Below are 57,424 nucleotides of genomic sequence, written 5' to 3'. Positions count from 1 at the left end.
CGTCTCTCCGGGGAAGCCGACGATGATGTCGGTGGTGATGGCAGCGTGCGGGATGCGTTCGCGCACGGTGTCGAGGATGTTCATGAACCGTTTGGTGCGGTAGGACCGCCGCATTGATTTGAGAATCGTGTCCGAACCGGACTGCAGCGGCATGTGCAGCTGCGGCATAACTGTCGGGGTCTCTGCCATGGCGTCGATGACGTCGTCGGAGAAGGCGGCCGGGTGCGGGCTGGTGAAGCGGACCCGTTCAATTCCGTCGACGTTGCCGACGGCGCGCAGCAGTTTCGCGAATGCGCCTTTGTCGCGGAACTCGGCGCCGTAGGAGTTGACGTTCTGGCCGAGCAGGGTGACTTCGACGACTCCGTCGGCGACGAGGGCTTCGACCTCGGCGAGGATGTCGCCGGGGCGGCGGTCCTTCTCTTTGCCGCGCAGGCTGGGCACGATGCAGAAGGTGCACGTGTTGTTGCAGCCGACCGAGATCGACACCCACCCGGAGTGCTGGGATTCGCGGCGGCTGGGCAGGGTGGAGGGGAAGACGTCGAGGCTTTCGAGGATCTCGACCTGGGCTTCCTCGTTGTGGCGGGCGCGCTCGAGCAGCGCCGGCAGGGATCCCATGTTGTGGGTGCCGAAGACTACGTCGACCCAGGGGGCCTTCTTCACGATGGTGTCCCGGTCTTTCTGTGCCATGCATCCGCCGACGGCGATCTGGAGGCCGGGGTGGTTCTCTTTGACCTTCGCGAGCTGGCCGAGGTTGCCGTAGAGGCGGTTGTCGGCGTTTTCGCGGACGGCGCAGGTGTTGAAGACGACGACGTCGGCCTGGTCGTCGGTGTTCGCCTGAACGTAGCCGGCATCGTCGAGCAGTCCGGACAGACGCTCGGAGTCATGCACGTTCATCTGACATCCGTAGGTCTTGACCTCGTAGCTGCGAGGGGTGGTTCCGGATGTCGTCGGGGAGTCAATCAGTTCAGTCATGGCGCACCCATTCTAGCCGTTCCCCACGTGCCGTTTCAGTCTTCTGCGAGCACTTCCCGTGTGACCTTGATGCAGATCGCCGAGGGGAAGCCGCGGCGGGCGAGCATGCCGAGGATTCTGCGCTCTCGCACCGCATAGTCGAGGCGCCTGGTGGAGGCGGCTTTCTTCTCGGCGACTTCGCGGGCGAGTTCTTCCTCGCCGTCGATGTCGGCCACTGCGTCGGCGGCCAGTTCGGGGCTGATGCCCTTCTTGCTCAGTTCGCGTTTGAGCACGGACCGGGAGAGTTTCCGGTTCTCGCGCTGTGCCCGTGCGAAGCGGTGGGCGAACTCTTCGTCGTTGAGCAGACGCGAGTTCTGCAGCTTCTCGATGAGGACATCGATCGCTTCGGGCATGAGGTCGCGTTTGAGGAGCTTCTTGCGCAGTTCGTCGCTGGAGTGATCGCGCATGGCGAGCATGTTCATCGCCGTCTTCTTCGCCTGCGCGTAGTCCGCGTCGAAGTCGGGGGCGTCGTCTTCGTCGTCGTCGAAGCCCAGCCCGGGACCGGCAGTGAAGTCGGGTGGACCGTCGCTGTCATCCAGGAAGTCGGGTCCGGCATCGCCATCGCTCGCCAGGAAATCTGGACCATCGTTCTCGGCTGCAAGGAAATCGGGGACGTCGATGAAGTCCGGAGTCGAGTCGGTACCGCCTTCGACCCACCCGTTGTCCGGGGTCTGCTGCTGTCGCTTCCAGTCGCTGGAGTTCTTCTTGCGCTTCGAACCCGAGTTCTTTCGTTTGTCGGTTCGACCATTGCCACCGGTGACATCGTCGTCGTCGAGTCCGGAGGGGCCGGCGAAGAACCCGGCTTCTCCTTCGGCATGACGTTGGTCGATCTCCGAGATCGCACTGCGCAGCTGCGAGAGCGTCTCGGTCTGAGACGAATCGCTCCGACCCGAGTCCCCCGCACCGACCGTGTCGGTCGATGCGGCGGGCTCGCGGTCGGCGAACTCGTCGTCAGTCGACGAGGCGTCAGGAGACTTCGACGTCATCCGTCTGTGCTTCTCCGGCCGCCTCGGCGCCTTCCTCAGGTTCGTCGACCTGGATCAGGCCGAGCTTGTGCTTGATCTTCAGCTCGATCTCTTCGGCCAGGCCCGGGTTGTCGCGGAGGAAGTTGCGGACGTTCTCCTTGCCCTGACCCAGCTGATCGCCGTCGTAGGTGAACCAGGATCCGGACTTGCGCACGATGCCGTTGTCGACGCCCATATCGATGAGGCTGCCTTCGCGGGAGATGCCGTGGCCGTAGAGGATGTCGAACTCGGCCTGCTTGAACGGCGGAGCGACCTTGTTCTTCACGATCTTCGCACGGGTCCGGTTGCCGACCGCGTCCTGACCTTCCTTGAGGGTCTCGATGCGGCGGACGTCGATGCGCACGGAGGCGTAGAACTTCAGTGCCTTACCGCCCGAGGTGGTCTCCGGCGAGCCGAAGAAGACGCCGACCTTCTCACGCAGCTGGTTGATGAAGATCGCGGTGGTCTTCGACTGGGCCAGGGCACCGGTGATCTTACGCAGTGCCTGCGACATCAGGCGAGCTTGCAGGCCGACGTGGCTGTCGCCCATCTCGCCTTCGATTTCGGCCTTGGGCACGAGGGCGGCGACGGAGTCGATGACGATGATGTCGAGGGCACCGGAGCGGATGAGCATATCGGCGATCTCGAGTGCCTGCTCACCGGTGTCCGGCTGGGAGACGAGGAGCTGATCGGTGTCGACGCCGAGCTTCTTCGCATACTCGGGGTCGAGTGCGTGCTCGGCATCGATGAACCCGGCGATTCCGCCGGCCTTCTGTGCGTTTGCGACGGCGTGGAGAGCCACGGTCGTCTTACCGGAGGATTCCGGACCGTAGATCTCGACGACGCGACCGCGCGGCAGACCGCCGATGCCCAGAGCGATATCGAGTGCGACCGAACCGGTCGGGATGGAGGCGATGGGCTCACGCACACCGTCGCCGAGGCGCATGATCGCGCCCTTGCCGTAATTGCGATCGATCTGGCCCATTGCGGCTTCGAGTGCCTTCGACTTGTCTCCGCCGGTGGGAACCTGAAGGTTCTTGGGTGTACGTGCCATGACGTCTCCTCTTCGTTGCTTTTCCGTTGAGACCAAGGCTAGAAGATGGCACTGACATAACGACAGAGGAAGCGATTCCCCCGTGGATAACCAGCCACTCGTGGTCACAGGTCCCGTGATTCCTCACCAGGATAACCCACATGGGAACAGGTGTTCTATATATTCGGGTGTGTCGCGTGTCTCCGCGAGAGTCAGGCCTGGGCCAGACCCAGCTGCCAGGTGAGGCCGAAGCGGTCCCCCACCCACCCGAACGGGCCGAATCCGTAGTCGTCGAGCGGCATGAACACAGTTCCGTCTGCGCTCAGTGCGGTGAAGAGGCGTTCGAGCTCCTCGGCCGATTCGCAGTCGACCATGAGTGACACGCCAGGGGTGATGTCCCACTCGTGTGCGACGAAGCTGTCGCTGAAGCGCAGTCTCTGTCCGGCGATCTCGATCTCGGACATGATGACCGTGCCCTCGGCGCCCGGACCGTCGGGACCGTACCGATTGTCGAGGATCACTCGCCCGTCGGCGAAGAGCTCGACGTAGGTGTCCATGGCCTCGGCAGCGCTCTGGCCACGGCTGGGCTGAAAAGTGATGAACGGGACGGCCTGATTCATGCGGTCAGTCTACACTCGACCGGCACGGCGCCGACAGAGAACGACCGGCGCTGTTCCGAGCAGACAGAGTCACATACGGTGCGAGGCAGCTCCGATCCAGCAGAACGGCGTCGAGCCTCGGTCAGAACGGAGTTGAGCGCGGCTTCTCCTTGCCGAGGCGCCGAGATTCGGGAACACCCATGGAATCGCAGACGGCGGTCCAGATGTCGCGGGGTTCGACTCCGGCTTCGAATGCCTGGGCCGCGGTCCGCGAACCCAAGGAGCTCAGAGTGAGGTCGGTGTGCAGGGAGGCGGCGCGAGCCTCACCGAACTCCTCGTTCATGAGGATCCAGTAGAGCGTGTGCCGCATCAGGGCTTGGCGGCCAGCCGCGGAGCAGAGTATCCCTCGGGGTGACCGAGGACCTTGTCCGAGAGCTCCTGCGGAATGGTGTCGGGGATCTGCACGCCTTCTTCGAGAGCGAAGCGATCGGACACAGACGACAGCAGTGCCGACAGCGGCAGGTCGAGTGCTTCGCAGATCGCCGACAGCAGCTCCGAGGAGGCTTCCTTCTGTCCGCGCTCGATTTCGCTGAGGTAGCCGAGCGAAACGCTGGCCCCGGTCGAGACATCGCGAAGGGTGCGTCCTTGACGACGGCGGGCGGAACGAAGTGCGTCGCCGATTTCGACTCTCAGTAACATAACGCGGCCCTCCCTTTGTCAGCGCGTCCCGTCAACGTAGTTCCAATAACTTTACAACCTGGCCGTGACACAGCACCAACCTGGTGCCCCGAGCGGATGGTATTGCCAGTCCATTCGAAGACTTTGGAGAATTTTCGTCCGATGGTCATCACCCGGTCAACCCCACAGCAGACGAACTTATTCCGTGACGTCCTCGCCAGTATTCGACGCCTGCCCGGCCTCGGGCCCGAAGGCGAGTTCGCCGACGAATTCGTCGAGGTTGACGGCCATCGCCTGCACGGTCTGGCTGCGGATGGAATCGCGGTCGCCGGTGAACTCGTGTTCGAAGACCTTCGCCTTCCCGCCGAAGGCGATCGCCGTGTAGACGAGTCCGACCGGCTTGTCGTCCTGCGGATCGGGACCGGCGACGCCGGTGCAGGAGATCCCGATATCGGCGACGCACTGCACGGCCGTACCAACGGCCATCTGCGCGGCGACGACCGGGTCGATCGGTCCGGTCTCCTCGAGGTGGTCGGCATCGACTCCGGCCAGGCTCGCCTTGAGGTCGGTGGCGTAGGTGACCAGTCCCCCGCGCACCACGGCGGAGGCCCCCGGCACATCGACGAGTGAGGCGACGAAGCGTCCCCCGGTCAGCGACTCTGCCGACGCCAGCGAGATCCCCAATCGAGTACAGGTGGAGATGATGCGACGCGCGGTCGCCATTCGCTCGGACTCAGCCACGCTGCGCGTCCCCGCCGGTCTGCGTGCTCCCACCGCTCTTCGCGTCCTTGTACAGCTTCGCCGCCTGCACGCAGTAGTCGACGCCGGTGACGATGGTGACGACGATGGCCGCGGTCATGATGATCCAGGCGAAGACGAGGAGGATGACGTAGACGACGGAGGGCACCACGTCCGAGAGCGGGAAGACCAGCAGGAAAAGTCCGATCGCAGCGGTCTGCAGCACGGTCTTGATCTTGCCTCCGCGTGAGGCGGGCATGACGGCGATGCGGATCATGAAGAACCGCAGCACGGTGATGCCGAATTCGCGGACGAGGATGATCACGGGCACCCACCACGGCAGTTCGACGATGATCGCCAGACCGATGAGCGCGGCCGCCATGAGCGACTTGTCGGCGATGGGGTCGGCGATCTTGCCGAAGTTCGTGATGAGGTTGTTCCGCCTGGCCAGGTAGCCGTCGACGAAGTCGGTGAACATGGCCAGCAGGAACACGATGAGCGCCCACCAGCGCAGGGTCACATCGTTGCCGCCGTCTGCCAGCAGAAGCACGAGAAACAGGGGCACCATGAGGATGCGCAGCACCGTGAGTGCGTTCGGGACATTCCACGGACTCGGTTCCGCAGAGGGCTGCTGAGAGGCTCCGGCCTCGACTCGATCGTTCACGCATCCAGCCTATCGGAGTGAGCTGAGCAGATCATTCCAACCTGGACCATCTCAACGACAATCGCCGAGGCGGCGCACCGTCGGTACGGTGCGCCGCCTCGGCGAGGGGTGGGGTTCGGATGAGGTCAGCGGCCGGTGAGCTGCCAGGCGTCCTCTCCGCTGGCTTCGACGACCTCGAGTCCGGTCTCCGGATCGACGTCACCGACGGTGAGGTCGCCGGCATGGCCGACGCCGTTCGCGTAGCGGTCGGACGATGCCGAGCTGTACGCCGACGCCGAGCTGTGAGAGGTCTCGCCGTAGTCGTCGTCGAACTCCTCGTCATAGTCCCCGGCTGCCGAGGCGTGCCCGGAACCGGTCTGTCCGGACTGGCCGTGGACTCCGTCGGTCGGGACGTTGGCAGGGGCGCCGCCGGAATCCTCGGGCGGGGTCTCGCCCTTGATGATGGCCAGGGTTCCCGGCAGGTCGTCGGGGCGCACGAGCACGTCGCGGGCCTTCGACCCCTCGGAGGGTCCGACGATTCCGCGGGACTCCATGAGATCCATGAGGCGACCTGCTTTGGCGAAGCCGACGCGCAGCTTGCGCTGCAGCATCGAGGTCGAGCCGAACTGCGTGGTGACGACCTGCTCGATCGCCTGGAGCAGCAGGTCGAGGTCGTCTCCGATGTCCTCGTCGATCTGCTTCTTCGGCGCTTCGACGGCCACGTCTTCGCGGTAGTTCGGGGTGAGCTGGCTCTTGACGTGTTCGACGACCTTCTCGATCTCGGACTCGTTGACCCAGGCGCCCTGGACACGCATCGGCTTGGCCGCACCCATCGGCAGGAACAGGGCGTCACCCTGACCGATGAGCTTCTCCGCACCGGGCTGGTCGAGCACGACTCGCGAGTCGGCCAGCGACGAGGTCGCGAACGCCAGACGGGAGGGAACGTTGGCCTTGATGAGGCCGGTGACGACGTCGACGCTGGGGCGCTGGGTGGCGAGCACCAGGTGGATGCCGGCGGCACGGGCCAGCTGCGTGATCCGCTGGATCGAGGCTTCGACGTCGCGCGGGGCGACCATCATGAGGTCGGCGAGCTCGTCGACGACGACCAGCAGGTACGGGTAGGGCTGGAGGACGCGTTCGGATCCGGCAGGCGGCTGGATGCGGCCCTCGCGGACGGCCTTGTTGAACTCCTTGACGTGCTTGAACCCGTAGTTCGCGAGGTCGTCGTAGCGGGCATCCATTTCGCGCACGACCCATTCGAGCGCCTCGGCGGCCTTCTTCGGGTTCGTGATGATCGGGGTAATGAGGTGCGGGATGCCTTCGTAGATCGTGAGCTCGACGCGCTTGGGGTCGACGAGAATCATGCGCACCTCGTCAGGGGTCGCGCGCATCATGATCGAGGTGATCATGGAGTTCACGAAGCTCGACTTACCGGCACCGGTGGCACCGGCGACGAGGAGGTGGGGCATCTTCGAGAGGTCGGCGACGACGAATCCGCCTTCGACGTCCTTGCCCACGCCCATGACCATGGGGTGATCGGTCTTGCGGGCAGCCTTCGAGCGCAGCACATCGCCGAGCGCCACGTTCTCACGGTCGGTGTTCGGGATCTCGATGCCGATGGCCTTCTTGCCGGGGATCGGCGAGAGGATGCGGACATCAGCGCTGGCCACGGCGTAGGCGATGTTCTTCGACAGGGCCGTGACCTTCTCGACCTTCGTGCCGGCGCCGAGCTCCACCTCGTAGCGGGTGACCGTCGGTCCGCGGGAGAACCCGGTGACCTCGGCGTCGATCTTGAACTGCTCGAGCACATCGCGCAGGGCTTCGACGACACGGTCGTTGGCCTCGGAGCGTTCCTTCGCGGGAGGTCCGGGCTGGAGGTTGTCGGAGGCGGGCAGGGTGTAGGTGACGTCGCCGGCGAGGGTGAGCTGTTCGACGCGTTCGGGCAGCTGCTCCGTGGGCGGAGGTGCGGGTGCGTTCGTCGTCGGCACCGGCGCCGAGGCGGCGGCGGGCTCGGACTTCTTCGCCTGGTTCGCGGCGTCGTCGTCCATCCCGATGGTCTTCTTCAGCTCGGCCATCTCGCGTTCGGCCTTGGTGGGCCGGCGCTGGCCGGGCTTGAGCTTCGGCTCCGGGCTGGTCTCGATACGCGTGGTGTCGGCTTCTTCGTCGCTGACGTCGTCTTCGTGGATGTAGGCCTTGTCGTAGGCCTTCGTGGCGGTGTCGTCGTCGGCGGATTCGGCGTCGAGATCGGGGATCTCGGTCTTCTTCTTCCGGCTGCGGCGCTTGGCGCCCATCACGGGTTTGAGGTCGGAGGTCCGGCCGTTCTCGGCAACGAGGTCGGACTGTTTGGTCTCGGTCGCCTCGGCGTCGGTTTCGGGTCGGGCACCGCCGGTGAGTCGGTAGTACAGGTCGGTGAGGCGACGGGGAATCGCGCGCACCGGTGTCGCGGTGACGACGAGCAGGGAGAACAGCCCGAGGAGGACGAGCAGCGGCACCGCTACGTACACGGTGGTCGCAACGACCAGTGGTGAGGACACGACGAATCCGAGCGCGCCTCCCCCGTTGGCCATGGCTTCTCGGGAGTTCGTGAAGGTCGGGTTGCCGGCGGCGATATGGGCCAGGCCCGAGGCTGCGAGCAGGCCGAAGATCATCCCGATGAGGATGCGGTTGTTGCCGCGGTTGTCGTCGCCGCGCAGGAACAGGCGGATCGCGTAGCAGGTGAAGACCACCGGCAGGGCGAGTGCCACCCGGCCGAAGGTGCCTTCGACGATTCCGCGGACGCCGTCGCTGATCGCGCCGGGGATGTTCCACCATTCGAAGGCGGCGATGATGATCGAGAGTCCGATGAGGAAGAAGGCTGTGCCGTCCCGCTTCGTCGGTGATTGATCGGTCGGTTCGTCGCTGAGAGTCTTTCGCGCACGGTTTCCGGCCATGTGGGCCACTCCCCTCCATGCACCGGTGACAACGTTTGTCCCGGGTTCTTCGGTCCCCGCTTGACCGGACCGACCAGCGTTTTTGCGCGCTGTGCGTTTCCCGGAACCAGAAGCGGGGGAAGTCGTTCTGGTCGCCATGTCTCTCATCTTAGGACGATATTGCGCTCCTGCCCAGCAAATCCGCAGGTTTCGGCGTGCCACCAGGGGCGATGTTCGGCTCCGCGTGTCACTGCGGCTGCGCTAGCCCGGAACATGCGATTTTGCGGCCGTGAGCAAGCTAAGTGTGCTCAGATTGCCCGTTATCCTAGACATTCTGGCATTCTGAGCACACTTAACTTGTCATTCGCGGCAGCGCATCGCGCGTCGACATAACTGTCACCGGCGTTATCAGCGGGATCCCGGCCGCCGTCAGCGGTCATGCGGATCGCTCGGGTGCATGGCGATGAACAAGCCCCACTGCTTTGCACCGTCCTTGTTGCGCCGGCTGCGGAACTCTTCGAACAGCTCATCGATGCGAGCCCGGAACTCCTCGACCTCATCCTCGGTGAGCATCGCCGCCATCCGACCCATCGTCCGCTCCTCATACGGTGCAGCGGTGAACTCGGCTGTGAAGGCCTCGAGCATCTCGGTCGTCATATCGCCGGTGTTGAGGAACCAGCTCTTGCCCGTGGCTAGGTACGGGATTTCCCTGGACCCGCGCTTGCCGCGACGCGCCTCCTGAGGTTCGAGGAATCCGGTGTCGGCAAGCATCCGCACATGATGGAGCGAGGTCGCGGGATTGAGGCCGGTCGCCTCGGCGATCTCTCGATTGCTCAAGGCCTCGTCCAGACACAGCCGCAGGATCCGAATCCGAATGCTCGACGCCAGCGCCTTGGCCTCGGCATCGGTGGCGTCCCTGCGCTCCACGGCTCGGGCGAGGGCGGCCGCGGCAGGTGTGTCATCGTTCATGCCTCAACGCTAACGAGTGATCGGGAGAAGTCAATCAATCGTCCAAAGTGATTGACTTTCCTCAATCGCTCGTGGAGCATTACTGATTGACAACCCTCAATCACTGACCTTCAATCGCTGATCCTCCGCCCGTCGTCTCGAGGAAGAGCCATGGCAGCAGCCGACCAACCACCGTCGAGCGAACCACAGCCGCAGCACGGGTCCGCCTCATCGCAGCGGCCGAAGCACGTCTCGCTGTGGAGACACCGCGATTTCATGAAGTTGTGGGCAGGCGACACGGTCTCTGTGTTCGGATCCGAGCTCGTCCTCTTCGCCCTCCCCCTCATCGCCGTGCAGCTCCTCCACGCCGACGCCTTCGAAATGGGAGTGCTCGCAACGCTGGAATCCGCGGCTTTCCTGCTCATCAGCCTGCCCGCCGGGGCCTGGGTCGACCGTCTGCCGAAGAGACTCGTCATCGTCTCCGGCGACATCATCCGTGCCGCCATTCTCCTGACCATCCCGCTGACCTGGGCGTTCGATGCCCTGAGCATGGTCCAGCTCTATCTCGTCGCGGCCGGGGTCGGAATCGTCAGCGTCTTCTTCGACATCGCCAATCAGTCCTACCTGCCGGAACTCGTCGACGGGGAAGCGATCTCCGACGGCAACGGCAAGCTCCAAGCCAGCCAGCAGACTGCCGGAGTCGCCGGTCCCACTCTGGCCTCCGGGCTGGTCACCGCGATCGGTGCCCCACTGACCATCGGACTGACCAGCATCTGCATGGGACTCTCCAGCATCCTCGTCGGACTCATCAGACACCGCGAAACCCCACGGCCGGCCGCGGGCCGGGCCGGATTCGTCGCCGAGATTCGGGAGGGACTCGGTTTCGTGCTCGGTCACCCGCTGCTGCGCCGGATCACTGCCTGCACAGGTCTGACGAACTTCGCGTCGTCGGGTATCTTCGCGCTCCTCGTGCTGTACGCACTCACCACGCTCGGTCTTCACCAGGTCGAACTCGGAATCATCATGTCCGTCGCCTCGGCCGGTGGCATCCTCGGCGCACTCACGGCGGCATGGGTGCAGAAGATCCTCGGCGAAGGAACGAGCATCGCTGTGTCCGCGCTGATCGGCGGTCTCTGCTTCCTCGGTGTTCCGCTCGCTTCCGTCCTGCCGGCGCTGCCGACCCTGCTGATCAGCTGGTTCCTTGTGACCTGGGCGGTCGTCGTCTACAACATTGCGCAGGTGAGCTTCCGGCAGCGTTTGTGCCCGAAGCCGCTGCTGGGCCGGATGAACGCGTCCATCCGCTTCCTCGTATGGGGACCGATGCCGTTGGGCGCCTTCCTCGCGGGCATCCTCGGCGACCGGCTCGGGGTGACGACGGCGATGTGGATCCTGGCAGCCTGCGCGTTGCTCGGCTCACTGCCGGTGCTCGCCTCCCGCCTGCTGCGGATGAGGGATCTCCCCCGCGAATTCGATCTGCTCGCCGAGGCGACCGACCCGATCTCACCGTCGGCGGAGGTCGAAGACCGCGGTTGAGCTCTCCTGCCAATAGCCAGATAAGTGTGCTCAGATTGCACATTTTCTTCGCCTATTTGGCAATCTGCGCACACTTAACTTGCCGTTCGGCGAAGAATCGGTCGGTTCGGGGAAGAATCAGTCCGTTGGCGGCAGAATCACTGCGGCCAGGCAGCGCCGAAGCCGTCGATCGAAAGAGATCGGGAGTGACCAAGACGAGCCCGCCCTACCTCAGCGGGTGGCGTAGAGGTGCTCGGGGCGGCCGGTGTTGCCGTACTGCAGGGACACTGTGATCGTGCGGGCTTCGGCGAGCTTCGCCAGATGCCGCTGCGCGGTCGCACGGGAGGCGCCGACCGCCTCGGCGACCTCGAGAGCCGTCATCGGACCGCTCGCCTCCTCGAGCGCGGCGAGGATCCGGGTCGTCGTCGACGATCCTGCCGGGCTCGCTCCGGTCCCGCCGACGGCCGCGGCATCGTGGAGGTTGCGCAGCTGCCGCTCGAGGTCGGTCTGCCCGACCTTCTCCCGCTCCCAATAGCGGAGGAACCGCGCATAGCGGCGCAGGAAGTTCTGCAGCACCTCGGCGGCGAAGGGCTTGACGATGTACGTCATCGCCCCCGCGCGCAACGACGAGCGGACCACCTGCGGATCCGTGACCGCCGAGAGCACGATCGCCTCGATATCGGTCTCGCGGATGAGTTCGACCCCGGTGCCCTCGGGCAGGACGTAGTCGACGAGAAGCAGATCGACCTCGTTCTCGGCGATGACCTCGCGGGCCGTCTTCAGGTCGCGGACGGGTTCGAGCGCCGTGAAGCCGGGCACCTCGTCGACGTACCGGGCATGGATCTGCCCGACGAAGAAATCGTCATCGAGCACGAGAACGTTGACCATCATCTCTCCTCATCTTGCTGAAATTCATCGAGGGCATCGGGCAGGCGCATGCCGAAGCTCGCCCCGCCGAGGTCCGGGTCGTGGCCGTCGATGAGCCACACCGCTCCCCCGCCCTTCTCCGCGACGCGGCGGCTGAGCGCAAGTCCAATGCCGAGTCCGTGGCCGTCCCCGGTGCCGGTTCCGGTGGTCAGTCCGATCCCGAAATCCGGCGCCGAGGCGGCCGTCGAGGTCGAGAATCCCTCGTCGAAGATCTTCCCCGCCACCTCGTCGTCGATCCCGTCGCCGGTGTCCGTGACGACCGCGTGGAGCTCCGTCCCGGAGCTGAGCACCTGCACTTCGACTCGGCCTCCGTCCTCGGCGTACCGCCGGCCTGCGACGGCCGCACGGACAGCATTGTCGATGAGGTTGCCGAGGATGAGCGTGACTGCCTCCGGGTCGCGGACCGCACCGACGGCCAGGGAGTCAGGGGTGACGGCCAGGGCCACTCCAGCCTCGGCGGCGGTCGTTCCCTTCGCTTCCAGAACTGCGCGCAGGTACGGGTCGGACACGAGGTCGATGTCCTCGACGGGAGTCGTGATCGGCCCGGTGCCCAGCAGTGAGGACAGGTAGGTGTGGGCCTCATCGGTGGCGCCCGTGTCGACGAGTCCGAGCACGGTGTGCAGCCGGTTGGCGAACTCGTGCCGCTGAGTGCGCAGGGCCCGAGCCATCGCGGTGACGGACTCGAGCTGGCGAGCCATCGTCAGCATCTGGGTCTCGTCGCGGAGGGTCACGACCCCGCCGACCGAGACCCCGTCGCGTTGGACCCGCACGGCCGTGGCCAGCAGGATCCGGTCGCCGATCGTGATCCGCCGCCGCAGCGCCCCGTCCGCCGGGGCGTCGGCCATGAGCGCGGTGATCTCATCGGGCACATTGACGAGTTCGTCGTCGGAGATGGCGGCCAGTTCGCGGTCGGATTCCCCCGCCGAGGCGGCTCCGTCGTTCGCGCCGTCCGTGCCGTTCACACGGTCCGCGCCGCCCGCGCGGTCGACGTGCTTCGCCGAGGCGGCACCGAGCAGCTCCTTCGCGTTCGAATTGCTCAGGGTCAGCTTCCCGTTCGTATCGAATCCGAGCACTCCGTCGTCGAGGCCGTGGAGCACGGCCCCTTGGTCGCGGGCCATCTCGGCGAGCTCTTCGGGTCCGACGCCGAGCGTCTCCCGCCGCAGCCGGCGCCCGAGCATGACGGAGACGACCCCGCCGAGCGCGAGGGCGAGCACCGCCACGGTGCCGAGCAGGATGAGTTCGCGGCGGACATCGGCGTCGAGCACAGAGGCGAAGATGCCGACCGAGACCTCACCGACGACGGTCTTGCCGTCCTCATTCGAATAGATCGGCACCTTCGCGCGCACCGTCTCGCCCAGGGTCCCGGATTCGTGGGAGACGTTCTCGCGTCCGGCCAGTGCCTCCTCCGGCGACGTCGAGACCCTGTGCCCGATCTTCGACCGATCAGGGTGGGTGAGTCGGATGCCGCGATCGTCGGTGATGACGGCGAAGCTGATGCCCGAGCGGTCGCGCAGATCATCGGTGATCGCCAACATCGAGGTCACGAGCTGCTCATCGGGTTTCTCGGCATGCTCGGCCGAAGCCTGGGTGGCGGCGGCGCGGACGTCCGGATCGATCGCCAGCGTGCGGGCAGTGGCCAGCGCCTTCGTCTCGGTCACCTCGGTGACGGTGCGCGCACCCATCCACGCGAACACTCCGGTGACCAGGGCGAGGATCACGATGACGAGCGCGAGCTGAGAGATCAGCACACGTCGGGAGAACGAACGATGGGACCGGGGCACGCGCTCAGCGTAGCCGCGTTTGAGCGCAATGCGCAAAAGGCGCGCAACGATCTAAACGCCATCAGTGCACACAAGCGCGCGCGGCCCGTGATCTGGGCCCTACGGTGTTTCGAGCCTCACATTCGCCTTCGAAGGAGAAGCTCGTGCTTGTCATTCTCGGTTTCGCCATGATCCTCGTCTTCATGACGCTGATCATGACCAAACGACTCTCGCCGATCCTCGCGCTCATCCTCGTGCCCACGATCTTCGGCCTCTTCGCCGGGGCCGGTCTGGGCATCGGGGACATGGTCATGGACGCGATCGCCTCGATGTCGTCGACAGCAGCGCTGCTGCTCTTCGCCATCATCTACTTCGGCATCATGATCGACGTCGGCCTCTTCGACAAGCTCGTCGAGTTCATCCTCAAGGTCGCCGGCAACGACCCCGTCAAGGTCGTCCTCGGCACCGCACTGCTCACCGGCGCCGTGTCCCTCGACGGTGACGGATCGACGACGTTCATCGTCGTCACCGCGGCCATGTTGCCGATCTACCAGCGCCTCGAGATGTCACCCGTGGTGCTCACCTGCGTCGCCGGCCTCATCAACGGCACGCTCAACATCGTCCCGTGGGGCGGCCCGACTGCCCGAGCCTCCTCGGCGCTGCAGATCGACGCGAACGAGATCTTCGTCCCCATGGTTCCTTCCCTGGTGGCCGGCCTGCTCGTGTGCCTCGTCTTCGCCTACGTGCTCGGCATCTCCGAACGTCGCCGCCTGGCCAAGAACGGCGTCACCTGGGTCGAGGACCGCGGTTCGAATCGTCGCATGGACCTCGTCGGCGCCGTGGCCGGAGCCAGCACGACCGCGGGTTCGTCCGCGGGCACCACCGCGGGTGGTCACGGACACGGATCCGGCTCGGCCGCCTCGGCGAATGATGACACCACCCCCGAGGCGGGACCCGCCTCCGCGAACGACACAGGCGATTCCGCCGGTTCCGGCACGGGCCTGTCGAACACCGCGCTCGATCCCAACCGCGCAACGCTGCGTCCGAAGCTGTTCTGGTTCAACCTGGCTCTGACCGTGGCCGTGATGGTCCTGCTCATCATCGACATCCTGCCGCTGCCGTACCTGTTCATGATCGGCACCGTCATCGCGCTCATGGTCAACTTCCCGAAGATGAAGGACCAGCAGGAGGAGCTCGCCTCCCATGCGACCGCGATCATCTCCGTCGTGGCCATGGTGATGGCCGCGGGCGTGCTCACTGGCATCATGTCCGGCACCGGAATGGTCGACGCGATGGCCGAATGGCTCGTCGAGGTCATCCCGAACTCGATGGGCCCCTACATGGCTGTCATCACCGGCCTGCTGTCGATCCCGATGACGTTCTTCATGAGCAACGATGCCTTCTACTTCGGCATCCTGCCCGTGCTCGCCGAGACCGCCTCCCACTTCGGCATCTCCGCTGCAGATATGGCCCGCGCCTCGATCACCGGCCAGCCCGTGCACATGCAGTCGCCGCTGGTGCCCGCGATCCTGCTGCTCGTGTCCCTGTCCGGCGTCGAGCTCGGCGATCACCACAAGAAGGTGCTGTGGCGCGCGCTCATCGTCGCCCTCGTCATACTCGCCGTGGGTGTCGCCGTCGGCGTCATCGGAATCGGCTGAGCGGAGGACTGCGATGACTGACCTCTATTCGACTCCGCAGCGCCGCTTCCCTGCCCCGTCGCTGCAGGTCACTGCCTCACCGAGCATCGATTCGGCTTCAAATACTGTGGTCCTGGCGCTGCGCCCGGATGCCTCGGATGAGGTGCTCGAGCAGGCGATCGCCGCGGCCCGCCGTGAGAACGCTGCGGTGCAGGCGGTCGTGTTCGGCACGGATACGACGACGGCCCCGTCGACGTCGTCCCTGTCCGAATGCACCCGGTTGGGGGCTGCCCTCGCCGAGGCGGGGCTCGAGTATGCCGTCCACCGTTCCGGGCCCGACCCGGCCGAGCAGATCCTCAGTCTCGCCGACGAGCACGATGCCGCACTCATCGTCATGAGCACGAAGCGACGCTCGCCCGTGGTGAAGCTGCTCCTCGGGTCGAGTGCACAGCAGGTCATCCTCGAGGCCGAGTGCCCGGTGCTGTTGGTCAAGTAGAAGTACGGAGCCGGCCGCACGAATTTGGTCGCCCGGCCTCGGTGGCGCGACGCTAGATTCCGGCGATCCCGCGGCCCGGAGCCAGGATTCCTCGAGGGTCGACCAGTTTCTTGATCTCGCGCAGACCCGACCGCCCCGGCTGCGGACCCCAAGCGTCCACCTCGTTCCAGACCGGTGCGGGTGCGTGGATCAGCCGGGCGGCGATGACATGCAGGCCGAAGCTGCGCAGATGCTCGAGGGCCACTCGGGTGGCCACCCCCGGTTCGGATTCCGGTGCGCCGATGCCCAGTTCGAACGTGCCCGTTGCACTGCCGCGCAGCTGCAGCGGATAGCCGATCGTCGTCTCCAGTCGGGCGACGGCATCGATGAGCGTCGGAATGAAACTCGGCACCACGGATACTCCGATAGTCGCGGCCAGTCGCGCCCTGCGCCCCCACCATTCCGGCTCCCCGCACGGGGTCGCACCGGGGTTCCGATCGACGAGGTGGCCCACTTCGGCCTCGACTTCGTCGGTCTCCCCTTCGATGAGGACCACTGTCGCCGCCAGTGAACCGGGTGGGCGTTCGATGACGACCGCGTCCGGGACTCTGCGGGCGATGAGGAGATCGGCAGCCGCCTCGGTGCCGGGAATCCAGACGAATCTCTGCGCTGCGGGGCGCTCTGTCAGACGGATCTCGGCCGCGGCGATGATCGCTCGGGTTCCCCAGGATCCGGTGACGAGTCCGGGCAGATCGCGGCCGCCCAGGTCCCGGTGGAGCCCGTGAGAGGTGCGGGCGATGGTCCCATCGGCACCGACGACGGTCACGGATTCCACGGTCTCGGCCAGGCGGGGACGGCGCAGACTGCGGGGCCCGGTGGCCGCGGTGGCGATCATGCCACCGAGGGTGGCGCCGGCTTCGATGCGGTCGGCGGGAAGGTCGCCGAGGAGCTCCAGATCTGACTGTGCGGCGAACCTGGTCAGGGCGCTGATCCGGGAGCCGGCTCCGGCACGGATGGTGCCGCCTCGAGGATCGGCCGCCTCGGCGATGGATGTCAGGTCGATGAGGAGCACCGGAGTGGAGACCGGCGGATGATCGTCGAAGGCGGTACCGCCGCCAAACACGGTCACGGTGCGGTGCTCGGCATGGGCGCGGGCCATGAGCTCGGAGAGTTCGGCGATGTTTGAGGGGCTGGCCAGTCGGGGCAGTTCGTCTGTGGTCAGGCTCATCCCCACCTCCGTAGGTCCATCCGTCGTCGGCACCTCCCACCTGCGGGTCGAGTTGGAACCCTCACGTGGGTGTGTATGTCGAGCTTAGCGAAGAACGCCCCCGAAATCGGTGCTCAAGGCACAGATTTCGGGGGCGTTCGGCTTCGTCAGCGAGTGCCGATCACGGCATGCGGGCGTAGGCCGGCAGGGTGAGGAAGTCGACGTACTCGGGATCGAGGGCGACCGAGACGAAGGTGTCGGTGGCGTCCTTCCAGCCTGCGTCGTCGCCGGGCAGCTTGGCGACCTCCTCGGCGACGATGCGCTCGACGAGCTCCTTCGTCACCTTCTCACCGGAGTCCAGGGTGATTCCGGCGTCCAGCCACTGCCACACCTGGGACCGTGAGATCTCGGCGGTCGCGGCGTCCTCCATGAGTCCGTTGATGGCGACCGCGCCGTTGCCTTCGAGCCAGGCGCGCAGGTATTGGATGCCGACGGACACGTTGGTGCGCAGGCCCGCCTCGGTCATCGCACCCGGGGTCGACTTCACGTCGAGCAGATCGGCAGCGGTGACGTTGACGTCTTCGCGCTTGTTGTCGATCTGGTTCGGCTTCTCGCCGAGGGTCTCGGTGAAGACCTCCTTGCAGAGGGCGACCATTCCGGGGTGTGCGACCCAGGAGCCGTCGAAACCGTTGGAGGCCTCACGCGACTTGTCCTCGCGCACCTTGTCGAAGGCGGCCTTGTTAGCGGCTTCGTCCTTCGAGGGGACGAACGCGGACATTCCGCCGATGGCATGCGCACCGCGCTTGTGGCAGGTGCGCACGAGCAGTTCGGTGTAGGCGCGCATGAACGGCACCGTCATCGTCACGTCCGAACGGTCCGGCAGCAGGAAGTCGGAGCCGCGGGAGCGGAAGTTCTTGATCACGGAGAAGATGTAGTCCCAGCGACCGGCATTGAGTCCGGCGGAGTGCTCGCGCAGCTCGTAGAGGATCTCCTCCATCTCGAAGGCTGCGGTGTAGGTCTCGATGAGCACGGTGGCGCGGATGGTGCCGCGGGCCAGGCCGAAGGCATCCTCGGCGTGTTCGAAGACCTGGTTCCACAGGCGGGCCTCGAGGTGGGATTCCATCTTCGCGAGGTAGAAGTAGGGGCCGCGGCCCTTCTCGATCTGGATCTGACCGGCGGTCGAGAAGTACAGCGCGAAGTCGACGAGCGAACCGGAGGTCTCCTCACCGTCGATGAGGATGTGCTTCTCCGGCATGTGCCAGCCGCGGGGACGCACGACGATGGTCGGCAGCTCCTCGTCGGGGGCGAGCTTGTATTCCTTGCCCTCGGGCGAGGTGAAGTCGATTTCGCGGTTGAGTGAGTCGAGCAGGTTGATCTGTCCCTGGATGACCGAGTCCCACTGCGGGGTGTTCGCGTCTTCCTGGTCGGCCAGCCACACCTTCGCGCCGGAGTTGAGCGCGTTGATCGTCATCTTCTTGTAGGTGGGGCCGGTGACCTCGACGCGGCGGTCTTCGAGACCGGGTGCCGGGGGTGCGACCTGCCAGGAGGGATCGTTGCGGATCTCCGCGGTCTCGGGGAGGAAGTCGAGGTCCTTGCCCGCGGCGATTTCGGCCTGGCGTTCCTTGCGAGCCTCGAGGCGCTCGAGACGGTCGCCGTTGAACTTCCGGTGCAGATCGACGATGAGCTCAAGCGCCTTGGGCGTGAGGACCTTCTCAGCCCCGTCCGGCAGCTCACCGGTGATCTCCATCCCGGCGGGGATGTCCAGGTTTTCGATATGAGCGGTCATCGATGGTTCTCCTTAGTCAGCACATCGGTGCTGCGTCCTTATCCACATCTGGTGATGCGATATGTTCGCTGGTCAACGGGGTTTTGACTGCGAAACTTTCACATTGTGAAAATGTTTGTTCACACAACGAAAGAATATGAGGTGATGCACGTCTCGTCAAACCATATCCTGCATTCGAGACGGTGTGTTCATTGACTCTGATCAGGCGGCTGGGGAGGATAAGGGGAACATCTCTCATGGACTCGCCGAGGCGGCCCATCGTCACCGACCACCGCTGGTTCTCGGTCGGCTGAGGAAGATCGTCGCTCCAGGTCAGGTCCGTGGAACGATGCGGCAATGACGCCGCGGATCGGACTCATGGTGGACAACCTCGCTGTTGCAGCTCTCCTGGCCCTCTCCCCCATCCTGTTTGCCGGAATCCTTCTCATCGGATTCCGCTGGCCCGCGAAATACGCCATGCCTGTCGGACTGATAGCCGCGGCGCTCGTGGCGAACTTCGCCTGGAAGATCGAGTGGGTGACGATCGGCGCTTCGGTCGTCCAGGGCCTCCTCGTCGCGATCGGCCTGCTGTGGATCGTCTTCGGTGCACTTCTGCTGTTGGCCACGATCACCCGGTCCGGGGCGATCGAGACGATCCGCGCCGGCTTCATCGCGATCTCCCCGGACCGGCGGGTGCAGGTCATCATCGTCGCCTGGCTCTTCGGTTCGTTCATCGAGGGCGCCGCCGGCTTCGGCACTCCGGCCGCCGTGGTCGCCCCGCTCATGCTGGCCCTCGGCTTCCCCGCGATCGCCGCGGTGCTCGCCGGTCTCATCATCCAGTCGACGCCGGTGAGCTTCGGCGCCGTCGGCACTCCGATGGTGCTGGGCATCGGCTCCGGTCTGGCGCAGGAGGACGGGTCGATGTCGGCCGAGGTCGCCGAACGTGCCGGTCAGCTCGGACTCGGCCAGGCCGAATTCGTCGCTCACACCGCCACGCAGGTCGCGCTCATCCACGCCTGCTGCGGCATCCTCATCCCGCTGCTGCTCTCGTGCCTGATGACCGGGTCCTTCGGTGCCAACCGGCGCTTCGCCGACGGCCTGGCCATCGCACCGTTCGCGATCTATGCGGCCCTGGCGATGATCGTGCCCTACCTCATCGTGGCCAATGTGCTCGGACCGGAGTTCCCGTCGCTGCTCGGCGGGCTCATCGGTTTGGCCATCGTCGTGACGACCTCGCGGATGGGCTTCCTCATGCCGAAGAAGACCTGGGACTTCGCACCGCGCGAGAACTGGCCGGCCTTCTGGATGGGCACCGTCGACCCGAACAAGGAGAAGGCGCAGCTGACCAAGAAGATGTCGCTGCCCCGGGCGTGGTCGCCCTATCTCATCGTCGTCGCCCTGCTGCTCATCACCCGCAATGTGCCCGCGATCAAGGAGTTCCTCAACGGTCCGGCCGTGATCAAGATCGACAACATCTTCGGCACCCCGATCAGCCAGAACATGGATCTGCTGTGGTCGCCCGGCGCGATCTTCGTCCTCGCCTGCGGGCTGACGTACTTCATCCACCGGATGACGAAGAAGCAGATCGCAGGGTCCTGGCAGATCGCCGGTTCGCAGATCGCCGGCGCGGCCGTTGCCCTGCTGTGTTCCCTGCCGCTGGTTCGCGTGTTCATCAACTCCGGCGCCGACTACAACGGCGCCGGCTTGGAGTCGATGCCGGTCACCCTCGCCGAGGCGGCTGCCAGTTCCGTGGGCGACGCCTGGCCGTTGTTCGCCCCGTTCGTCGGTGCGCTGGGTGCGTTCGTCGCCGGGTCGAACACCGTCTCGAACGTCATGTTCTCGCAGTTCCAGTTCTCCACCGGCACCGCGATCGGTGCCGCCAGCCCTGAGACCGTGGTCGCGGCTCAGGCGGTCGGCGGCGCCGCTGGAAATATGGTGGCCGTGCACAACGTCGTGGCCGCCTCGGCGACGGTGGGTCTCATCGGTCGGGAGGGTGAGCTCATCCGTCGCACCTCGATCCCGATGCTCGTGTATTCGCTGGCCGCGGGTGCCCTGGCGTTCATCGGACTCAATGGGCTGGGCTTCAACGCGGGCACCGTCGTCCTCACTGCGATTGTCATCGGGCTCGCCGTCGTCGTGGTGATGATCCGCCGCTCGCCGGGCAAGCCGCTGCCGGGCCTTGAAGCGGGCGTCAGCGACCTTCGCACCTCCGACCCCGACGACGAACCGGAGCCCACCGCTCGCGCTTGACGCTCACGCCCGCGCGGATCGTCCCCGCACTTGACGCTTCCGCACGCGCGAATAGTCCCCCGCACCAGGTGTCATCGCCTTTTGAGTCGGGAGTCATCGCCTTTTGATCCACGCATCGGGTTCAAACGCGATGCGCCGATCAAAAGGCGATTCGCCCAGAACGCGACAACGCCCGCAGAGCCTCACGAGGAGGCATCTGCGGGCGTTCGCAGTTTCGTCGGGCAAGAGACCGACGACGGAGCCGCTCGAAAGCGGAGTCTCAGACGATGACGACCATGGGGACGATCATCGGCTTGCGGCGCAGCTTCGACGACACCCAGCGGCCGATGGTGCGGCGCACCACCTGCTGGAGCTGGTACTGATCGGTGGTGCCGTCACGCAGGGCATCCTCGACGGCCTTCTGGACCTTCGGGACGATCGAGTCGAAGACGTCATCGGACTCGGCCACACCGCGGGCGTGGATCTCGGGACCGGCGATGAGCGACTTCGTCTGCGAGTTCACGGCCATGAAGATCGTCACGAAGCCCTCACCGGACAGGACCAAGCGATCCTTGAGGTCCGCCTCGGTGATCTCACCGACCGAGGAACCGTCGACGAAGACGTAGTTGCAGTCGACGGCGCCGACGACCTCGGCGTGACCGTCCTTGAGGTCGACGACCCAGCCGTCATCGGCCAGGACGATGTTGTTCGGGTCGACGCCGGTCGCCTCGGCGTGGCGAGCGTTGGCCAGCAGGTGGCGCCATTCGCCGTGGACGGGCATGACGCCGCGGGGCTTGACGATGTTGTAGCAGTAGAGCAGCTCGCCGCCGGAGGCGTGGCCGGACACGTGGATCTTCGCGTCGGCCTTCGAGATGACACGCGCGCCGAGCTTCATCAGGCCGTTGATGACCTTGAACACGGAGTTCTCGTTGCCGGGGATGAGCGAGGAGGCGAGGATGACGGTGTCGCCGTCGCCGACGTCGACGCGGTGGTTGCGGTTGGCCATCCGGGACAGGGCGGCCATCGGCTCACCCTGGGAGCCGGTGCACATGAGGACGATCTGATCCTCGGGGAAGTCATCGACCTTCTTGATGTCGATGAGCGTTCCGGCCGGCACGTTGAGGTAGCCGAGGTCTTCGGCGATCTTCATATTGCGCACCATGGAGCGGCCGACGAGGGCCACCTTGCGACCATGGGCGGTGGCGGCGTTGAGCACCTGCTGCACGCGGTGGACGTGCGAGGAGAACGAGGCGACGATGATGCGACGTTCGGCGGTGCCGAAGAGGTTCTCGAGCACGGGCCCGATGTCCTTCTCCAGCGCGGTGAAGCCGGGGACCTCGGCGTTCGTCGAGTCCGTCATGAACAGGTCCACACCCTCTTCGCCGAGGCGGGCGAAGGCGCGGAGGTCGGTGATGCGGCCGTCGAGCGGCAGCTGGTCCATCTTGAAGTCACCGGTGTGCAGGATGTTTCCGGCGCCGGTGCGGATGAACACGGCCAGTGCGTCGGGGATTGAGTGGTTGACGGCGACGAACTCGAGGTCGAAGGGACCAAGCTGGTCGACGTCGTCTTCCTTCACCACACGGGTGATGGGCTTGATGCGGTGCTCTTTGAGCTTCGCTTCGATGAGCGCGATCGTCAGCTGCGAACCGAGGATCGGGATGTCGCCCTTGCGACGCAGCAGGTAGGGAACGGCGCCGATGTGGTCTTCGTGGCCGTGGGTGAGCACGAGGCCGATGATGTCGTCGAGGCGGTCATCCAGGTAGGAGAAGTCGGGGAGGATGAGGTCGACGCCGGGCTGGTCCTCTTCTGGGAAGAGCACACCGCAGTCGACGATGAGGAGTTTGCCGTGGTATTCGAAGACGGTCATATTGCGGCCGACTTCGCCGAGTCCGCCGAGCGCGACGATGCGGACGGCTTCTTTGTCCATCTTCGGCGGGAGGGACAGTTCTTGGGTCAATGCATTATTCACTGAGGTAACCACTCCTGGTCAATTGGGCGGCGACGAACGCCATCTGCTCCTCATCAGCTGGGAGCAGCGGCATACGCACGTCGCGGTTGTCGAGTATTCCTTGGGCCTGCAGAGCGGCCTTCGCCGAGATCACTCCCGGCATGTGGTTCATGAGCGCATCCACCACGTCCGCGGTGTCGCGGGAAAGGGTGCGTGCGGTGTTGAGGTCGTTGTTCGCCACTGCGGAGACCATGGCGGCGAACCGGTCCGAGCAGACGTGCCCGGCCACGGACACGAGTCCGAGCGCGCCGAGGGACAGCAGCGGCAGGTTGAGGGCGTCCTCGCCGGAGTAGTACACGAGCGAGGAGTTGTTCATGACGAACGAGGAGGCGAAGAGGTCGCCCTTGGCGTCCTTGACCGCGAGGATGTTCGGGTGGTCCGAGAGTCGCAGCAGGGTATCCGTGATGATCGGGGCACCGGCACGGCCGGGAATGTCATAGAGCATGACCGGCAGGTCGGTGGAGTCGGCGGCCGCGCGCATATGGGCTTCGATCGCCGGTTGGGTCGGCTTCGAATAGTACGGGGTGACGAGCAGGATCCCGTCGGCTCCGGCATCGGCCGAGCGGCGGGAGAGGTCGATGGTGTGTGCGGTGACGTTGTTGCCGGTGCCGGCGACGATCTTCGCCCGCTTGCCGATGACACCGCGGACGACGCGGATGAGTTCGACCTTCTCGTCGTCGGTCGTCGTCGGAGATTCGCCGGTGGTGCCGGAGACGACGAGCATGTCGTTGCCGAGCTCGACGAGGTGGTTCGCCACCTTCTCCACGGACGCATAGTCGATGCTGCCGTCGCGCTTGAATGGTGTCACCATTGCAGTGCCGACGGAACCGAACGCGTCAATGGCAGTCGCTGCTGCCTGGTCACCGAGAATCGCCATAGAACCAGGATAGCGCCCACGTCCTCTCATGAGTGCAGTGGTCCACCCGCGTTGCGGGTGTCGTTCGCCTCGCCTGCGGTGCCCGTGCGGTCACGTTGAGAGACGGATCACACCTGCAGCCGCTCGATCGTCTACTCTTGAGCCCTGCCCGCCACCGAAACAAAGGAGTTTTCGATGACCCGCACCCGCATCCGCGATTTCCATGATGATGACCTCGACGGAATCATCCGTCTCTTCGAAGCCGCCGTCCCGGAATCCGAGGCCGCTCCCCCGCTCTATCCGCTCTCCGAGGTGTTGGCCGCCTGCCAGCGCAATCAGGCCGTCGTGGCCGTCCGCGATGAGGAGATCGTCGGTGCCGCCGTCGGCCGCGCCGCACACGGTCAGGGAGTTCTCGTGTTCTTCCATGTCCTGGAGGCGGTGCGTGCCGATCCTGAGCAGGGCACCCGCGCCGAGGCGGGGCTGCTCGATGCGCTCGAACGCCGTCTCATGCCGCTGGGCTTGGGGAAGCTGTCGATGCTCATTCCCGCGGGGACGTCGGCCTGCGACGGTCTGGTGGCCAACGGTTTCGAGACCCGGTCCGGGCTGAAGTACGTCGAACGGCACTTGCCCGTCCAACGTCGTGAGCTCGACCGACTCAAAACGGTCGGGGGACGGATTCTGCCCCGCCACCTCTGGGATGGGGTGAGCGGGATGCAGGAGGAGAAGGACATGCTCGAGGATCGCCTCGTCGTGCCTTTGGCCGAACCGGATCTCGCCGATCATTTCGGGGTCGTGCCGCCTCGGGCGGTGATGCTCTTCGGTCCGCCGGGGACGGGGAAGACGACGTTCGCGAAGGCGGTGGCATCGCGGTTGGACTGGCCGTTCGTCGAGGTGTTCCCGTCGCGTCTGTCTGGTGAGCCCGGCGGTGTGGCGGCGGGTCTGCGCACAACGTTCGAGCAGATCAATGAGCTCGAGCATGCAGTGGTGTTCATCGATGAGGTCGAGGAGATCGCGTCGAAGCGCGGAGGTGAGCCGCCGTCGCCGACGCAGGGGGTGACGAATGAGCTGCTCAAGCAGGTTGCGGAGTTCCGGGATCGGGAGGGCCGGCTGCTCATCTGTGCGACGAACTTCGTCCGTGCCCTCGATGCGGCGTTCCTGCGGCATGGGCGCTTCGACTATGTCATTCCCATCGGTTTGCCGGATGCCACCGCCAGGGAGGCGATCTGGTCGCGCTACATTCCCGAGCATACGATCGCCGGTGTCGATCTCGATGTGCTCGTCGATGCCAGTGACGGTCTGACCCCGGCCGATATCGAATATGCGGCCCGGCGTGCATCGCAGGAAGCTCTGGCGTCGTCGCTGCGACAGCAGCACGTCGATATCGCTTCGCGGTCTGATGTGCTTTCGACCGATGACTATCTCGAAGCGCTGCGGGCGACGCGGGCGACGGTGTCCGAGGAGACGGCCCGGGAGTTCGGTGAGGACGTGGAGACGATCGCCAGGCTGTGAGGCGGGTCGGGCTATGACCGGACCGGATTGTGCGGATCCGAATGCGTCGCAGCGGCGCCCGGACTCCCACCGCTCAACAGGCCGTCCGCAGTCGCGCCGAGGATGCGCGCCATCGTCGTCGGCTCGGGTCCCTGTCCGGCAACGGCGGCGAGGTCGAAGCCGTCGATGATGGCGATGAACGTATCGACCACCTCGGTGACGGTGAGCCCGTAAAGGGTGAAATCTCCGGTCCTGATGCCGTCGTCGATGATGCGTGAGAACAGGCTGCGCCACCCTTCGAAGACGGAGTCGACGCAATCCTGCAGGCTCGCGTGGGTGCGTGCCGCGGTGACGAGTTCGATCCAGACCCGCGACCTCTGACCGTGATTGCCGACCTCGTGGACGGCGGTGAAGGCCGCGTGCAGGCGGGACCGAGGCGAACCGGTTTCTGTCCCTTCGCCTGTGTTCTTGCCATTATGGTTCGCCATGTCGGCGATGTCCTTGAGCACCGCATCGCTGTGGGCCGAGAAAGCTGCGGCGAGCAGGGCATCGCGTGACCCGAAGTAGTACTGCACTGTCCCGACCGACATGCCGACGGCCTTCGCTACATCGGACATGCGGACAGCCGTGGGGCCTCGGTCGACGATCTGGTCGAGGGTGGCCGCGATGATCGCCGCCTTCTTCGCCTCGATTTCGGCGGCAGGTTGGGCCGGTCGTGGGCTCACGCCGTGACCGGTGTTCGTCGTTCGGCCAGAGCGGTGGCCGCGGTCAGCCCTTCGTACACGGCCTCTTCGACCGTACGCGGGGCCAGGGCGTCACCGATCACCGTCACCGAGGCGGCCCCGAAGTCGAGGTCGACCGGAACAGAACGTGGTGCTCCGGAGACGATCGTCGCGGCGACACCGTCGACCTCGTGAACGACCTCGCAGAGGGTGGACTGCAGGTACCCGGTATCGACATCGACCCCGACGAGGCGCACGTCATTGACGAATTGCACCCGACCGGTCCGCAGCGCTTGGGACACGAGCAGGGTGCGCGTGTACTGCTGGATCGCGGCACCGGCGAAGTTCGCCGCCGTCGCCAAGCTCACGTGCCGCCCGGCCTCGGCCAGCCGCAGGGCGATGCCGAGTCCGATCCAATCGCCCTTCCAATCCGTGACGAGCACGCGGCCGGCCCGCAGGTCCGGGGACTCCCGCAGATAGTCGCGGACACCGATGACGAGCGCATCGTCGGCGATCTCGAGGGCGGGCATGCGCTGTTCGGCTCCCGTGGCAATGATGACGTGGTCAGGGGCCACCTCGGTGATGAGGTCCTGGGTGGCCGGTACGGAGGTGCGGATGTCGACGCCGGCGCGGGCTGCCTCGGCGGAAAGGTTCGTCGCCGCTCCCCCGAATTCGGATCGATGCGGCAGTTCCTGAGCCAGCAGCACCGCCCCGCCGAGGTGGGGCTCCTTCTCGCACAGGACGACGTCATCGCCCTGTTCGGCGGCGACCGCGGCGGCCTTGAGTCCGGCCGGTCCCCCACCGATGACGAGGACTCGGCCGCGGGAGCGCACCGTCGGTCGGGGAAGGAAGGTGAGTTCCCGGCCGGATTCGGGGTATTGGATGCACGAGATCGGTACGCCCTGTTGGAAGTGGCCGATGCAGGCTTGGTTGCAGCCGATGCAGGCGCGGATTTCGTCGACCTTGTCGGATTCGGACTTGTTCGCGATTTCGGGGTCGCAGATCATCGCGCGGGTCATGATCGCCATATCGGTGCGGCCCACGGCGATCGCGACTTCGGCTTCGTGGGGTTGGTTGATGCGGCCGGCGACCATGACGGTCTTGTCGGTGATCTTCTTGACCTGCTCGGACAGGTTCGCGGCGTAGCCGGGGTCGATCTGCATCGAGGGCACGATGTGGACGGCGCCCTGCAGGGTTGAGGAATCGCCGGCGGTAATCGAGAAGTAGTCGAGGCAGTCGACGCCGTCGGTGGTCAGGGAGTCGAGGTGTTCGATGAGGTCGAGGATCTCGGTGGCGACGAGGCCGTCCTCGGTCTTCTCCTCACCGGAGATCCGCACGCCCACCACGACGTCAGGGCCGACTGACTGACGGACGGTCTGGGCCACCTCGGTGAGGAAACGGCGACGGTTCTCCGGGCTGCCGCCGTAGTCGTCGGTGCGGGTGTTGACGGAGGGGTTGAAGAATTGGATGGGCAGGTAGCCGTGGCTGGCGACGATCTCGACGCCGTCGATTCCGGAGTCGGCGATGCGTTTCGCTGCATGTCCGTAGCCGGCGATGATGTCTCTGACCTCAGCGGTGGTCAGAGACTCGGGGACGACCTTGAACCTCTCCTGCGGTTCGTCGCTCGGGGCCTTGGCCCGTGGTGCCATGCCGCGCTCGCCGTCCATGACTTCGCGGCCGGGGTGGAAGAGCTGGGCGAAGATCGTTGCTCCGTGGCGGTGGACCGCCTCGGCGACGTTTTGGTAACCGGGGACGGAGGATTCGTCGGTGGCCATGAGGACGTGGCTGGTGTAGCGGGCGGTTTCGTGGACGCCGGAGACCTGGAGGACGATGAGTCCGGCTCCGCCTTTCGCGCGGGCCTCATGGTAGGCGACGAGGTCGTCGCCGATGTGGCCGTGATCGTCGAGGACGGTGTCATGTCCGGAGGAGACGATGCGGTTGCGGATCGTTGTGGAGCCGATGGTGATGGGTTCGAAGAGGTGCGGGAACAACTGAGACATGATCGTCCTTGATCAGATCGTCGGGTGGGACTGGGTGGCTGCCCCTCGATCGGGCTGCCTCAGTTATTCATATCACCGTATGACGAACGGCGGCAAGGGTTGGCTCCCGAGGTGTCGATCGCCGGTGGGGGGGGTGCGATTGCTGTTGGGCGGAACCGTCAGTCAGAGCTCGTTGCCCGACACTGCGAAGGTGTCGCAGCTGCTCAGGCCCTCGTTGTATCCGGTGGTGAACCATTTCTGCCGCTGCTTGCTCGAGCCGTGGGTGAAGGATTCCGGGTTGACGAAACCGGACTGCTCCTGGATGTGATCGTCGCCGACTACGAAGGCCGCATTGAGGGCATCGTCGAGCTGTTCTTTCGAGGGCTCTTCGAGATACGGAGTGCCGTTGTCGTCGGTGAGAGTGGTGACCTTGCCCAGCCAGGCACCTGCGTAGCAGTCGGCTTGGAGTTCGGTGCGCACGCCGTTGCTCTCCGGACCCGTGCCGTTGTTGGGGTGCTCGCTCATCACGCCCGTGATGTTCTGGATGTGGTGGCCCCATTCGTGGCCGACGATATAGAGCTGGGCGAGCTCATCGGCCGAGGCACCGTACTGCTGACGCAGAATGTCGAAGAAGCTCGGATCGATGTAGACGCCCTGATCGGCCGGGCAGTAGAAGGGTCCGACCTGGTTCGATGCGGTCCCGCAGCCGGTCGACGTCTGACCGTCGACCAGTGTCATCGCCGGCGGTTCGTAGCCGTCGACCATCTGCGCCCAGTAGTCGTCGAGAACGACCTGTGCTCCAGCCATTCGGCAGTCGATGTTCGTGTTCGCATCCTCACCCGTATCGCACTGGGACATGCTCGTCCCGCTCGACTGGTTCTGGCCGCCGTCGTCCGGGGTGATGCCGCCCATCAGTCCGGTGACATCAACGCCGAGCAGCGGTCCGATGAGGAAGACGAGCAGGCCGACGATGCCCACGCCGCCGCCCCCGACGATCGCGGTGTTGCGACCGCGTTTGCTCGTCCTGTTGCCGCTGATATCGGCGTTCGGGTTGAAGGTCATGGCATAAAGATACCCCGGGAGCGTACGCGGGAGGGCGCGCAGAAGTGAAGTCGTGTGAGAATCGTTCCATGAGCTCTCACCCGGCGGAACCTCACCGAGCGCACGACGCGGACTCCACGGCCACCTCGGCGAGGGTTGCCCGTCGGCTCAGCCCCGATGGGCGGCTCATCGGACTCGATGTCGCCCGCGGGATCGCGCTCTTGGCGATGATGGTCACGCACATCTTCGCCCTCGGCGACGAGACGGGGATGCCGACCTGGGCGGCGGTCTTCGCCGGGCGCGCCTCGGCGCTGTTCGCGGTCCTCGCCGGCTGTTCTCTGGTGCTCTCGACCCGATCGCGGATGGCGGTGTCGGGGCGGTTGCGCGATGCGGCACCGAGCGTACTCATCCGGGCGGCGGCCATCGTCCTCATCGGGCTCTGCCTCGGGTCGATCTCCGGACTGCTCGCGGTCATCCTCGTCAACTACGGGATCATGTTCGCCCTCGCCCTGCTCTTCCTGCGTCTGCGCGCGGGGACGCTGTTCGCGATCGCCGGGGTCTGGATGGTCCTCTCCCCCGTCGTGTCGATGTGGGTGCGTTCGACGTTCCTCCTCGAACCGAGCTACCTGCCGATGGGCTTCTTCGACTTCGCGACGCCGGGGGCGATGCTCACCGACCTCTTCCTCACCGGCTATTACCCGGTGCTGCAATGGCTGTCGTACATTCTGCTCGGCATGGCCGTGGCGAAGCTCGACATCGGGCGCCACCTGCTCGCACTATTCACGGCCGGACTCGGGCTCTTCGTCGTCGGACGCGGTGCCTCATGGATTCTGCTCAATGTCTTCGGCGGTGATGCCGCGCTCGTGGAGGTTGCGCAGATGTGGGGCACGGATCTCACGGCGGCCCTGTTCACCGGCAGCTACGGCGTGACTCCGGCGACGTCGTGGTGGTGGCTGGCGATCGCGGGACCGCATTCGGGGACACCGTTCGACCTGCTCTCGACCGGCGGGACCGCGGTGATGACGATCGTCGCCTGCCAGGCCGCTGCAGCGCTGTTGGGTCGGCGGTCATGGGTGCTCGCCCCGCTGTCGGCTCCGGGATCGATGCCGTTGAGCGTGTATTCGGCGCACGTCGTGCTGTTGGAGATCACGAGATCTCAGATCGTCGGCAATCCAATGGAGGAATCCGCAACGACGGGCGAGCAGACTCTCGAGTTCGTCATCCACGCACTCACATTCGTGCTGCTGCCGCTGCTGTGGAAAGCATTTGTCAGCGCCCGCGGCCCGTTGGAAGGCGGAATCGCGGGCATCATCAGGGTGGCGTCGCCGGGACCTAAGCGCCCTGCTTCTGACCTTCCCGGAAAAGGCTGATCGATTTGCGCATCGTGGCCCGCGCCCGTTTCCGGTCGCCGCTGGCATCGTAGGCGCACGAGAGCCGGAACCAGGACCGCCAATCCTCGGGTGCGGCCTCGGCTTCGGCCTGGTACTTCACGAATTCCCTGTCGGCGGCCTCGCGGATGATCTTCCCGCCCGGCGTCCTGGGCAGGTCATCGACGGGCAGTCCGCCTTCCTCACCGAGGATGCGCGCGAGCTTCTCCGTACGGGCACCGAAGACGAGTTCGACGATGAGCGTCCACGCACCGATGACGGGCAGGACGAACAGGGCGATACCCATGATCTTGGGGATCATCGCGGGTTCGCGGACGAGGATCCACGCCCGCTGTCCCATGAGGACGAAGTAGAAGACGAGGACGACGGAGACGATGATCGCTCCGATCTTGGCCTTCGACATCAGAGGTCGAGCATGTTCTCGAGGCCGTGGATGAGCCCCGTGTAATCAGCGATGGACCGCACGGCGGTGACGATGCCGGGCATGAACGCCGAGGTGGAGTGCGAGTCCGTGCGGATGGTCAGGGCTTCGCCGTCGGAGCCGAAGAGGATTTCCTCGTGGGCGTTCATGCCCTGCTGACGGATGGCGTGGACGTGGATTCCGTCGATGACGGCGCCGCGCGCGCCCTGCGGATCGGATTCGGTGGAGTCGGGAACGGCAGGCAGTCCGGCGGCCTTGCGTGCCGCGGCGATGCGCTGGGCCGTGTGGTTCGCCGTGCCGGACGGGGCGTCGAGTTTGCGGGTGTGGTGGATCTCGACGACTTCGGCCGAGTCGAAGTAGGGGGCCGCGAGTTCCGCGAAGCGCATGGCCAGGACGGCACCGATCGAGAAGTTCGGGGCGATGAGCACCGCAGTCTCCGGGTGGTCCTTGAGTGTGGCTTCGAGTCGGGCCAGACGGTCGTTGTCCCAGCCGGTGGTGCCGACGACGGTGTCGATGCCGTTCTCGACGAGGAAGGTGACATTGTCCTCGGTGGATTTAGGAACGGTCAGTTCGACGGCGACGTCGATGTTCTGATCGAGCAGGGTCTCCAGCGAATCGCTGCTGCCGAGTGCGGCGACGAGTTCGAGTCCTTCGGCATCGTTGATCGCATCGACGGCGTGGGATCCCATCCGACCCTTGGCTCCGATGACGGCTACGCGAATGCTCATATGCTGTGACTCCTTGTGCGATGATCCCTGCGAGGTGTGCCGGTCGGGCCGAGGCGAAACGACCGGAACGATCTCCGCCAGTCAGTCTAGCGACCCTCGGCAGTTCTCTTCACATCCAGTGACCATCCGAACACTCCCAATTACTACCTGACGGCGGCGCAGCAACCTGGCGCGAGGTTGCTGGGCCGCCGTCAGGTAGTTCTGGAGGGGACGATGCGGGGTCAACGAGGTGGGGCGAACGGTATGCGCGGTCCACGGTGCCGCAGGTCTCCACTCAGCCGAGCGCAGACCTCGGTGTCGTATCTGATGCCGTCGTAAAGGAGTTTCTCTCGTTCGCGGCCTTCGACGATGAAACCCGCGTTCCTCGCGACTGCCGCCGAAGCCGGGTTGTTCACCCGGTAGCCGAGTTCGAGCCGGTAGATCCCGAGTTCGTCGTGGAGGAGGTCGACGAGGCTGCGCAGCGCTGCCGACACCAGGCCCTGGCCGCGTGCTTCGGCCACGGACCAATAGGAGATCCACGCGCTCGAGTGCCGGCGTTCGATCCCGGAGGCCATGACGTTTCCAAGGATTCGCCGCCCTGAACGGTCACCGTCATCAACGATCGCCCGAGCGCAGAGGTCACCGGCTGCCTCGGCGTCGGTGATGGTCTCCAGCCATGTCCGGGCACCACCGATCGTGCGGTCGTCGGGGATGTTGCTGAGCAGCGCGTCATCGGCCCGCTCATACACCTCAGCCAACGCCTCGGCATCACCCGAAGCGCCTGACTGCCAGGGTCGGAGAATTGCGCTCATCCGGCCACCTTATCCGCAGTCGCCGGTCCGCCAGCGCCCGCTCCGAGGTCTCAAACAACCTGACGGCGGCCCAGCAACCTCGCGCGAGGTAGCTGGGCCGCCGTCAGGTAGCAATTGGGGTCTCAGCCGAGGAGGAGGCCCTTGGTCTGAGCGACTGCGCGGTCGAAGCGTGCGCCGGCGTCTGCCCAGTTGACGATGTTCCACCAAGCCTTGACGTAGTCGGGCTTGACGTTCTGGTAGTCGAGGTAGAAGGCGTGCTCCCACATGTCGAGCTGCAGAACCGGGGTGCCGCCGAGCTGGATGTCGGACTGCTGGTCCTTGAGCTGCTCGATGAAGAGGTTTCCGCCGAGCTGGTCGTAGACGAGGACGGCCCAGCCGGAGCCCTGGATCGTGGTGGCCGCGGTGGTGAAGTGCTCGCGGAACTTGTCGAACGAACCGAACTGGTCATCGATGGCTGCGGCGAGTTCACCGACCGGCTTGTCTCCACCGTCCGGGGACATGTTGTTCCAGAAGATCGAGTGGTTGACGTGACCGCCCAGGTTGAACGCGAGGTCGCGGGTCAGCTTCGGCACATTGGCGAGGTTGCCGGATTCGCGGGCTTCGGCCAGCTGCTCAACGGCGGTGTTGGCGCCCTTGACGTAGGTGGCGTGGTGCTTGTCGTGGTGCAGCTCCATGATGCGAGCCGAGATGTGCGGCTCAAGAGCGGAGTAGTCGTAGGGCAGTTCCGGAAGTGTGTACTGCTCAGCCATGAGATTCCTCCTGATCAGATTTGATGACCACCACATCGGTGGCTTCATTTCGACCCTATCCCAGGGTCTCATCTCGGACAACAAGGGGATCCGTCATCCTATTCCATATGACGCGCGGTGACGGGATCACTTCCCCGCCCGCGATTGCTTAAGACACCTCCGCCCGAGATCGCTCAAGACACCTTCACCCGAGGTTGCGTGAGATGAGCAGCCGCATGATGTCCGAGGTGCCCTCCTCGATCTCCTCGAGCTTGGCATCGCGCATCCACTGCTCGACGGGATGCTCTCGCGAATACCCCCATCCGCCGAGGGTCTGCACGGCCGCCCAGGTGCAGAACATGGCCGTCTCCGAGGCGTTCAGCTTCGCCATCGCCGCCGCGGCCGTCATCCGCTGTCGATCAACGGCATCGCCGGCGTCGAGCATCCGCGCCGCATTGAGCACCTGCAGCCACGCCGCATCGATCCGCGAGGACATGTCCGCCAGCCGGAACGCGACGGCCTGATGATCGATGATCTTCGTCCCGAACTGCGTGCGCTCCCTCGCATAGTCACGCGCATATTCGAAGGCCGCCCGAGCCGTGCCGAGCGCCGCAGCACCGAGCACCACCCGTGAGATGTCGAAGGTGCGCATGAGTCCGTAGAAGCCCTGCCCCTCCTCGCCGAGGCGGCCCGACGTGGGCACGAATGCGTCGGAGAAGAAGATCTCACGACACACGATGGCTCGCTGTCCCATCTTCTTCATCGGCGCACCGAACTCCATCCCCTCGGTCTCCCTGGGCAGCAGGAATGCGCTGATTCCGCGAGAGCGCCGGCTCGAGTCGGTCTTGGCGAAGACGACGTAGAAGTTCGCGAGTCCCGCGTTCGAGATCCAGGCTTTCTGCCCGTTGAGCACGTATCCACCGTCGACGGCATCCGCCCGGGTGATGATCGAAGCCGAGTCCGATCCGGATCCGGGTTCGGTCGTTGCCAGCGCCGTGATCTTCGGGTCTGCTCCAGTCAGCGGGCGCAGCCACTCCTCCTTCTGCTCGGGCGTGCCCAATGCGAGAATCGGGTCGGCGAAGAAGCCGTTCGAACACACGAAGTTCCCGATGCCCGGATCCCCGAAGCACAGCTGTTCCTGGACAAGGCACTGAGTGAAGACATCGGTGAATCCGCCGCCGCCGTATTCCTCGGGAATCATGAAGTCGGTGACCCCGAGCCGGGCTGCCGCCGCAAAGATGTCGACCGGCGATTCGGTGTCGGCCTCGTCGACGCGGCGACCGGCCGGACGGATCGTGTCGTGGGCGAATCCGCGCACGAGGTCGAGGATGTCATGCTGTTCATCGCTCAGCGGCCAAGGTGTGTAGCTCATCAGTTCTCCTTCGAAGTGTCAGTGGAGGTCGGGCGCCTCACTGCGCCCGGCCGACGTCCCTCGTCCCCGGTCAGTCGAGCATGTCCGCTCCGGCCCGGGAATCCTCGGTGATGTGGATGAGCGTCGGGCCGACCGCTGCCTCCGCCTCGCTGAGCGCGGCCAGCAGCGCGTCCGCGCCGTCGACGTGGATTCCGCGTGCCCCCATCGCCTGCGCGAGTGCCGGGAAATCCGGCCCGGTGAGCTTCACCCCTGACGGAGTGTCCCCGCGGTCCTCCATCTCATTGCGGATCTCCCCGTACCCGCCGTTATCGACGACGATGAGGCACATCCGCACGCCCGCCTGCACGGCCGCGGCGAGTTCGGCGATCGTGAACATCGATCCCCCATCGCCTTCCACCGCGACCACTCTGGCCTGCGGAGCAGCGAGTTTCGCACCGATGCCGGCGGGCAGCCCGTAACCGAGCGTGCCCGCCCCGGCCGGGTAGAGGAACCGGTCACCGGAGCGAGCTTTCCACCCGGTCTGCACCCCGTAATAGCAGGCCATCGTCGAATCCGCTGCGACGAAGAGCGGTGAGGTGTCCGATTCCGCGAACGCTGTGAGTGCGGCCGACAGATCGGCCCAAGGTCGGCCGTCGGATTCCATCGCCGAGGCGGCCCTTGACTTCCAGCCGGCCCTCCAGTCCCGTGCGGCGGCAGTCGCGAATTCCGCGCGCATCGTGGTCACGCGCTCGTTCAGTGCCGCGGTCGCCGCCTTCGCGGCGGCGAGGATCGGATGGGTGACGGCCGCGTTCGTGAGCATCTGCACTTCGTCGATGTCGATGCGCACCACGGTGTCGGGCAGCGGCAGGGGTTCCGGCCAGAAGTCACTGGGTGCCAGTTCCGTACCGATCGCGATGACCGCATCGGCATCGCTTGTGAGTTCTGGAAGCAGCTCGAGGACCCCGACGGCGCCGATGGTGGTCTCGGCGCGGTCATCGACGAGTCCCTTCGCGTTCGAGGACAGGACGATTCCCGCTCCGAGCGTCTCAGCCAGAGCTGCGACCTCCGCTCCTGCTCCGTGTGCTCCGGCCCCGGCGATGATGAGCGGTCGATTCGAGCCGGCGATCGCCTCGGCGGCAGCATCGATCTCCGAGGACACGGGAGCCGGCAGCGCCCGGGTCACGGACGGATGGAGCTGTCCCGGGCCGGCGTCTTCGATGAGGTCGAGGGGGATCTCGATGGCGGCCGGGCGGGGCCGGCCTGAGCGCATCGCCGACAGCGTCTGCCCGACGGCCAGCGACACCTCGCCGGGGCTCGTGACCCGCATGACCTCGGTGAGGACTGCCGACAGCGCCGCGGACTGGTTGCGCACTTCGTGGAGGAGTCCGGTCCCGCGGCCGGGGTGGGTCAACGGCATGCCGGGGGTGATGAGGAGGACGGGCACGGAATCGGTGAAGGACTGCAGCAGGGCGGTGAGTGCGTTGAGCGCGGCCGGTCCGGTGGTCGTGACGATGACCTGCACGTCGCCGGTGACGCGGGCAGCTCCATCGGCCATGTAGCCCGCGCCCTGTTCGTGGCGAGGTGAGACGATGTCGATGCCTGCGGCGCTCAGCTGCGCGAAGATCTCGAGGTTGTGGGTGCCGGGGATTCCGAAGACGCGGGTGATCCCTTCGGCCTGGAGCGCACGAGCCAGGTGTGCTCCGCCGGTGATGGTCGTCTGGTCCATTCTCATTCCTCGCTGTTCGGTTTCTCTGCTGGCACGTTCTCTGCTGTCGGGTTCTCCGTCGTCACGACGAGGGCGTCGACGGCCAAGGCGCCGTCCTGGGCGACTCGCACCGGGTTGATCTCGATCTCGGCGATGGCATTGTTCCCGGCCACCAGTCTGGACACCGCGACGATGATCTCGGCGAGGGCGTCGATATCCGCGGCGGGTCTGCCCCGCCACCCGGTGAGCAGCCGCGAGCAGCTCAGCCGCGAGATCATGTCCAAGGCTTCGGTGTGGGTGACGGGGGCGAGTTCGAGCCACGTATCGGCGAAGAGTTCGGTCTCCGTCCCGCCGGCGGCCACGATGACGAGCGGACCGAAGTTCTCGTCCTGCCGACCCCCGACGAGGATCTCGACGACGTGATCGCGCGTGTCCATCTCCTCGAGGATGTACTCCCCTTCGCCGAGGCGACCCGCCATGTCCGCGTATGCCGTTTCGACTGCGGTGAGGTCGTTCAGACCCAGAACAATGCCGCCGACCTCCGTCTTGTGGGCGGGCCATCCGGCCTTGAGCGCGAACGGCGGTCTGAGATCGGATGACGCGGCCGCCTCGGCGGGTGCACGGGACTCCCCGGGGCCCACGCTGCCCACAGTCACAGCGGCAGGGACGGGAATCCCAGCGCCCTCGATCACCGCTCGGGCGGCCGCGTATCCGGTGCCCCACGGGGTGACGGGGCCGGTGAGTTCGAGGGATTCGGTGAGCCGACCCGAATGGGCGGCGTAGAAGCCGGCGCGGGCGAGCACGCGCATGGCCGCTTCGATGGAGGTGTAGGCGGGTATGCCGAGCTCCCAGAGGCGGGTGACGGCGGGCGACGATGCGCTCATCGAGTGGACGATGACGGGCTTCTTCGCCTCGGCGACGAGCTCGCCCAGACGATCGACGACAGCCAGTTCTCGGTCGCGCAGGTCGGGGACGTCCTCGCCGTAGCAGCCGAAGTATCCGGAGACGACGACAGCGTCGATGTCCGTATCGGTCAGCAGCACCTCGGCGAGGTCAGCATAGACATCAAGGTTCTTCTCTCCTGCGCCGTCGAGGTCGATGGGATTAACGATGTGGTCGGCCTCGGGCAGCAGTTCGCTCACGCGTCCGGCAGCGCCGGCGCTGAGTTCGTGCACGTCGAGTCCCCAGCTCTCGGCGGTGTCGGCGGCGATCGCTCCCTGCCCGCCCGAGTCGGAGAGCACACCGATGCGCCGGTCGTTCGGCAGCCAGGCGGAGGCGAAGAAGCCGGCGAGTTCGACGAGTTGTCCGGGGGTGGCCAGGCGGATGGCGCCGGCGGCCCGGCAGGCGGCGTCGACGGTGTCCATGGCCGAGGTCATCGATCCGGTGTGGGATCGTGCGAGACGCGCTCCTGCGCTGGAGGCTCCTGTGGTCAGGATCATCGTCGGCTTCCCGGCGGCGCGCAGGGCTTTGAGGGCTGAGACGAGGGCGGCTCCGCCGGTGAAGGATTCGAGGTAGAGCGCGACCTGAGCGGTGGCGGGGTCGTCGACGAGGGTGGCAAGCACCTCGGCGGCGCGGACGTCGGATTGTCCGCCGATCGATGCGAATCGGGAGACGCCGAGTCCGCTGCGGGCCGCGAGTGTCGCGATCTCCGTGCCGAGCTGGCCGCTCTGGGTGACCACGGCGAGACTTCCGGGTATGAAGTTGCCCCAGGCCAGGAGCAGATCGGCGTGTGAGTCGACGATCCCGAGCGAGTTCGGGCCGATGAGGCGGCCGCCGGTCTCACGGATAGTGGCAGCCAGTTGGTCGGCGTCGGGGACGCGGGCGGAGATGATGAGGAAGGCGCGCACTCCGTTCTCGAGTGCTTCGGCGACGACTCCCGCCACGGTGGGGCCGGGCACGGAGATGACGAGCAGCTCGGGCGTCTCCGGCAGGTCTCTCAGGCGAGCGTACGTCGGCTGGCCCTGGATCGAGGCGGCTGTGGCGTTGATGAGGTAGACGCGGCGGCGCTCGGCCCCGCGCAGAGCTCCGGCGGCGAGCCAGAAACCCCATTTGCTGGAATCATTCGATGCTCCAAGAACGGCGACGCTGCCGGGATCGAAGAACGCGTCCATATCGCTAGCTTTCCGGCGCCGAAGCGGCAGCGGCAGTGCGATCGCCCAAGGCTGCGAGATTCGCATCGACCTTCGCCTGAGCGGCCGCCCGGGGACTGATGCCCTGGTCGCGGGCTGCGGTGAGGACTTCGGCGGTGAGGTCGCGCAGGGTCGTCGTGACGATGGTGCGGCTGTCCTCCCAGCTGCCGTCGACGTCGCCGAAGGTCACCCACCACCACCAGGCGTTCGTCGCCGAGTTCGCGAGGAAGTCCGGGACGAGGGTGACGCCGCGAGCCAGCAGCGTCTCTTCGGCTGCGGGCAGGACAGGCATGTTCGCGGCCTCGACGATGAGTGAAGCGGTGACGCGGTCGCAGTTGTCCGGCGTGATCGAGTAGCTCACGGCCGCGGGGACGAGGACGTCGGCGTCGGCAGCGAGCCAGTCGTCGCGATCGCCGACGTGGTCCTCCGGGCGCAGCGCTTCGCGGTCGATTCCGCCGAACTGGTCCCGGGTGACCAGCAGCGCTTCGACGTCGAGCCCAGCAGGGTTGGACACGAACCCGTCGGCGTCGGCGATGCCGACGATGCGCAGTCCTGCCTCGGCGAGATAGCGGGCGGTGGCACCGCCCATGGAGCCGAATCCTTGGATGACGGCGGTGGATTCGCTGGGGTCACGGCCGGCGTCGTGCAGGGCCGCGATTACCGAGGTGGCCACACCGAGGCCGCCGACGAGTTCGTCTTGGGCGACGCCGTCGACGATGGCGGAGAAGGCCTTCTCGGCGCGGGCCTCGACGGCGACCGGATCGTCGACGAGCTTGTTGACGGCGGAGAGCCCCGAGCCGAGTTCGCGGCGGGCGAGGATCTCGTCGATGTCGTCCTGGCGGACGCCGAGGTCTTCGCCGAGGGCCCAATAGGCGTGCATGATCGGGTTGATGTCGACGAGGAAGCGTTCGAGGACGTCCTTGGCTCCGGGTGCGCGGGGGTCGAAGTCGATTCCGCCCTTGGCTCCGCCGACGGGCACATAGTGTCGGCCCTCGCGCAGATGGATCGCTTCCTTGCGGGTCATCCCCTGGGCGAGTCCGCGCACCTCCTCGAGGGTGCAGCCTTTGCGCATGCGCAGACCGCCCGAAGCGGTGCCGCGCACAAGGGTGTCGATGACGACATACCCGAGTGCACCGGTGTCCGGATCCTGCCAAGTGATGTCCATGAACATGGGGCTCCCAAAAGATCGGCGTCTCAAGACTCTTACTGAACCGCTATTCAGTAAGACATGTGACTCCAGTCTGTCCGGGTGAGGGCCACCACGTCAAGGCCGCTAGGATCGAAGTATGCCGACAGCACTCATCACCGGAGCCGGACGAGAGAACAGCATCGCCGCGGGAGTGGCCGCACGACTGTCGTCCGACGGCTGGACAGTGTGCACGAGCGATCTCGATCGCGGAGACTACCCATGCGACTTGTCATCCGCTCACGAAGCGCAGGAGCTGGTCGGTCGGGTGAGCAGGGATCACGGCACCATCGACGGATTGGTGCTCAGCCACGCTCACGGCGAAGAGTCCGGAATCTTGGACACCACCGTCGACAGCTTCGACCGCCACATGGTTGTCAACGCTCGTGCGTCGTTGCTCCTCATCGCGGCGTTCGCGAAGCAGATCGGCGAGTCGGGAGGCGCGATCGTCGCCTTCACCAGCGATCACGCCACAGGAAATCTGCCCTACGGAGCATCGAAAGGCGCGCTCGATCGAATCGTCATCTCCGCTGCGCGAGAACTCGGACCGAAGGGGATCTCTGCGAACGTCGTCAATCCTGGGCCGATCGATACGGGCTGGATGGACGACGAGACGAGGACCGGGCTGATCCCCTATCAGCCACTCGGCCGAATGGGCACTCCTCGCGACATTGCCGGAGTCACTGCATTTCTGCTCTCTGATGCGGGCCGGTGGATCAGCGGCCAGCTGCTGTCTGCCGACGGAGGGTTCTCCGCTCGCTACTGAAGTAAGTGCACGGCAGTCGGCTTCAGCACCGTCCGAAGCCGACTGTTGGGTCGATCCACGGTGTTCTGGACGTCCAGAACACCGTGGATCGACCCAACAATCACCCCCAGCCGAGTTCGCGGGTGAGGAAGTCGTCGACCCAGGTGCTCAGCGCCTCTGTGTCAACGGTCTCAGAATTGACCATCACCTGGATAGCCAGGCCGTCGAGGAAGGCGAGAACCCGGGTCGCGCCCGACGCGGTGCCGCCTTCAGGTTCCGTGCACTCCCCCGCCGCGATGGCCTCGTCCATGAGGTGCACGAGAATCGACTTCCACTCCCGGTCGAGAGCGGCGAATGTTGCTCTCAGACCAGCATCGAAGAGTCCGGCCGACCACGCGTCGATCCAGATCTTCCAACTGCGCGAGGAGCCGCTTGGCAGGTACCAGCCGACGACGTCCCGCAGTCGCTGGAGAGCCGAGACCTGCCCGGCAGCCAGCTCCCGGGCCCGGTCGATGTCCTGCCGCCCGGCGAAGTCGAAGGCCTCGGCGACGAGGGCTTCCTTCGTCTCGAAGTGGTAGATGACGAGACTGGCGCTCAGGCCCAGACGGGCGGCGACGTCGGAGACGCGCAGCGCGCGCAGACCCGTCGCCTCGATCTCCTCGACCGTGGCCGCGAGGATCTCCTCCCGGCGGACCGCTGCGCTCTTCCTCGCCATTTCGCCTGTCTCCCTTCACGTTCCAGCCTGACGGCATCCCGCGTCCGGAGGCCGAAGCCCCGGATGCGGCGACGCACTCAGGGCAGTTCGACCTCGGCGGCCGGTCCGACCAGCGCCAGAGCCTTGGGCCGCGACAGCAGCCGCCCGGCCATCTCGCTGACGTCCTCGGCCGTGACCGAGCGGACGCGTTCGATGAGGTCCATCGGCGATTCGAGCGGCAGCCCGAAGATCTCTGACCGGGCGAGACGATTCATCCGCGCCGCAGACGACTCGAGTCCGAGCACCATCGACCCCGACAGCTGGGACACGATCTCGTCGAGCTCGAACTGGCTCGGTGTCACCTGTGCCAACCGATCCCATTCGCTCACCGCCAGATCGACGACGGCCTGAGCGTTCTCGGCCGTGCATCCGGCATAGATGCCGAAGGTGCCGGTATCCGTGAACTGGCTGGCCACGCAGTTCACGGCATAGGCCAGTCCGCGCTCCTCGCGCACGCTCTGGAACAGTCGCGACGACATTCCGCCGCCGAGCATCGTGAGCATCACCGAGTAGATGAACCGGTCGTCGTCGCCTTCGGGCAGGCCTTCGCAGCCGAGCATGATGCCCAGCTGCTCGATGTCTTTGACGGTGTGCGACTTCCCGGAATGGAACTCCGGACGCACCCGTGCGGCCCCACCGAGGTGCGAGCCTTTCGCCACCGAGGCGGCGTCCCCGTTCCCCGCGCCCGACCAGACGTCGGCACGGGACCCGAGCCCCGCCTCCGCGAGGGCATCCTCAACCATCGCGAGGACCTCTTCGTGGGTCGCCCCGCCCGCGGCGGCGATGACCAGACGAGGCGGGATATACGTCGACTGATAGTGGTCGATGACCGTGTGGTGACCGAGCACGCGGATCTGATCTTTCGTCGCACCCACGGGCCGGGCCAGCGAATGCGGCCCGAAGACAAGGGAATCGAAGTCGTCGAAGAGGACGTCTCCGGGATCGTCGGCGGACATTGCGAGCTCTTCGATGATGACACCGCGCTCGCGTTCGAACTCCTCGACGTCGAGCTGGGAGTTCGAGACCATATCGACGAGCAGCCCGGTGATGTTCGGCAGATCCGTCACCAGGCACCGGGAGTAGTAGCAGGTGAGCTCCTTGGCGGTGATCGCATTCGAATCCCCGCCGGTGCGGTCGAAGGCCGCGGCGATGGTCTTCGCATCGCGGCTGCCGGTGCCCTTGAACAGCATGTGCTCGAGGAAATGCGTCGAGCCGGCGGTCTCTGCGGATTCGTCACGGGACCCGGCTGCAACCCAGATCCCGATCGTCTCCGAGGCCAGACCCGGCATGTGTTCGGTGGTCAGCGTCAAACCACCGGGGAGGACAGACCGATCGATTCGGCTGCCCTCCCCGGTGTGCGAACTGCTCAGTATCAGTTGTCTGATCCCTCTTCGTCCGATTTCTCGTCTTCGTCGGTGACCGGAGCCAGCGAGAGCTTGCCGCGGTCATCGATCTTCGTGATCTCAACCTGGACCTTCTGGCCCACACCGACGACGTCTTCGACGTCCTCGACGCGCTTGCCGTCGTTGAGCTTACGCAGCTCGGAGATGTGCAGCAGGCCGTCCTTGCCCGGGGTCAGGGACACGAATGCGCCGAAGCTCATTGTCTTGACCACGGTGCCCAGGTAGCGTTCGCCGACCTCGGGAACCTGCGGGTTCGCGATCGCGTTGATCATCGAACGGGCGGCCTCGGCGGCCGGTCCGTCCGTGGCACCGATGAGGACGGTTCCGTCGTCTTCGATGCTGATGTCCGCGCCGGTGTCCTCCTGGATCTGGTTGATCATCTTGCCCTTGGGCCCGATGACCTCACCGATCTTGTCGACGGGGATGTTCACGGAGATGATCCGCGGTGCCGTCGGGGCCATCTCGGCCGGGGCGTCGATGGCCTCTGCGATGACGTCGAGGATGACCATGCGTGCTTCGCGGGCCTGCTTGAGGGCGGCACCGAGCACCGAGGCGGGAAGGCCGTCGAGCTTGGTGTCGAGCTGGATCGCGGTGATGAAGTCACGCGTACCGGCGACCTTGAAGTCCATATCGCCGAAGGCATCTTCGGCACCGAGGATGTCGGTCAGAGCCGCGTAGGCGGTCTGCTCACCCTGGTCGGTGGAGATGACGTCGGAGACGAGACCCATGGCGATGCCGGCGACAGGCGCCTGCAGCGGCACACCGGCCGAGAGCATGGCCAGCGTCGAGGCGCAGACCGAGCCCATCGAGGTCGAACCGTTCGAACCGAGGGCCTCGGAGACCTCACGGATCGCGTACGGGAAGTCCTCACGCTTGGGCAGAACAGGCACGAGGGCGCGTTCGGCCAATGCGCCGTGGCCGATCTCGCGGCGCTTCGGGCTGCCCACGCGGCCGGTCTCACCGACCGAATAGGGCGGGAAGTTGTAGTGGTGCATGTAGCGCTTCGACGTCTCGGGTGAGAGCGAGTCGATGGTCTGCTCGAGCTTGAGCATATTCAGGGTGGTGACACCCAAGATCTGGGTCTCGCCGCGTTCGAAGATCGCCGAACCGTGCACGCGCGGGATGACGTTCGTCTCGGCGGTGAGCGGACGGATGTCCTTGAGCCCACGGCCGTCGATGCGGACCTGCTCGGTGAGGATGCGCTTGCGCACGACCTGCTTGGTCAGGGCGTTGAGAGCGTTCGCGATCTCCTTCTCACGGCCTTCGAAGCGCTCGCCGAGCTTCTCGAAGAGCTCGTCGAGGAGGGCGGCACCGGCGGCTTCGCGCTCCTGCTTGTCGGCGATCGTGAAGTTCTCGGTCTGCTTCGCCTCGGCGAGTTCCTTCACCGCTTCGAAGACGTCGTCCTCGTAGTCGCGGAAGACGGGGAATTCGACGGTCGGCTTCGCGGCGCGATCGGCGAGCTCGGACTGCGCGCGGCAGAGCTCGGCGATGAACGGCTTCGCAGCTTCGAGACCTTCGGACACGACCTCCTCGGTGGGGGCCGCAGCACCGGTCTTGATCTTGTCGATGGCGTTGTCGGTGGCTTCGGCTTCGACCATCATGATGGCGACGTCGTCACCGACGACACGACCAGCGACGACCATGTTGAACACGGCGTCCTCGAGCTGCGAGTGGTTCGGGAAGGCGACCCACTGGCCGTCGATGAGCGCGATGCGCACACCGCCGATGGGGCCGGAGAACGGCAGACCCGAGAGCTGAGTCGACATCGACGCGGCGTTGATGGCCAGAGCGTCGTAGATGTGGTCGGGATTGACCGACATCACGGTGACGACGACCTGAACCTCGTTGCGCAGGCCCTTGACGAACGAGGGGCGCAGCGGACGGTCGATGAGGCGGCAGGTCAGGATCGCATCTGTCGAGGGGCGTCCCTCACGGCGGAAGAACGAGCCGGGGATGCGGCCGGCGGCGTACATGCGCTCTTCGACGTCGACTGTCAGCGGGAAGAAGTCGAAGCCCTCACGGGGATTCTTTCCGGCCGAGGTGGCCGAGAACAGCATGGTGTCGTCGTCGAGGTAGGCGACGGCGGATCCGGCGGCCTGCTGGGCAAGTCGACCGGTTTCGAAGCGAATGGTGTGTTTGCCGAAGCTGCCGTTGTCGATATGGGCAACGGCGGATTCAGGGTTGAGTCCCACGTAGTCTCCTATGTTGTGCCGGCACGCGGTGGTCTGCGGTGCGCAGGTGATAGTTCTCAACGCATGAGTGGACGCGCTGCCTTCGGCGATGTGCCCTCGGCAGTGCGCGACCCCGCGTCGTTCCGGCGGGATATTGGCTCGGACATCCCATGGATCCAAGCCGGTCATCGATCGGGGCCCACGGAACCGGCGCTCAAGCGCTCATTCCTCCGGAGGCCACTACCGAAGACCGAAACGTCCATGGCGTGGTTGTCCGGTACGAAGTCTACCGCAGAAGCACAGAAGCGCCCCACCCGAAGGTGGGACGCTTCCATTTCAGCTGCGCTGAGTCGAATCAGCGGCGCAGGCCGAGGCGCTTGATGAGCGAGCGGTAACGCTCGATGTCGACCTTCGCGAGGTACTTGAGCATGCGGCGACGCTGGCCGACGAGGAGCAGCAGGCCACGACGCGAGTGGTGGTCGTGCTTGTGATCCTTGAAGTGCTCGGTCAGGTCGGTGATCCGGCGGGTCAGCAGTGCAACCTGGACCTCGGGAGAACCGGTGTCGCCCTCATGAGTTGCATATTCCTTGATGATCTCTTGCTTCACAGCGGTATCGAGAGCCATGGAGTTCTCCTTCGTGTCGTTGCGCGGCGCAGGGACCTGAAGTCTCTGCCCTATGGGACCGCGGCCGGTGAAAACGGCAGAGATCAGCTTATCAGGTGTGCAGGACCTCGCGCACATCGGCGATGTCCTCATGCATCTGCACGATGAGGTCATCCATCCCGGTGAACGCGACCTGCCCACGGATGCGGGAGACGAATTCGAGAGTCATCTCACGGTCGTAGACGTCGAATTCGCCGAATTCCTTGTCGAGCACGTACGCCTCGACCCGTCGGACCTGCCCCTGGAAGGTCGGGTTCGTGCCCACGGAGATCGCGGCCGGGTACGCCTGATCCTCACCGGAGAACGTCGCCCAGCCGGCGTAGACGCCGTCGGCGGGGACGAGTCCATCGGGATTCTCCGAGAGGTTCGCCGTCGGGAATCCCAAGTCGCGGCCGCGGGCATCGCCGTGGACGACGGTGCCGTGGAGGGCGTGGTAGCGCCCGAGCTGGTCGGCCGCCTCGGCGACATCACCGCCGGTGAGCTGCTCCCGGATCCGGGAGGACGAATACCGTCCCCCGCGCCCGACTTCGTCGATCGTTTCGACCCGGAACCCGAATTTCTCGCCGAGGCGGCGCAGAGTCTCGATCGTGCCTTCGTTGTCCTTGCCGAACCGGACATCGTCGCCGACGACGACGATCTTCGCGCGCAGGGCTTCGACGAAGTACCGGCGCACGAATTCCTCGGCCGACTGGGCGGCGAAGTCGAGGTCGTAGGGCTGGATGAGGAGGCCGTCGATTCCGGTGGCGGCGATGAGGTCGGCGCGCTGCCGGGTCGAGTTGATCATCACGGTCGGCTCGTCGGGGCGGTGGACCGTGCGCGGGTGCGGGTCGAAGGTCATTGCGATCGAGCGCAGGCCTTCTTGCCTGGCCAGGGCGGCGACGGTGGTCAGGACCGTTTCGTGTCCGCGGTGCACGCCGTCGAAGTTGCCGAGGGTGACGACGGTGCCGACAGCGTCGACCTCGACCTCATCGAGTCCGTGATACAGCTCCACCAGACATTCGCTCCTTCCGTGCACCGATTCAGATTATCGCAGAGATCTTCCGCCTCCTAACCCGGACCTCGCCGAGGCGGGAGGACGGTTCAGGCGATGATCGCCCACCCGATGACGCCGAGGAGGGAAGCCAGGGCAATGGAGACGAAGGTGCCGATGATGAACCGCTCCCCTGCGGCCGCCGAGGATTTGATCTCCGCGAAGCGTCCGAGCCCTTTGACCGCGATGACCACGGCCATGAGCTCGGGTCGGCCGAGCACGATCGCTCCGGCGATGAGCGCGCGTTCGACGATGCCGATCCACAGTCCACCGCGCAGGACTTCGACGTCCTCGGCCCCTGTGCGTTCGGGTTTGGAGCCCGGGCCCGCATGGGTCAGGCGGAGGAGAAGCGGGACGAGTGGCCAGCCGATGAGGGCCGCGATGATGGCGGCGGCGATGGCGACGAGCACGTCAGTCCACATGTGCGTCTCCTTCCGACAGGGCTCGCTGGAGCCGGTCGAGGTGATGTCGGGCCAGGTGCTCGGCTCCGGCGATGATCTCGGCGGGACCGGCCGCCAGCACCCGGGAGACCGCCTGTTGGGAGACGTCGAATTCCGCGGCGATCTCGGCCTGAGTGGCATCAGGGTGGTCCAGTCGGTATCCGACGTAGCCGCGGGAGTGACCGCGCAGCTCTGTCAGCGTGCTGATGAGGAGCCGCAGAGCTGCCTCCGCCAGCCCACGATGGTCACTGTCCGCATCGGCGCTGACGACGTCCGGGTCTGCGCTCACGACGAGGTGGACGGGTGCGGATTTGGCTGCTTCGACCGCCTGGCGAGCGGAGTAGAAGGCTTCTCCCCTACCCTCGGTGGTCGTCTCGGGCAGCGGCCGTTCGACCTCGCCGATTCCGAGGCCGATATGCCAACCGGAGTCGATGCCGATACGGCGGACCGCCTCGGCGACGGCGTCGGGACCGTCGAGGACCCCTTGGACCTCGTCACCGATGGTGCGGGCGAAGGGAACGACCGTGTCGATCGGAGAGAGAGCATCGAGGATGCGGGGCACCGCGTCGGCGTTCGACCGCGAATCCTGCTGGTCGATGGTCAAGACGAACATAGGACAAGTAGACCAGATGATTGCCTCAGATACAATAGTTTCGGTTGTATCCGATGGTTACAAACTATTTAGTTGTTTCGAGAGTGAAGGCTGGGCCCCTCAGGCGAGGTCGATGGCGAAGGCGGTCAGCGACTTCAGACCGCCATTCCGACGCACTTCGGCCACGGAGACGAGGGCGTCATCGCAGATGACGGCGACCTCTCGGTTCCCCGCGTCGCCGGCGTCGGAGCCTATATGCCAGTCACCAGCCTCAACGATCTTGCCCTGCATGAGGGCGCGGGCCCGCTCGGCATCGACGGTGACGACGGGCAGGAGGGTGCGGGCCGCCTCGGCGAGGGAGATGAGGCTGGGCGCGGGGAGGTCGAGGTCCTCGGGCAGGGTCACGGCCTGGTCGATGTGGAAATCGCCGACGCGCGTCCGCCTGAGCGCGGTGAGATGGCCGAAGACGCCGAGGTCGGTGCCGATATCGCGGGCCAGGGCGCGCACATAGGTGCCCGACGAGCAGTCGACTTCGACATCGACGTCGATATGCCCGTCCTCGGCGGCGAAGCGGATGTCGATGACTTCGAAGGCCGATACCTCGACACGACGGGCCTTGAGTTCGACCTTCTCACCGGCACGGACACGGGCATAGGAACGCTTGCCGTCGACCTTGATCGCCGAGACGGCACTGGGCACCTGATCGATGGGGCCGCGCAGCTTGGCCACGGCGGCTTCGATGGCCGCAGCGTCGACACGAGCGAGATCGGACGGGTCGGCAAAGCGATCGGGCTCGGAATCGGCGTCATCGGTCGGGGTCGACGACCCCAGGCGGACGGTGGCGAAATAGGTCTTCGAGACCCCGGTGATGTAGGTGAGCAGCTTGGTGCCGCGGCCGAGGCCGAGCACGAGGACGCCCGTGGCCATCGGGTCGAGAGTGCCGGCATGGCCGACCTTCTTCGTCCCGAACCAGCGGCGGATGCGGGAGACTACGCCGTGGGAACTCAGTCCCTGCGGTTTGTCACAGACGAGGACGCCCTGTGGGGAAGTATCGCTCACTGGGTGTGCGATCAGTTGAAGGACGCGTGCACGTGGTCGAAGTGGTTGGCGGTCGCGTCTCCGCGGTCCTCCATGCCCTTCCAGCCCTGTCCGGGCATCCAGATGCGCTGCTTCCAGATGACGTACTTGACGTTGAGGGCGCTCTGGTTCTGGATGAGGTATTCGGCGATGCGGTCGCCGGTGGATCCGGTGATCATGATGTCGACGGCTTCACCGGTGTTGTGATCCGAACCGGTGCCGGGGCGACGTCCGCCGAAGGTCTTGACCTCGGGGAACTTCGCGCAGACAGCACGGTAGCCGTTGACGGCGTTCGGCAGCAGGCCGGACTCGATCGAGGAGGACACGCTGCACGGCGGTGCCGAGGTGTCCGAGGAGGTGCCTTCGCCGGAGGACTTCTCATCGGAAGACTTCTCATCGGAGGACGAACCGTCGCTCTTCTCCTCAGCGGCCGAGGATTCGGCGGTCGGCTTGGGCTTCGGCGGAGCCTTGACCTCGAGATCGGTCTTCGAGGTCTTGTTCTTGTACTTCGGGTCGTCCTTGACCTTCTCCAGGTACTCTTCGCCGGCCTTCTTGCGTTCGGCGTCGAGTTCTTTCTGGCTCGGGGTCGAGGCAGTGGTCGACTCCTCGGGGGTCGTCGATGCGGCCTCGGTGGTGACGTTGCCGGACTCGGGCGGACCCATGACGACGGTCGAACCGACGACGGCGGCGGTCGCGGCTGCAGGAACGGCGATCGCGGCGACGACGGGACGCTGCTTGACGGTCGCCAGCACGGAAGTCGCCGAGGACGGCGCATTCGCTGCGCGTCGGCCTGCGGGGCGCTTGCCGGGAGTCAGGTCCCGGATCAGCTGCTTCGCGAACGACGGCTTCGGTGAGGAGTGCTTACCCAATGCAGAATTCCCTTAACAGAGTCGTAATCATTTCGTTACCGCAAAAAGTCTACGACATCTCGGAAACATAACAAAACTGTTACGAGAACTTTTTTCGTGACGTGACGAAGCTCAAATCGGGCAGATAGCCGTCATTCTGCCGCTCTCCCCAGATGACCAGGCGCGATGCACTCTGGTCGCTGGAATGCGACGATCACTCCTCGTCGGCGTCGTCGGCCTTCTTGTACGGGTCGGATTCACCTGCATGCTGCGCGTTCTTGGCCAACCCGGCCACTCGAGCATCGTCGGCGGCAGCCTGAGCGAGCAGTCCGTCGAGACGGGCGGCCGCCTCGGGGACGGCATCGGCGATGAATTCGAGGCTCGGGGTCAGACGGATCGTCAGCCCCTTGCCGACCTCTGAGCGGATGAAGCCCTTGGCCGATTCGAGGGCATGGCCGGTGCCGACGAGATCCTGGTCGTCGCCGTAGACGGTGTAGAAGATGGTGGCGTGCTGCAGATCGCCGGTCACGCGAACATCGGTGACGGTGACGAAGCCGAGGCGGGGATCCTTGAGCTTGCGCTCGATGGTGCTGGCGACGATGACCTTGATCTGGTCGGCGATCTTGCGGGCCCGTGTCGAGTCTGCCATGGTGTGTGTCCTTCTGTTCGGGGCCGGAACAACTCTTCCGGCCCAATATTAGCTGTGCAATCGAACCGGCTCCGGCCGGTCCCCCATTCAGGGGGCCGACCGGAGCCGTCGAGTCACGGTGCGAGTCCCATCCTCCTCGGCTGCGCTGCTGCGCTGTCGAATCAGCGGGTGGAAGTCACTGTGCGACCGATCAGTCGCGCGGCTTCTCCTGCATCTCGAAGGTCTCGATGATGTCGCCGACGCGCAGGTCGTTGAACTTGCCGAGTCCGATACCGCACTCGTAGCCCTCGCGGACCTCGGTCGCATCGTCCTTGAACCGGCGCAGCGATTCGATGTGGACGTTGTCGCCGATGACGATTCCGTCGCGGGTGACGCGAGCGGTCGAGTTCCGCTTGATGAGGCCGTCGCGGACGATCGAACCGGCGATGTTGCCGAACTTCGAGGAACGGAAGACCTCGCGGATCTCCGCGGTACCGGTCTGGACCTCTTCGTACTCGGGCTTGAGCATGCCCTTGAGCGAGGACTCGATGTCGTCGATCGCCTGGTAGATGACCGAGTAGTAGCGGACGTCGACGCCTTCGCGGTCTGCCAGGTCGCGAGCCTTCGCTTCCGGACGGACGTTGAAGCCGAGGACGATCGCGTTGTCGACCGTGGCCAGGTTGATGTCGTTCTCCGTGATCGCACCGACGCCGCGGTGGATGATCCGCAGGTCGACGTCGTCGCCCACATCGATCTTGAGCAGCGAATCCTCGAGCGCTTCGACAGCACCGGAGACGTCACCCTTGAGGATGAGGTTGAGCATGTCGACCTTGCCCTCAGCCAGAGCCTTCGTGAAGTCCTCGAGACTGATGCGCTTGCGACCGCGGGCCTGAGCGGCGTTGCGCTCGATGGCGTCACGCTTCTCAGCGATCTGACGGGCCGTGCGGTCGTCATCGGTGGAGATGAACGAGTCACCGGCACGCGGGACGGACGACAGACCGAGCACCTGCACGGGGCGGGAGGGTCCGGCCTCCTCGACGACGTTTCCGTTCTCGTCGAACATCGCACGCACACGTCCGTAGGCGGTGCCGCAGACGATGGCGTCGCCCTGACGCAGGGTGCCGGACTCGACGAGGACGGTGGCAACCGCACCGCGGCCCTTGTCGAGCTTGGCTTCGATCGCGATGCCGCGAGCGGACTTGTCGGGGTTCGCCCGCAGGTCCAGAGCCGCATCGGTGGTCAGCAGGACGGATTCGAGCAGCTGGTCGATGCCCTCGCGCTTGAGCGCGGAGATCGGCACGAACATGGTCTCGCCGCCGTATTCTTCGGCCACGAGGTTGTATTCGGTCAGCTGCTGCATGACCTTGGCGGGGTTGGCGCCTTCCTTGTCGATCTTGTTCACGGCCACGACGATCGGCACATCGGCCGCCTGAGCGTGGTTGAGAGCTTCGATCGTCTGCGGCATGACGCCGTCGTCGGCGGCGACCACGAGGATCGCGAGGTCCGTCGACTTCGCACCACGGGCACGCATGGCGGTGAACGCCTCGTGACCGGGGGTGTCGAGGAAGGTGATCTTGCGGTCTTCTCCCTCGTGCTCGACCTCGGCCTGGTAGGCACCGATGTGCTGGGTGATTCCGCCGGCTTCGCGGGAAGCGACATTGGCCGAGCGGATCGCGTCGAGCAGCTTGGTCTTACCGTGGTCGACGTGACCCATGACGGTGACGACCGGCGGACGTGCCTGCAGGTCCTCGTCGTCCTCTTCTGCGGCTTCGGCATCGAGGTCGATGTCGAAGGTCTCCAGCAGCTCACGATCTTCGTCTTCGGGCGAGACGATCTCGATCTTGTAGCCGAGCTCTTCGCCGAGGACCTCGAAGGTCGCCTCGTCGAGGGACTGGGTGATCGTGGCCATCTCACCGAGGTGGAAGAGCACGGTCACGAGGTTCGTCGGATCGGTGTTGATCTTCTCGGCGAAGTCGGCCAGCGAGGAGCCGCGACGCAGACGCAGCGGCGTGTTGCCGTCTCCGCGCGGAACGGTGACGCCACCGACCGAGGGAGCCTGCATCTGCTCGAGCTCTGCGCGCTTCGCCCGCTTCGACTTGCGTCCCTTCTGACGGGGACCGCCGCCGCGACCGAATGCACCCTGCGTGCTTCCGCGGCCGCGACCTGAACCGCGACCACCGGGACCGCCGCCGGGTCCACGACGAGGACCGCCGGGAGCGCCGCCCGGGGCACCGGGTGCGCCGCCGCCTGGAGCGTTTCCGCGTCCGCCGCCGCGACCGCGGCCGGGAGCGGGCTTGTTCAGTGCCGAGTTCTTCAGCATCGACGGGTTCGGGCGTGGTGCGCCCGGGCGAGGTGCCGGACGGGGACCGCCCGAGGATTCCTCACCGGATCCGCGCTGCTTCTGGCCGGGCTTCGGCATTCCCTGCGAAGGTGCGAAGGGGTTGTTGCCGGGGCGTCCGCCCTGGCCACCCTGACCGCCTTGACCGCCCTGGCCACCGGAACGACCGCCGGGCTTGGGCCCACGACCGGGCTTCGGCATTCCCTGCGAGGACGCGAAGGGGTTGTTTCCGGGACGCGCGGCACCGCGACCGCCGGGCTTCCCGGCAGCACCCGGCTTGGGAGCACCGGGCTTCGGGGCTCCGGGCTTGGGCGCGGCAGCCGGCTTCGGGGCTCCGGGCTTCGGCGCCGAGGAGGCAGCCGGCTTGGCTGCGGGAGCCTCGGTCGATTCGGCTGCCTTCGGGGCAGCCGGTGTCGCCGGCTCAGCGGCAGGCTTCGGTGCGGACTTCGCAGCGGGGGCGGCATTCTCGGCGGGGGCCGATTTCGCCGCACCGGCGGACTTCGCAGCACCCGGCTTGGCAGCCGACTTCGCGGCGGGCTTGGGTGCGGGCTTCGCACCGGGTTTCGGGGCTCCGGGCTTCGCGGCCTTCTTCGCGCCGGTGGTCTTCTCACCATCGGCGGAAGAGGAATCGGCGAATGCCTCCTTCACGCGGCGCACGACGGGCGCTTCGAGCGTCGAAGAGGCGGAGCGAACGAATTCGCCCATGTCCTGGAGCTTTTCGAGGACGTTCTTACTTGTTGTGCCGAGCTCTTTCGCGAGCTCATGGACACGGGGCTTTGCCACAGTTCTCCTGTCCGGGTTCTTTCCCGGTCAGGAAAGAACCTCATCAATGAAGAGCAGTACTCATTTCACTGCTCTCTCGAATTCCGTTTGGGTGTCATCGTGCGACACTCACAACTTGTCATCCATTCGGCTACCCGTTCTCTTTGGGTTCGGTGTCCGGCCTCGGGAGGTCCGAGGCGGTGATCTTCGTTCGAAAGGATCGAGCGAAGGCGGCAGTGGTCAGGGCCCTGTCCAGGCACTTCGCATCAGGATGCACCCACGCACCACGTCCCGGCAGTGTCGCTGACACATCGCGGACGACGGCGGGGTGCTGATCGGGGCGGAACACGAAGCGTGTCAGCTCGTCCCGACCGGCCTTCTGCCTACAGGCGATGCACGTCCTTACGGGTCCATCACCAACATTCACAATGAATGATTCTACAGCACCGGCACCCCCGCTCGCGCCAAGGGGGCCAGTGGTGCGAATCACTGCACGAGGCTATTCGCCTGCGACGATGTCGATCTTCCAGCCGGTGAGCTTCGCTGCCAGGCGGGCGTTCTGCCCTTCCTTGCCGATGGCCAGGGACAGCTGGTCGTTGGGGACGACTGCGCGGGATTCCTGAGCGGCGGCGTCGAGGATCTCGACGCTCTTGGCCTTGGCCGGAGACAGGGCGTGGGCGATGAACTTCGCCGGGTCATCGGAGTAGTCGACGATGTCGATCTTCTCCTGGCCGAGTTCGTTCATCACAGCACGCACACGGGAGCCGAGTTCGCCGATGCACGATCCCTTCGCATTGACTCCCGGCTTCGTGGCGCGCACGGCGAGCTTCGTGCGGTGGCCGGCCTCGCGGGCCAGAGACACGATCTCGACGGTGCCGTCGGCGATCTCCGGAGCCTCATGGGCGAAGAGTCGGCGCACGAGGTTCGGGTGGGTGCGAGAGACGGTGACCGAGGTGCCCTTCGTGCCCTTGTGCACGTCGGCGATATAGACGCGCAGTCGGGTGCCGTGGGCGTAGGTCTCGCCGGGAACCTGTTCGTGCGGGGGCAGCACGGCTTCGACGTCTCCGATGTCGACCTGGACCATCTGCGGGTCGCGGCCCTGCTGGATGATGCCAGAGACGATCTCGCCTTCACGGCCCTTGAAAGTGCCGAGCAGTGTCTCGTCCTCGACATCGCGCAGCCGCTGGTGGATGACCTGCCGAGCAGTCTGGGCGGCGATCCGGCCGAAGCCGGTGGGAGTGTCGTCGAACTCGCCGATCGGATTGTCGTCGTTGTCGAATTCCACGGCGAGGATGCGCACCTCGCCGGTGGACTTGTCGAGTTCGGCACGGGCGTCGGGCCAGGCCCCTTCGGTCTTCTGGTAGGCGAGGAAGAGCGCCTGTTCGATGAGTTCGATGAGGGTTTCCAGCGGAATCTCACGCTCTCGTTCGATGACGCGCAGAACATTGAGGTCGATGTCCATGTCTAAGTCCTCTCTCGCTCAACCGAGCATTGAATTGTCTGTGTTCACTTATGCAGGCGTAACAGTCTATCCCAGTCCGCGCCCGCACTCTGTCTGCGAAGGGGCCGCCTCACCTCCGACGGAACGTGAGGTTCGCCTCAGCGGAACTTCAATTCCACCTGGGCCTTGCGGATCTCGCCGAGATCGACCGTCTTCGACTCCTTGCGCTGGGGGTCCGTGCCCGTGATCGAACTCTCCCCCACCTCGGCGAGGTCGAGCTTGAAGGTGTCCTTCTTCGTCGTGATCTCCAGGCGACGGCCGATGACGCGTCGGAAGTGGCGGGGGGTCTCGAGCTTTCGGGTGGCACCGGGGCTCGTGACCTCGAGCTGGTACGGCTTGTCCCGGAAGATCTCGACCTCGTCGAGGGCGTCGCCGACGATCTTCGTCGATTCGGCGATCTTCTCCATCGACATCGGATCGGTGCTCGATTCGTCGAGGTCGACGACGACGGTGAGCGTGCGCCGCGGACCAGCCGCCACCGCTTTGACGGTCTCGAGGTGGAATCCCGCATCCTGCAGGGGCGGGGCGAGCAGTCCCTTGATCCGCTCGACGTCTTCGTCCATTTCTCCTCCATATCCTTGTGCGTCCCCTGCGCCGAGGCGGGGCAAGGGGGCCGGCGCACCGTGCACGTGTGCGACCGCCGTGTTCTCACCCACCCTAAGCGACAGCCGCCGTCGAGGTTAAGCCTTCGTCGCGGTTCTGCCGGGTGCGCGTCTCATTCTGCGGTCGGGCGGGGGACGGGCGGGAGCCGGTCGGTGTCCCTCGGCGCTGTCGGGCGTCCCTCGGCGATGGCGGGCATCCCTGGGCGCTGTCGGGCGTCCCTCGGCGATGGCGGGGCATCCGATAGGATTGCCATATGCATTTTCCCGTCAGTCGCCGCGGCCTGTTGACTGCCGGCGTAGGCGGGTTGAGTCTGAGCCTGCTCACCGCCTGCGGCCTGCGACTCGATCAGGATCCCGAGGTCCCCACTCTTGATGCGACTCAGCAGCTGCGCAATCGTCTGGCCAGCATCTTGGACTCCGCTTCTCCCGGCGCCGGTGATCCCGAAACCGCGGGTGAGGACCTTACTGACTTCGCTGCGGCGATCGGTCCCGAATGGAACCCGCCGACCGAATTCGCCACCGAGGCGCCTCCGACAGAGAAGAACCGCACCTTCGTCCAAGTAGCCGAGGTGGCTTCCCGTGCCGTGTTCGAAGCCTCAGCGTCCTTGGGTTCGGACCTTATTCCCGTCCTGGCCGATGTGGCCACGGGTCTGGCCCTGGTCGCCGGAACGAAGAACCCGGAGATCATCACCACCGCCGACGAACTCATCCGCGACGGCCGTGAGGAACTCGACCAGAACAGGGACGGCGGCGATGATGCGACAGCGTCCCCCAGTGCCACTGGTGGGGCCGACGCGGATGCCGGGACGAACGACCCCGGAAGCCAGGATCCGAAGGGTCGGGCGGAGATGTTCAACGCGATCCTCAATCAGTCGCGGGCGGCCGCGTACGGCTTTGAACGGCTGGCCGTGAACTTCGATTCGAAGTCGAGTGAACGCAAGGCTGCGCTGGCCAGGCTCGAATCCTTGGGTGCCCTGTCCGGGGAGATGCTCGAACGACTCGGTGAGGACGCAGCCGATCCGGCCGCCTCGGCGTGGAAGCTCGATCCCACCCCGACGGATGCGGACTCCGCGAAAGAGTTGGCGCTGTCGTTGGAAGACGGCATCGCTTCCGCGCTTCTGCCCTGGTTGGAGGCGGATGCCTCGGCGATTCTCCGGCTCTGGGAATCGGCCCGGACCCGGATGGACTTCGCCGCTCCGCAGCCGCTGCGTTTCTCCTATGACGAACCCGGGCAGGCGGAGGTGCAGGAGTGAAGGTCCCACCGGTTCTCTACCGCGCGACGCGCGAGATCATCGGCGAATATCGCACCGATTCGTGGGTTGCCGCGCTCGACTATATGGCCAATGAACTACTCGATCGGTGGAAGCTGCGCTTCGACGATGTGCCGGGAGCGCCGTGGGCCGGATGCGAGTCCCTGGTGATTCCGGTGCTCACGCAGGAGAACTATCAGGGGGTGCTGCGGTTCGCGGCTCCCACCTCGGCGCATACGGCCGCGCATGCGCAGGTGCTGCGGGCACTGAAGATGTGGAACGGGCACGGAGCGGTGCGGGTCATCCGGGATGATCGCAGCTTCCGGGTCACTCTGCAGGAGCGGCTGCGCACGAAGGACAACCTGTCCGTGCTGCCATTGGCCGATGTGCCTCCGGTGTGGGGTGCGCTGCAGCGGTCCTTGGAGATTCCGGCGACTTCGGAGTTCCTGCGGGTCCAGGATGTCGTGGCCGGGTGGCTGAATTCGTTCGATGCCGATGCCGCGCTGTTGACTGGGTGGTCGGAGGCGGGTCCGCACGATTCCCTGCTGCTGTCGTTCGCCCGCAATTGGATGCAGACTCTGGCGTCCTCGGATGAGAACTGGCTCATCCATGCCGACCTGCACTACTACAACATCCTCGCCGGCAACCCCGATCCGACGGGCATCTCGACGTGGAAGGCCATTGATCCGCAGCCCTTGGCCGGTCCGACCGCATACACTTTGGCCCCGGTGCTGTGGAACCGTCTGGCCGAGATCCCCTCGGATCATCCGCAGGCGCAGGCGGCGTGGCTGCGCGGCTTCGCCACGGACCTGGCGCTGTGCGCCGGGGTCGATCCGCAGTACGGGATGGGGGCGACCGTCGCTCGCGAGATCACGAACATGTTCTGGTATCTGCGCGCGGCCTCCGGCGGATCGAATTCGAGCCTGGCCGATGCTGCCCGCTCCCTGTGGGTGGCCCGCGCGCTGTCCGGCGCCGATGTCGCCGGAGTCAACGCCCACGCCCTCAAACCCATCGGCTAACCCT

The 57,424-nt window shown here is 65.8% G+C and carries 50 protein-coding genes (1 of these 50 cut by a window edge); 9 read left to right on the top strand and 41 right to left on the bottom strand.

The features are described from left to right. From miaB to HIM68_RS16915, 10 genes are all read right to left on the bottom strand, one after another. On the bottom strand, nucleotides 1–972 hold the 5' portion of the coding sequence (miaB, locus tag HIM68_RS16960) for a tRNA (N6-isopentenyl adenosine(37)-C2)-methylthiotransferase MiaB (RefSeq protein WP_172174414.1). Its footprint begins 525 nt before the window's first position; 972 of the gene's 1,497 nt are visible here — the first part of the coding sequence; it begins with the start codon at nucleotides 970–972; the stop codon falls past the left edge of the window. Nucleotides 973–1,007: 35 nt separating this feature from the next. Further along, nucleotides 1,008–1,997 carry a regulatory protein RecX gene (locus HIM68_RS19085; protein ID WP_253904030.1) on the bottom strand — a complete coding sequence of 330 codons (990 nt, stop codon included), beginning with the start codon at nucleotides 1,995–1,997 and terminating at the stop codon, nucleotides 1,008–1,010. Next, nucleotides 1,978–3,069 carry a recombinase RecA gene (gene recA / locus HIM68_RS16950; RefSeq protein WP_139908395.1) on the bottom strand — a complete coding sequence of 364 codons (1,092 nt, stop codon included), beginning with the start codon at nucleotides 3,067–3,069 and terminating at the stop codon, nucleotides 1,978–1,980. Before recA ends, HIM68_RS19085 begins: the two co-directional genes overlap by 20 nt. Nucleotides 3,070–3,260: 191 nt before the next feature. Next, complete coding sequence (locus HIM68_RS16945; RefSeq protein WP_172174411.1) at nucleotides 3,261–3,668, bottom strand: VOC family protein; 408 nt, start codon at nucleotides 3,666–3,668, stop codon at nucleotides 3,261–3,263. A 121-nt stretch (nucleotides 3,669–3,789) separates the two neighbouring features. After that, complete coding sequence (locus tag HIM68_RS16940) at nucleotides 3,790–4,017, bottom strand: DUF3046 domain-containing protein (RefSeq protein ID WP_139470110.1); 228 nt, start codon at nucleotides 4,015–4,017, stop codon at nucleotides 3,790–3,792. Continuing rightward, the gene (locus HIM68_RS16935; RefSeq protein WP_098731348.1) at nucleotides 4,017–4,346 is read right to left on the bottom strand and encodes a helix-turn-helix domain-containing protein; all 330 of its coding nucleotides are present in this window, start codon (nucleotides 4,344–4,346) and stop codon (nucleotides 4,017–4,019) included. The genes HIM68_RS16940 and HIM68_RS16935 overlap by 1 nt, the downstream gene beginning before the upstream one ends. Nucleotides 4,347–4,523: 177 nt before the next feature. Beyond that, nucleotides 4,524–5,066 carry a CinA family protein gene (locus HIM68_RS16930; protein ID WP_367647572.1) on the bottom strand — a complete coding sequence of 181 codons (543 nt, stop codon included), beginning with the start codon at nucleotides 5,064–5,066 and terminating at the stop codon, nucleotides 4,524–4,526. Next, nucleotides 5,059–5,727: a CDP-diacylglycerol--glycerol-3-phosphate 3-phosphatidyltransferase gene (pgsA, locus tag HIM68_RS16925; protein ID WP_172174408.1), complete on the bottom strand. Its 669-nt coding sequence runs from the start codon at nucleotides 5,725–5,727 to the stop codon at nucleotides 5,059–5,061. The genes HIM68_RS16930 and pgsA overlap by 8 nt, the downstream gene beginning before the upstream one ends. 125 nt (nucleotides 5,728–5,852) lie before the next feature. Further along, nucleotides 5,853–8,636 (bottom strand): DNA translocase FtsK, encoded by a 2,784-nt coding sequence (locus tag HIM68_RS16920; protein ID WP_172174405.1) that lies wholly within the window; start codon nucleotides 8,634–8,636, stop codon nucleotides 5,853–5,855. 408 nt (nucleotides 8,637–9,044) lie between these two features. Beyond that, nucleotides 9,045–9,584 (bottom strand): transcriptional regulator, encoded by a 540-nt coding sequence (locus HIM68_RS16915; RefSeq protein ID WP_172174402.1) that lies wholly within the window; start codon nucleotides 9,582–9,584, stop codon nucleotides 9,045–9,047. A gap of 150 nt (nucleotides 9,585–9,734) precedes the next feature. Here HIM68_RS16915 and HIM68_RS16910 point away from each other — a divergent pair, with 150 nt between their 5' ends. Next, the gene (locus tag HIM68_RS16910) at nucleotides 9,735–11,096 is read left to right on the top strand and encodes an MFS transporter (protein ID WP_172174399.1); all 1,362 of its coding nucleotides are present in this window, start codon (nucleotides 9,735–9,737) and stop codon (nucleotides 11,094–11,096) included. Nucleotides 11,097–11,306: 210 nt separating this feature from the next. Here HIM68_RS16910 and HIM68_RS16905 read toward each other — a convergent pair whose 3' ends face one another. Continuing rightward, a complete protein-coding gene (locus tag HIM68_RS16905; protein WP_253904028.1) occupies nucleotides 11,307–11,966 on the bottom strand; it encodes a response regulator in 660 nt (219 codons plus the stop codon). After that, entirely contained in the window at nucleotides 11,963–13,783 is a 1,821-nt protein-coding gene (locus HIM68_RS16900; protein ID WP_172174396.1) for an ATP-binding protein, read from the bottom strand. Before HIM68_RS16900 ends, HIM68_RS16905 begins: the two co-directional genes overlap by 4 nt. A gap of 143 nt (nucleotides 13,784–13,926) precedes the next feature. Between HIM68_RS16900 and HIM68_RS16895 the strand changes: the two genes are divergently transcribed. Together HIM68_RS16895 and HIM68_RS16890 are read left to right on the top strand one after the other, a co-directional pair. Further along, entirely contained in the window at nucleotides 13,927–15,420 is a 1,494-nt protein-coding gene (locus HIM68_RS16895; protein ID WP_172174393.1) for an SLC13 family permease, read from the top strand. Between the two features lie 13 nt (nucleotides 15,421–15,433). Continuing rightward, nucleotides 15,434–15,895: a universal stress protein gene (locus HIM68_RS16890; protein WP_172174390.1), complete on the top strand. Its 462-nt coding sequence runs from the start codon at nucleotides 15,434–15,436 to the stop codon at nucleotides 15,893–15,895. 52 nt (nucleotides 15,896–15,947) lie between these two features. Here HIM68_RS16890 and HIM68_RS16885 read toward each other — a convergent pair whose 3' ends face one another. Together HIM68_RS16885 and aceB are read right to left on the bottom strand one after the other, a co-directional pair. Continuing rightward, nucleotides 15,948–17,102: an FAD-binding oxidoreductase gene (locus tag HIM68_RS16885; protein WP_172174387.1), complete on the bottom strand. Its 1,155-nt coding sequence runs from the start codon at nucleotides 17,100–17,102 to the stop codon at nucleotides 15,948–15,950. 160 nt (nucleotides 17,103–17,262) lie between these two features. Then, a complete protein-coding gene (gene aceB / locus HIM68_RS16880) occupies nucleotides 17,263–18,867 on the bottom strand; it encodes a malate synthase A (protein ID WP_172174384.1) in 1,605 nt (534 codons plus the stop codon). A gap of 336 nt (nucleotides 18,868–19,203) precedes the next feature. Between aceB and HIM68_RS16875 the strand changes: the two genes are divergently transcribed. Next, nucleotides 19,204–21,096, top strand: a complete 1,893-nt coding sequence (locus HIM68_RS16875) for an L-lactate permease (RefSeq protein ID WP_253904027.1) — start codon at nucleotides 19,204–19,206, stop codon at nucleotides 21,094–21,096. A gap of 259 nt (nucleotides 21,097–21,355) precedes the next feature. On the opposite strand, the gene HIM68_RS16870 is transcribed toward HIM68_RS16875, so the two are convergent. Both HIM68_RS16870 and dapA read right to left on the bottom strand, forming a co-directional pair. Beyond that, a complete protein-coding gene (locus HIM68_RS16870; RefSeq protein ID WP_172174692.1) occupies nucleotides 21,356–23,002 on the bottom strand; it encodes a ribonuclease J in 1,647 nt (548 codons plus the stop codon). Nucleotides 23,003–23,036: 34 nt separating this feature from the next. After that, nucleotides 23,037–23,960 carry a 4-hydroxy-tetrahydrodipicolinate synthase gene (dapA, locus tag HIM68_RS16865; RefSeq protein ID WP_139468766.1) on the bottom strand — a complete coding sequence of 308 codons (924 nt, stop codon included), beginning with the start codon at nucleotides 23,958–23,960 and terminating at the stop codon, nucleotides 23,037–23,039. Nucleotides 23,961–24,134: 174 nt separating this feature from the next. Here dapA and HIM68_RS16860 point away from each other — a divergent pair, with 174 nt between their 5' ends. After that, nucleotides 24,135–25,448 carry an ATP-binding protein gene (locus HIM68_RS16860; RefSeq protein ID WP_172174381.1) on the top strand — a complete coding sequence of 438 codons (1,314 nt, stop codon included), beginning with the start codon at nucleotides 24,135–24,137 and terminating at the stop codon, nucleotides 25,446–25,448. Between the two features lie 11 nt (nucleotides 25,449–25,459). Here the strand turns inward: HIM68_RS16860 and HIM68_RS16855 are convergent, their stop codons facing one another. The 3 genes from HIM68_RS16855 to HIM68_RS16845 all read right to left on the bottom strand — a co-directional run bounded on the left by HIM68_RS16855 (nucleotide 25,460) and on the right by HIM68_RS16845 (nucleotide 29,190). Further along, complete coding sequence (locus HIM68_RS16855; RefSeq protein ID WP_172174378.1) at nucleotides 25,460–26,152, bottom strand: TetR/AcrR family transcriptional regulator; 693 nt, start codon at nucleotides 26,150–26,152, stop codon at nucleotides 25,460–25,462. After that, on the bottom strand, nucleotides 26,149–28,149 hold the full coding sequence (locus HIM68_RS16850) for an FAD-dependent oxidoreductase (RefSeq protein WP_172174375.1): 2,001 nt from the start codon (nucleotides 28,147–28,149) through the stop codon (nucleotides 26,149–26,151). The genes HIM68_RS16855 and HIM68_RS16850 overlap by 4 nt, the downstream gene beginning before the upstream one ends. Before the next feature lie 162 nt (nucleotides 28,150–28,311). Beyond that, complete coding sequence (locus tag HIM68_RS16845) at nucleotides 28,312–29,190, bottom strand: neutral zinc metallopeptidase (protein ID WP_172174372.1); 879 nt, start codon at nucleotides 29,188–29,190, stop codon at nucleotides 28,312–28,314. A 68-nt stretch (nucleotides 29,191–29,258) separates the two neighbouring features. Between HIM68_RS16845 and HIM68_RS16840 the strand changes: the two genes are divergently transcribed. Next, nucleotides 29,259–30,539 carry a heparan-alpha-glucosaminide N-acetyltransferase domain-containing protein gene (locus HIM68_RS16840; RefSeq protein WP_172174369.1) on the top strand — a complete coding sequence of 427 codons (1,281 nt, stop codon included), beginning with the start codon at nucleotides 29,259–29,261 and terminating at the stop codon, nucleotides 30,537–30,539. Here the strand turns inward: HIM68_RS16840 and HIM68_RS16835 are convergent. The 8 genes from HIM68_RS16835 to HIM68_RS16800 form a co-directional block, all read right to left on the bottom strand. Then, the gene (locus HIM68_RS16835; RefSeq protein ID WP_139908413.1) at nucleotides 30,502–30,960 is read right to left on the bottom strand and encodes a tetratricopeptide repeat protein; all 459 of its coding nucleotides are present in this window, start codon (nucleotides 30,958–30,960) and stop codon (nucleotides 30,502–30,504) included. The two genes, HIM68_RS16840 and HIM68_RS16835, sit on opposite strands and share 38 nt — an antisense overlap. Continuing rightward, nucleotides 30,960–31,706: a 4-hydroxy-tetrahydrodipicolinate reductase gene (gene dapB, locus HIM68_RS16830; protein WP_172174366.1), complete on the bottom strand. Its 747-nt coding sequence runs from the start codon at nucleotides 31,704–31,706 to the stop codon at nucleotides 30,960–30,962. Before dapB ends, HIM68_RS16835 begins: the two co-directional genes overlap by 1 nt. Before the next feature lie 221 nt (nucleotides 31,707–31,927). Then, on the bottom strand, nucleotides 31,928–32,497 hold the full coding sequence (locus HIM68_RS16825) for a GNAT family N-acetyltransferase (protein WP_172174363.1): 570 nt from the start codon (nucleotides 32,495–32,497) through the stop codon (nucleotides 31,928–31,930). Nucleotides 32,498–32,619: 122 nt separating this feature from the next. Next, nucleotides 32,620–33,246 (bottom strand): superoxide dismutase, encoded by a 627-nt coding sequence (locus HIM68_RS16820; RefSeq protein ID WP_135539373.1) that lies wholly within the window; start codon nucleotides 33,244–33,246, stop codon nucleotides 32,620–32,622. Nucleotides 33,247–33,430: 184 nt separating this feature from the next. After that, a complete protein-coding gene (locus tag HIM68_RS16815; protein ID WP_172174360.1) occupies nucleotides 33,431–34,597 on the bottom strand; it encodes an acyl-CoA dehydrogenase family protein in 1,167 nt (388 codons plus the stop codon). 70 nt (nucleotides 34,598–34,667) lie between these two features. Next, entirely contained in the window at nucleotides 34,668–36,302 is a 1,635-nt protein-coding gene (locus HIM68_RS16810; RefSeq protein ID WP_253904026.1) for a thiamine pyrophosphate-binding protein, read from the bottom strand. Between the two features lie 2 nt (nucleotides 36,303–36,304). Next, nucleotides 36,305–38,392: an acetate--CoA ligase family protein gene (locus HIM68_RS16805; protein WP_172174354.1), complete on the bottom strand. Its 2,088-nt coding sequence runs from the start codon at nucleotides 38,390–38,392 to the stop codon at nucleotides 36,305–36,307. Nucleotides 38,393–38,396: 4 nt separating this feature from the next. After that, on the bottom strand, nucleotides 38,397–39,581 hold the full coding sequence (locus HIM68_RS16800; protein WP_172174351.1) for a Glu/Leu/Phe/Val dehydrogenase dimerization domain-containing protein: 1,185 nt from the start codon (nucleotides 39,579–39,581) through the stop codon (nucleotides 38,397–38,399). A 115-nt stretch (nucleotides 39,582–39,696) separates the two neighbouring features. On the opposite strand from HIM68_RS16800, the gene HIM68_RS16795 reads away from it, so the two are divergent. Beyond that, nucleotides 39,697–40,362, top strand: coding sequence for an SDR family NAD(P)-dependent oxidoreductase (locus HIM68_RS16795; protein ID WP_172174348.1), 666 nt, complete (start codon nucleotides 39,697–39,699; stop codon nucleotides 40,360–40,362). 100 nt (nucleotides 40,363–40,462) lie between these two features. Here HIM68_RS16795 and HIM68_RS16790 read toward each other — a convergent pair whose 3' ends face one another. From HIM68_RS16790 to rimP, 14 genes are all read right to left on the bottom strand, one after another. Further along, the gene (locus HIM68_RS16790; protein WP_172174345.1) at nucleotides 40,463–41,056 is read right to left on the bottom strand and encodes a TetR/AcrR family transcriptional regulator; all 594 of its coding nucleotides are present in this window, start codon (nucleotides 41,054–41,056) and stop codon (nucleotides 40,463–40,465) included. A 77-nt stretch (nucleotides 41,057–41,133) separates the two neighbouring features. Next, on the bottom strand, nucleotides 41,134–42,405 hold the full coding sequence (locus HIM68_RS16785) for a pitrilysin family protein (protein WP_253904025.1): 1,272 nt from the start codon (nucleotides 42,403–42,405) through the stop codon (nucleotides 41,134–41,136). 62 nt (nucleotides 42,406–42,467) lie between these two features. Then, nucleotides 42,468–44,690, bottom strand: a complete 2,223-nt coding sequence (locus tag HIM68_RS16780; RefSeq protein ID WP_139468948.1) for a polyribonucleotide nucleotidyltransferase — start codon at nucleotides 44,688–44,690, stop codon at nucleotides 42,468–42,470. A gap of 334 nt (nucleotides 44,691–45,024) precedes the next feature. After that, nucleotides 45,025–45,294 (bottom strand): 30S ribosomal protein S15, encoded by a 270-nt coding sequence (gene rpsO / locus HIM68_RS16775; protein WP_039210907.1) that lies wholly within the window; start codon nucleotides 45,292–45,294, stop codon nucleotides 45,025–45,027. A gap of 91 nt (nucleotides 45,295–45,385) precedes the next feature. Then, entirely contained in the window at nucleotides 45,386–46,324 is a 939-nt protein-coding gene (locus HIM68_RS16770) for a bifunctional riboflavin kinase/FAD synthetase (RefSeq protein WP_172174342.1), read from the bottom strand. Nucleotides 46,325–46,413: 89 nt separating this feature from the next. Beyond that, nucleotides 46,414–46,785: a hypothetical protein gene (locus tag HIM68_RS16765; RefSeq protein WP_139908424.1), complete on the bottom strand. Its 372-nt coding sequence runs from the start codon at nucleotides 46,783–46,785 to the stop codon at nucleotides 46,414–46,416. Next, nucleotides 46,775–47,416, bottom strand: coding sequence for a hypothetical protein (locus HIM68_RS16760; RefSeq protein ID WP_139468783.1), 642 nt, complete (start codon nucleotides 47,414–47,416; stop codon nucleotides 46,775–46,777). The genes HIM68_RS16765 and HIM68_RS16760 overlap by 11 nt, the downstream gene beginning before the upstream one ends. 99 nt (nucleotides 47,417–47,515) lie before the next feature. Next, nucleotides 47,516–48,454 (bottom strand): tRNA pseudouridine(55) synthase TruB, encoded by a 939-nt coding sequence (gene truB, locus HIM68_RS16755; protein WP_172174339.1) that lies wholly within the window; start codon nucleotides 48,452–48,454, stop codon nucleotides 47,516–47,518. Between the two features lie 11 nt (nucleotides 48,455–48,465). Next, nucleotides 48,466–49,341 (bottom strand): ligand-binding protein SH3, encoded by an 876-nt coding sequence (locus HIM68_RS16750; RefSeq protein WP_172174336.1) that lies wholly within the window; start codon nucleotides 49,339–49,341, stop codon nucleotides 48,466–48,468. 193 nt (nucleotides 49,342–49,534) lie between these two features. Beyond that, on the bottom strand, nucleotides 49,535–49,969 hold the full coding sequence (gene rbfA / locus HIM68_RS16745) for a 30S ribosome-binding factor RbfA (RefSeq protein WP_139468786.1): 435 nt from the start codon (nucleotides 49,967–49,969) through the stop codon (nucleotides 49,535–49,537). Between the two features lie 190 nt (nucleotides 49,970–50,159). Next, entirely contained in the window at nucleotides 50,160–53,069 is a 2,910-nt protein-coding gene (infB, locus tag HIM68_RS16740; RefSeq protein WP_172174333.1) for a translation initiation factor IF-2, read from the bottom strand. Between the two features lie 130 nt (nucleotides 53,070–53,199). Then, nucleotides 53,200–53,475 carry a YlxR family protein gene (locus HIM68_RS16735; protein ID WP_172174330.1) on the bottom strand — a complete coding sequence of 92 codons (276 nt, stop codon included), beginning with the start codon at nucleotides 53,473–53,475 and terminating at the stop codon, nucleotides 53,200–53,202. Between the two features lie 72 nt (nucleotides 53,476–53,547). Then, nucleotides 53,548–54,510 (bottom strand): transcription termination factor NusA, encoded by a 963-nt coding sequence (gene nusA, locus HIM68_RS16730; protein ID WP_172174327.1) that lies wholly within the window; start codon nucleotides 54,508–54,510, stop codon nucleotides 53,548–53,550. A 137-nt stretch (nucleotides 54,511–54,647) separates the two neighbouring features. After that, nucleotides 54,648–55,112 carry a ribosome maturation factor RimP gene (gene rimP, locus HIM68_RS16725; RefSeq protein WP_169252659.1) on the bottom strand — a complete coding sequence of 155 codons (465 nt, stop codon included), beginning with the start codon at nucleotides 55,110–55,112 and terminating at the stop codon, nucleotides 54,648–54,650. A gap of 293 nt (nucleotides 55,113–55,405) precedes the next feature. Between rimP and HIM68_RS16720 the strand changes: the two genes are divergently transcribed. Together HIM68_RS16720 and HIM68_RS16715 are read left to right on the top strand one after the other, a co-directional pair. Beyond that, nucleotides 55,406–56,404, top strand: coding sequence for a hypothetical protein (locus HIM68_RS16720; RefSeq protein WP_172174324.1), 999 nt, complete (start codon nucleotides 55,406–55,408; stop codon nucleotides 56,402–56,404). Beyond that, the gene (locus HIM68_RS16715; protein WP_172174321.1) at nucleotides 56,401–57,420 is read left to right on the top strand and encodes an aminoglycoside phosphotransferase family protein; all 1,020 of its coding nucleotides are present in this window, start codon (nucleotides 56,401–56,403) and stop codon (nucleotides 57,418–57,420) included. The genes HIM68_RS16720 and HIM68_RS16715 overlap by 4 nt, the downstream gene beginning before the upstream one ends. The last annotated feature ends 4 nt before the right edge of the window (nucleotides 57,421–57,424 follow it).

Origin of the sequence: Brevibacterium sp. CT2-23B (assembly GCF_013168765.1) — a bacterium.
Lineage (GTDB): Bacteria > Actinomycetota > Actinomycetes > Actinomycetales > Brevibacteriaceae > Brevibacterium > Brevibacterium sediminis.
Note: the sequence above shows the minus strand (reverse complement) of the source record. Positions and strands in the feature narration are given on the sequence as shown.

Bases quoted from the DNA above. Each gene is read 5' to 3' on its own strand.
- HIM68_RS16945 (WP_172174411.1), bottom strand. From the start codon at position 3,668: ATGAATCAGGCCGTCCCGTTCATCACTTTTCAGCCCAGCCGTGGCCAG.
- HIM68_RS16910 (WP_172174399.1), top strand. From the start codon at position 9,735: ATGGCAGCAGCCGACCAACCACCGTCGAGCGAACCACAGCCGCAGCAC.
- HIM68_RS16870 (WP_172174692.1), bottom strand. From the start codon at position 23,002: ATGGACAAAGAAGCCGTCCGCATCGTCGCGCTCGGCGGACTCGGCGAA.
- HIM68_RS16805 (WP_172174354.1), bottom strand. From the start codon at position 38,392: ATGGACGCGTTCTTCGATCCCGGCAGCGTCGCCGTTCTTGGAGCATCG.
- rpsO (WP_039210907.1), bottom strand. From the start codon at position 45,294: ATGGCTCTCGATACCGCTGTGAAGCAAGAGATCATCAAGGAATATGCA.
- HIM68_RS16840 (WP_172174369.1), top strand. From the start codon at position 29,259: ATGAGCTCTCACCCGGCGGAACCTCACCGAGCGCACGACGCGGACTCC.
- HIM68_RS16765 (WP_139908424.1), bottom strand. From the start codon at position 46,785: ATGTGGACTGACGTGCTCGTCGCCATCGCCGCCGCCATCATCGCGGCC.
- HIM68_RS16820 (WP_135539373.1), bottom strand. From the start codon at position 33,246: ATGGCTGAGCAGTACACACTTCCGGAACTGCCCTACGACTACTCCGCT.
- HIM68_RS16905 (WP_253904028.1), bottom strand. From the start codon at position 11,966: ATGATGGTCAACGTTCTCGTGCTCGATGACGATTTCTTCGTCGGGCAG.
- HIM68_RS16825 (WP_172174363.1), bottom strand. From the start codon at position 32,497: ATGAGCGCAATTCTCCGACCCTGGCAGTCAGGCGCTTCGGGTGATGCC.
- recA (WP_139908395.1), bottom strand. From the start codon at position 3,069: ATGGCACGTACACCCAAGAACCTTCAGGTTCCCACCGGCGGAGACAAG.
- HIM68_RS16850 (WP_172174375.1), bottom strand. From the start codon at position 28,149: ATGTCTCAGTTGTTCCCGCACCTCTTCGAACCCATCACCATCGGCTCC.
- HIM68_RS19085 (WP_253904030.1), bottom strand. From the start codon at position 1,997: ATGACGTCGAAGTCTCCTGACGCCTCGTCGACTGACGACGAGTTCGCC.
- HIM68_RS16815 (WP_172174360.1), bottom strand. From the start codon at position 34,597: ATGAGCTACACACCTTGGCCGCTGAGCGATGAACAGCATGACATCCTC.
- HIM68_RS16845 (WP_172174372.1), bottom strand. From the start codon at position 29,190: ATGACCTTCAACCCGAACGCCGATATCAGCGGCAACAGGACGAGCAAA.
- HIM68_RS16720 (WP_172174324.1), top strand. From the start codon at position 55,406: ATGCATTTTCCCGTCAGTCGCCGCGGCCTGTTGACTGCCGGCGTAGGC.
- rbfA (WP_139468786.1), bottom strand. From the start codon at position 49,969: ATGGCAGACTCGACACGGGCCCGCAAGATCGCCGACCAGATCAAGGTC.
- HIM68_RS16795 (WP_172174348.1), top strand. From the start codon at position 39,697: ATGCCGACAGCACTCATCACCGGAGCCGGACGAGAGAACAGCATCGCC.
- HIM68_RS16760 (WP_139468783.1), bottom strand. From the start codon at position 47,416: ATGTTCGTCTTGACCATCGACCAGCAGGATTCGCGGTCGAACGCCGAC.
- dapB (WP_172174366.1), bottom strand. From the start codon at position 31,706: ATGAGCATTCGCGTAGCCGTCATCGGAGCCAAGGGTCGGATGGGATCC.
- nusA (WP_172174327.1), bottom strand. From the start codon at position 54,510: ATGGACATCGACCTCAATGTTCTGCGCGTCATCGAACGAGAGCGTGAG.
- rimP (WP_169252659.1), bottom strand. From the start codon at position 55,112: ATGGACGAAGACGTCGAGCGGATCAAGGGACTGCTCGCCCCGCCCCTG.
- aceB (WP_172174384.1), bottom strand. From the start codon at position 18,867: ATGACCGCTCATATCGAAAACCTGGACATCCCCGCCGGGATGGAGATC.
- HIM68_RS16890 (WP_172174390.1), top strand. From the start codon at position 15,434: ATGACTGACCTCTATTCGACTCCGCAGCGCCGCTTCCCTGCCCCGTCG.
- HIM68_RS16875 (WP_253904027.1), top strand. From the start codon at position 19,204: ATGACGCCGCGGATCGGACTCATGGTGGACAACCTCGCTGTTGCAGCT.
- HIM68_RS16920 (WP_172174405.1), bottom strand. From the start codon at position 8,636: ATGGCCGGAAACCGTGCGCGAAAGACTCTCAGCGACGAACCGACCGAT.
- HIM68_RS16935 (WP_098731348.1), bottom strand. From the start codon at position 4,346: ATGTTACTGAGAGTCGAAATCGGCGACGCACTTCGTTCCGCCCGCCGT.
- HIM68_RS16940 (WP_139470110.1), bottom strand. From the start codon at position 4,017: ATGCGGCACACGCTCTACTGGATCCTCATGAACGAGGAGTTCGGTGAG.
- HIM68_RS16800 (WP_172174351.1), bottom strand. From the start codon at position 39,581: ATGTTCATGGACATCACTTGGCAGGATCCGGACACCGGTGCACTCGGG.
- HIM68_RS16835 (WP_139908413.1), bottom strand. From the start codon at position 30,960: ATGTCGAAGGCCAAGATCGGAGCGATCATCGTCTCCGTCGTCCTCGTC.
- HIM68_RS16810 (WP_253904026.1), bottom strand. From the start codon at position 36,302: ATGGACCAGACGACCATCACCGGCGGAGCACACCTGGCTCGTGCGCTC.
- HIM68_RS16790 (WP_172174345.1), bottom strand. From the start codon at position 41,056: ATGGCGAGGAAGAGCGCAGCGGTCCGCCGGGAGGAGATCCTCGCGGCC.
- HIM68_RS16885 (WP_172174387.1), bottom strand. From the start codon at position 17,102: ATGAGCCTGACCACAGACGAACTGCCCCGACTGGCCAGCCCCTCAAAC.
- HIM68_RS16915 (WP_172174402.1), bottom strand. From the start codon at position 9,584: ATGAACGATGACACACCTGCCGCGGCCGCCCTCGCCCGAGCCGTGGAG.
- HIM68_RS16860 (WP_172174381.1), top strand. From the start codon at position 24,135: ATGACCCGCACCCGCATCCGCGATTTCCATGATGATGACCTCGACGGA.
- dapA (WP_139468766.1), bottom strand. From the start codon at position 23,960: ATGGCGATTCTCGGTGACCAGGCAGCAGCGACTGCCATTGACGCGTTC.